Consider the following 57,671-nt stretch of genomic DNA (forward strand, 5'->3'; position numbering starts at 1 on the left):
AAGGGGCGGCCGGCCGGCCGCCCCTTCCCGCGTCCGCCAACCGCAGCCCACGCCCACCAACAGCACGCCGCGTCTACCAAGAGCGCCCCACGCCCACCAACAGCGCGCCGCGTCTACCAAGAGCGGCCCACGCCCACCAACAGCAGCCCACGCCGGTCGTCGGCTTTTCCCGCAGCAGTGTCGCGATGGAGACACGGGAAACGGTGTCCAAGCCCCGACAAAAACTACCGACGAGTTGTGGATAACCCGCCGAAACCTGTGGACAAGGCTCCGTGATACCCCGACCGGCTGTGGACAACGAGGCACGAACAGCACAGTGACGGTGACAGCGTGTCGCCTCATGACGGCAACCAATCACCCGACCGCCCCGGTTCCCTCCCCCTCGACCCCGCCGATACCCCGACCGACCCTCCTGCCCGGGCTGGCCCGGCTGTGGCGCGACCGGCACACCCTGCAACTCGGTATCGCCCCTGGCCGGGCGGTACTGCTGGAGGTCGCGGACCCCAACACGGTACGACTGCTCGATCTACTCGACGGCGCGCACAGCGAACGCGCGATCCTCGACCACGCGGCGAAGATCCAGGTCGCCCGGGAGGACGCCCGCACCCTGATCCACACGTTGCGGGCCGCTGGGCTGGTTCTCGGCGCTCCGACCCTGTTCCCCCACGATCTGCCCGAGCCGGCCCGACAGCGTCTCGCCACCGAGGCGGTGGCGATCGCCCTGCACGGACCGGAGGCGTCGGGCACGCCAGCTCAGGTGCTGCGTCGACGCGCCGCCGCCCGGGTCGTGGTAACCGGCCAGGGCCGGCTCGCCGCGCCGGTGGCGGTCGCCCTCGCCCAGGCCGGCGTCGGACATGTCCGCCCTGAACTCACCGGCTTGGTCGAGCCACCGGACGCGGTAGCCAGCAGCCTGTCCGCCTCCGACATCCGCCGGCCCCGGGCCGAGGCGGTTGCCGACGCCATCGCCCGGGTGGCCCCCGGCACCGACACCCGCCCGATCCGGCGCGGAAGAGCCAGCCTGGTGGTGCAGGTCGGCGCGGACCGTCCCGCTGGGCTGCTCGCCGCCGGGTACGCCCAGCGGCGACAGGCGCATCTACTCCTCGGGCTGCGGGACGGGATAGCCGTCGTGGGGCCGCTGGTGCCCGCTACCGGTGGACCGTGCTTGAACTGCCTCGACCTACACCGTCAGGACCGAGATCCGGCCTGGCCGGAACTCGCCGCGCAGCTCGCCGGGGACACCTCTCCGGAGCCATGCGCCGCCTCGACGCTGATCGCGGCGATCGGTTTCGCCGTCGGGGAGATCGTCGCCTTCCTCGACGGCGGGACGCCAGAGACGGTCGGCGGCGCCGTGGAAATCAATTCGCCGGGTCGATTCCGTCGGCGGGCCTGGCCAACGCATCCGGCCTGCGGGTGCGCTCGTCGGCGGCGATAGCGCACGACATGTCCGTTCTGTCGCGACAAGGAATGTTGTCACCAGCATCGGACGTGGCCCCGGCCACCCGTTCGTGGCGGCGGGGGCCTGATGGATTCGGTAACAATGATCTGGTGACCGACATCCCACGCCGGGCCGTCTCCCGGACCGCCAAGCTCGCCGCACTGCCGCTAGGCTTCGCCGGGCGCACCGTCCTCGGCATGGGCAAACGAGTCACCGGCCTGGCCTCGGAAGTGATCTCTGCCGAAATCCAACAGCGCACGGCCGAACAACTATTCAGCGTGCTCGGTCAGCTCAAGGGCGGCGCGATGAAGTTCGGCCAGGCGCTGTCCGTCTTCGAGGCCGCGCTGCCGGAGGAGATCGCCGCGCCGTACCGGCAGGCGTTGACGAAACTCCAGGAAGCGGCCCCTCCGCTACCAGCCGCCAGCGTGCACAAGGTGCTCGCCGAGCAGTTGGGGCCAGAGTGGCGGTCCCACTTCGCCGAATTCGACGACACGCCAGCCGCGGCGGCCAGCATCGGCCAGGTGCACCGTGCCATCTGGCAGGGGCCACCGGTCGACGCCACCGGTACACCGACCACCCGACGGCGGGGCAAGACCGTCCAGCGACCGGTGGCGGTCAAGGTTCAGTACCCCGGCGCGGGCGACGCGCTCCTCAGCGACCTCAAGCAGCTGTCCCGGCTCGGTGGCATGTTCCGCGCCATCCAGCCCGGGCTGGACATCAAGCCGCTCCTGGTCGAGCTCCGTGAACGGATCGCCGAGGAACTCGACTACGAGCTGGAGGCCGAGTCGCAGCGCGGCTTCGCCGCCGCGTACGCCGGAGATCCAGAGATCTTCGTCCCGGAGGTGGTCGCCGCCTCACCCCGGGTGCTGATCACCGACTGGGTGGAGGGGACCCCCCTGTCGGAGATCATCCGAGACGGTACGGAGAGCCAGCGCGACCAGGCCGGCTATCTGATGGCCACCCTGCATCTCTCCGCGCCCGCCCGGGCCGGGCTACTGCATGCCGACCCGCATCCGGGCAACTTCCGACTGCTGCCGGACGGGCGGCTCGGAGTCCTCGACTTCGGCGGGGTGGCCCGGCTCCCGGAGGGTGCCCCCGAACCGATCGGCCGGCTGCTTCGGCTGGCCCTCGCCGGGGAGGCCGAGGCCGTGGTGGCTGGGCTCCGGGAGGAGGGGTTCATCGGCGAGGACCCGATCGACGCCCAAGCGGTGCTCGACTTCGTACTGCCGATGCTGGAGCCGCTCTCGGTCGACGACTTCCGCTTCACCCGAGCCTGGTTGCGGGCCGAAGCCACCCGACTGGGCAGTCCAAGGTCACCGGCCTACCAGCTGAGCCGCCAGCTCAACCTGCCGCCGTCGTACCTGCTGATCCACCGGGTGACCCTCGGTTCGATCGGGGTGCTCTGCCAACTGGACGCGAAGGCGCCCTACCGGTCGATCCTCGAACGCTGGCTACCTGGCTTCGCCCACCCGGTCTAATCGAGGACGGCGGTCGACATCGCCCAGAAACGCCGACATCGACCGGGAAACGACCGAGGGCCGGCCGGAGCGACGATGAAATCGCCATCCCGACCGGCCCTCGAATGCCGGACTGCCGCTTCCGCGCGACAGTTATCGGATGCCCAGGTCGCGGGCCGCGCGACGGCGGCCTTCCAGTGCGACGGTACGGGCGGATCGGGTTGCCTCAGTGCTCGTGGTGATTCGACCGGCCTGAGGCCGGCGCATTCGAGTCTTGGACAACGCTTCGTGGAGTAAATACATCTTCGCGGCTCCGCTCAGGGTGAAATTCTCGGTGTTCAGCTCGTTGATCAGCGCCAATGGGGCGCTGTTGGTGGAACGGATCGGGTTCATGTCAGGCCGCCAGCCGGACCGCGCTGCGCGATTCGGCAAGCTCGTTACCCGCCAGCCGCGCTTCGGCTTCGACCCGCAGGACGGCATCCCGGGCAACATCCTCCTTGCGCGGGCGACCACGGGGCCGCTTGCGCGGAATGACCGCGCCACGCTCGAAGATCTCGCCGCCCCAGACACCCCATGGCTCGGCCCGATCGACCGCACCGGCCAGGCACTCGACGCGCAGCGGGCAGTCCCCGCAGAGCGACTTGGCCAGCTCCAGCTCGGTCGGCGAGTCGGAGAACCACAGGTCAGGGTCGAACTTCCGGCAGGGCAGGTTCGCCTCAAACTCGACGCTCACGTCGAGCGTGGCCAACGCCAGACTCATCGCCCGGTCACCTCTCTCTCACTTCGATCTTGTGGATCGCTGTTTCGACGTACTTGGCGGTGTAAAACACTGAGGCCGCGGATCCCGGTAGCGGGTTCCGCGGCCTCAAGGTGAGCCGGTTGGTCTAATCAGACCGGTCTACCTCGAGGTGGAACACCGCGAACATCCGTCCGCCGCTTGTTGCTGACGCGGATGCCTTTGCCCATGGACCCAGTGGTCCCCTTGTTTCCGGCTGGCGCACCCGCCAGGAGCAGCTCGGACTGAGCCTGAACCTGGTGCACCTGCGAAGCCGAGAAGACCTCGGCAGCCCGATAGACTCGGACAGCCGACTTCGGAGCTTGGACAGCAGGCAGCGCCACCGGCAGTGTGTTCATGTAGATCTCCACCGGGACCACCTCCTGTCGAATGCTCGTCATTTACTCGGTCGTGCCCTCTGAGCAGCGTCAATGCCGCCACTCGCGAGGTGCGTCATGAGGCTATGCCTGATACCACCGCGAGGGCAAACGGTTTTACGGCTCCGTTGCGGAACTTTTTTCCGGAACTACCTCATCCACCGCCGCGCCATCGACCAGCGCGAGTACGGCGGCACCGTACAACCCCAGCTTCCGAGGGCCGATCCCGCCGATTGCCAGCAGTTCCTCGTCCCGGCTCGGCCGCCGCTCGGCCAACGCCGTCAGGGTCGCGTCGGTAAAGACCACGTAGGCAGGAACCTTCTGCTCACCGGCGACCCGGATCCGCCACTCGCGTAACCGCTCGTACAGCTCCTCGTCCAGGTCGGAGGGGCAGGTCGGGCAGCGGCCGAGCTTGCGGTCGGCACCGGCCATCAGGGTCGCGCCACACACCCGGCAGGAGACCACCTGGATCCGCCGACGGTCGGATTTCCGACTGCCGCCGGCCCCGCCCGCCGGCCGCTCGCCGCCGGAGCGATCCAGCTGCGGCAGGAACCGGCACGGGCGGCGGGCCCGACCACCTGGCGAGCGGGCCGAGGCGTACGACAGCCAGAGCCATTCCCGGGCCCGGGTCACCCCGACGTAGAGCAGCCGGCGCTCCTCCTCAATCTGCTCAGCCGTCTTCGCGTACGTGGTCGGCAGCGTGCCGTCGGCGAGCCCGACCAGGAACACCGCGTCCCACTCGAGCCCCTTCGCCGAGTGCAGGGAGGCCAGGGTGACGCCCTCGACGGTTGGTGCGTGCTGCTGGGCGGCCCGCCGCTGCAACTCCTCGCAGAAGTCGGCCAACGACGCGGCCCGTTCCGCGCTGGCGGTGGCAATGGCTGGTGTGGCGGCGTATTCCTCGGCGAGTTGGACCAGGGCGGCCAGCGCCTCCCAGCGTTCCCGGGCCGCCCCGCCCGGCGGGGGTTGGCCCGGGGCCCAGCCAACCGCCGCGAGCGCGTCCACCACCGCCTGGACCAGCGGAGTCTCACTCGGGGTGGACCGGATGGCGGCCCGCAGCGCCACCACGGCCTGGCGTACCTCGGTCCGCTCGAAGAACCGTTCCGCCCCCTGTACGACGTACGGCACCTCGGCCTCGGCGAGGGCCTTCTCGTACGCCTCGGACTGCGCGTTGGTCCGGAACAGCACGGCGATCTCGCGGGCCGGAGTGCCCCCGTCGATCAGTTGTCGACAGCGGGTCGCGACTGCCGCAGCCTCGGCCGGTTCGTCGGTGAAGATCCGCACATCCGGCTCGGGGCCGGGTGGCCGCTGTCCGACCAGTTCCAGCCGTAACCGCGACTCCGCCCCTCGGGCCTGCTGGATTACCGCGTTGGCCAGGCCGACCACCTGGGGCGTGGACCGGTAGTCCCGGACCAGGCGGACCACCAGCGTGTCCCGCCGTTGCCGGGGAAAGTCGATCAGGTACGTCGAGGTCGCCCCGGTGAACGAGTAGATGGTCTGGCTGGCGTCGCCGACCACGGTCAGGTCGTCCCGGCCGCCCAGCCAGGCGTCCAGCAGCCGCTGCTGCAACGGGTTGACGTCCTGGTACTCGTCCACGACGAAGTGTCGGTACTGCGACCGGATCTGCTCGGCGACGTCCGGGTGGTCCTCGATGCCCCACACCGCGGCCCGCAGCATGTCCTCGAAGTCGATGACCCCGTTGCTGCGCTTGATCCGCTCATAGGCGGTGAAGACCTCGGCGACCCGGGCCGGTTCGTGCGGGGTTTCCCGTAGTGCCTTGGCCGCCGCCACGACGTACTCGTCCGGCTCGACCAGGGAGGACTTGGCCCACTCGATTTCGCCGGCCAGGTCCCGGGCGGCGGCCCGGTCGGTACGCAAGCCGGCCCGGGCGGCGGCCAGGGTGACCAGCCGGACCTTGCTGTCCAGCAGCTCGGGCATGGCGCGGCCGTGCAGGAGGCGGGGGGCGAAGTAACGCACCTGCCGCAGCGCCGCTGCGTGGAAGGTACGCGCCTGTACGCCGGCCACGCCCAGGTCGGTGAGCCGGCTGCGCATCTCGGCGGCGGCTCGGGCGGTGAAGGTGACGGCCAGCACATGCCGGGCGGCGATCTCCCCGGAGAGCGCCCGGTAGGCGATGCGATGGGTGATCGCCCGGGTCTTGCCGGTGCCCGCACCGGCCAGGATGCACACGGGTCCGGCGGGTGCCGTCACCGCCGTCCGCTGTTCGGTGTCCAGCCCGGCCAGCACCCGTTCCGCGCTTGAGTCAACCGCCACAGCTAGGAATCATGTCAGCCGTTCCTGACGTTGCAGGCATTAGCCCATTAGATCAACTAGGCGAAGGACCTGATCATGCTGACGATGTACTCCACCCCCTGGTGCGGCTACTGCGCGCGGCTCAAGTCGCAGCTCGATCGGGAGAACATTGAGGTCACGGTGATCGACATCGAGCAGGATCCGGCCGCAGCCGAGTTCGTGATGAGCGTCAACGGCGGTAACCAGACGGTGCCGACCGTGGTCTTCACCGATGGCACGGCCCTGACCAACCCGTCGATCGTGCAGGTAAAGCAGCAGTTGGCGGCCATCGCCAACGCCGGCTGACGCGTCCGCCGGTTCGGGGCACCGCAGGCCGGGTCGGCCTGCGGCACTCCGACACTTCGGCGCTCCGAGCTCCGACAGGCCAAGCTCCGGCACTGCGAACTCCGGCCGGATGCCCGCCACCGGGTCGGTGCCGACGTCCATCCGGCCAACTGTCGGGCAATTTCCACCTGGGACACGCCCGAGGCCCAGGTCGGAGCTCGGAACGAGGATGGGCATACTGATCGTGGGGGATGCATTCCGGACGGTGATCGTCGCCGTGCCGGGCGACGCCGGGGCCGACACGATCGAGAGAAGAGGTTTTCCCGTGCCTCCAGCTCAGCCAGACCCGACCACACCATCCACCGCCGCTGGGCCCGCCAGCCAGGGCGGTCAGCCCAGCCCGATGTCCCGACGCAAACGCCTCGGTACCGCACTGCGGCAACTCCGCGAGACCGCCGGCCTGACCGGCGACCAGGTGATCGAACGCGCCGGTTGGGCCTCGGCCTCGAAACTCTCCCGGCTGGAGAATGCGCGTAGCCGGCCCGACGAACAAGACATCCTCAGGTTGCTCGACGTCTACGACGCCAGCGAGGAAATCCGGGCGGAGCTGACCGCCATCACCCGTGAAGCCGGCGACATCCGGAGCTGGCTGCGTCGCTTTCCGACGATGACCGAGAGCCAGCGGGTCTATGCCGAGCTGGAGTCCGGTTGTGCGGAGATCCGGGAGTACAGCCCGGTGATCGTGCCCGGCCTCCTCCAGACCGAGCTGTACGCGATGACCCGGATCACGTCGATGCGACCGCTGACCAGCATCTCCGACAAGCCGGAGAAGAACGAGACGGAATCCCCGGAGAACGAGGTCAGGGCCCGGAAGTCCCGGCAGGACCTGCTGCGGCAGTCGTTCGAGCCGCCGCGCTACCACGCGGTGCTGGAGGAGGCGGCGCTGGGCCGCCGGGCCGGTCCACCCGAGGTGATCCGCGGTCAGCTGGCGAAGCTGCGTGAGGACGCGGAACTGCCCAACGTCACCATCCAGGTGCTCCTCCGGGACGCGATCATCGCCGAGTGGTACCTCGCCCATACCGCGTTCTCGCTCTACCGCCTCGCCGACCCGCAGGATCCGCAGACCCTGGCCATCGAGGGCATCTCCACCAACCAACTGCTGACCGACCACGAGGAACTGCACCGCTACAGCGTGGCCTTCGACTGGCTACGGGCTGCGGCATTGACGCCGGAACAGACCCAGGACTGGCTGGCGGAGAAGGCGAAGGAGCTGTCCACTCGGTCGAGCCGATCCACATTGGTGCTGGGCCAGCGAACCAAACCACCCACCCAACGTAGCCGGCGTAGCGGCGACAGCTTGGCGGAGCAGTAACACTCAACGATCACGGTGCGCCACGGACCAACCGGTCCACAGGAAGGCTGCCAGCCCCAGTCTGGGGCTGGCAGCCTTCCTGCATATGGCTGGCATTTGGCCATTGACCAGGCATCATCCGAACGGACAAGGTAAAAATCCGATCGTGGAGTTTGACTTGCCGACTCCGGAACGCTGCGTAACATGACGGAGAGAACAGCCGTGGAACTTCCACGCGGCAACCACAGCACGTAGTCGCATGATCATTATCCGTCACGGTTTATCCGGAGACAGCCATGCGGTTTCTAATCGTTCGCACCGAGATCCGCGCCGCAGCTGAAGGCGATCTGACCGCCGCCTGGACCGGCGGCCGACGGCTTCGTGACGAAAAGACCAGCCCCGAGCTACGCCGGCAAACCGTCCACGCGGAAGATCGAGACGCCGCGCTGCTGCTGGCCCGCGCGCTGTCCACAGTCGGCGCGGTGCGCTCTGGACGCCAGCGGGTCAAGGTGTTACCCCTGCCCGATCCCACCGCCGCACTAAACCGGCGGTGGGATCGAGAGAAGGACACCCCCGCCTAGACGACCGTCGTCGGCCGGACCGGCTCCCCCGCCGCGCATCCGCGCATGTCGCAATCCGGCCCCGACGGCCTGAGATCTTGGTCCGTGATCGTCGCGGCAACGGCGATCACGGACCAAGACATCTCCAGAACGCACCAAAAACACCTCAGTGGGCCAGGGCACCTTTCGCTACCGACGACCGGCGGGCCGGAGACCGGGCTCAACCGGCGGCTTCGTCGAGCCAGCGCTGAAGCAGGAAGTACGCAATCGACGCGGGCGTCGGCAGGCCGACCCGCAGACCGTCGCCGGCATCGACCGGCTCGGCAGCCAGCACTGCGGCGATCTCCCGCCGGGTGAACCACCGCGCCTGGGAGATCTCTGCCGGATCGAGCCGGAGCGGCTGGTCCGCCTCGGCCCGGGCCAGAAACCCCAACATCAGCGAGCCGGGGTACGGCCAGGCCTGGCTGCCGACGTACCGGATCCGTTTTTGGTCGAGGGGGAGGCCGACCTCCTCCCCGACCTCGCGGACCACCGCCGCCTCCGCCGACTCGCCCGGCTCGACGTAACCCGCCAGGCAGGAGAAGCGGCGAACCCCGTCCCGGTCGGCCCAGGCAGTGTTGTTGCCGAGCAGGCATTGTCCGGCCGGCCCGTCGACCCCGTCGTGCACCAGGACGATCATGGCCGGGTCGGTACGCGGCCACGTCTGCCCGCCCGCATCATCCGTCCGCGACCAGCCACCCTCACCGGCCACCGTGGGCAACCCGGTGTCGGCCGAGTACGCATGCCGCAGATGCCAGTTGGCCAGCGCCACCCCGGTGGCGAGCAACCCGGCATCCCAGTCGGACAGCAGGTGTCCGACCTCGCGCAACGTCACCGCCCGGGTCTCCGGCCCGGTCGGCAGTGGGGCGTCGATCGCGAACACCGGAGTGCCGTCGGACGCCACCCCGAGAAACATCCGATCCCCTGGGTCCCGGGCGCCGACGGCACCGGCGTCCACCAGCACCAGCTCCGGGCTGCCCTCCGCTGTGGTGACCAGAGCCCGACCACCGCCCGCCGTGTCCACCACCAGCACCCGAGCCCGCTGCCAGGCGGCGGCCAGCCACTGCTCGTCGGTTCGCCGATGTGCGGCCCGATCGAGGGTCGGACGGGCCAGCGGCAGGCTGGCCCGCTCTCCCGTCATGACGGCGTGGCCGCCCGTCCGACCGTCACGATGGCAGGGCCGCCCGTTCGATCGGGGTCAGGACCGCCAACGACGGCTCGATCCGCTCGGCGTCCCCGAGTACGACGGTGACCGCCCGCGCCGGCGCGAGGTAGGTCGCGGCGGCCCGCGCCACGTCGTCCCGGGTAGCCTTGGCCAGCCGCTCGGCGTGCTTGGCGAGGAAGTCCAGTCGCAGCCCGACCCCGGCATACGCGCTGGCTACCGCCGCCAGCCCCGCCTGGGTGGACATACCCAGTTGCAGGGTGCCCAAGGCGTACTGCCGGGCCTGCTCCAGCTCGTCCTCCTTCGGTGGCAGCGAGGCCAACCGACCGAGTTCGTAGGTCGTCTCCAGCAGGGCCGGCCCGGTCACCTCGGTGGCCACCTCGGCGGCGATGACCAGCGCGGAACCGGCCACCGAGTGCTCGACCATCGAGTGCGGACCGTAGGTGTAGCCCTTGTCCTCGCGGATGTTCTCCACCCAGCGGGAGGAGAAGTAGCCACCGAAGATCAGGTTGGCCAGTTGCAGGGCCGCGTGGTCGGGGTGGGTACGCGGCACCGCCGGCAGCGCCAGCCGCATCGACGACTGCACCGAGCCGGGCCGGTCCACCAGGAGCAACGGTCCCGGCGTCAGCGGCGGCGTCGGCGGCAGCTCGGTCGCACGACCGGTGGTGTCCCAGCCGCCCAGTGCCTGCTCGGCGGCGTCGATCGCCCGCTCCGGGTTGAGGTCGCCGACGAGCAGCAGAACCGCCCCGTTCGGGTGTACCCGCTCGGCGTGCAGCTTGCGCAGGTCGGCCGGGCGGACGGCGCGTACCTGCTCCGGCTCCGGGGTCTGTTCGGCGTACGGGTGCGTGCCGTACATCCGCTTGAGCAGCGCCTCCCGGGCCAGATGGGCCGGCTGGCTCTGGGCCACCTGGATGTGGTCGATGAGCCGGTCCTGCTCGATCTCCACCTCGTCGGAGGGGTACGCCGCGCCGGTCAGCACCCCGGCGAGCAGTTCCAGGATCCGGTCAAGGCCGGTGGCCAGGCCGTTACCGGCGACCATCAGCCGATCCGGGTCGAGCCCGGCGGACAGGCCGCCACCCACCGCCTGCAACTCGGCGGCGATCTCTACGCTGGACATGGTGTCGGTGCCGGCAAGCAGGGTCTGCGACAGCATCACGCTGCGGGCCAGGTGTCCCGGCCCGAACGGCAGCCAGAGCCGCAACTCGACCAGGGGTACGGCCGGTCGCCGGATGGCGATCACCGTCAACCCGTTGGGCAGCGTCCGCTCCACCTCGGTGGGCACCTTGAGCTTGCGGTTCGGCCCGAGGGCGGGCAGCGTGCGTACCGTCATTTGCCACCTCCGGGAACGACCTCGACCGATGCCCGACGCTGCGGCCGCAGGGCCGCGGCCGCCGTACGGACCTGCTCCTCGGTGACCTCACCGATCAGCTGGGGCAGTTCGTTGAGCAGCCCCGGCTCGCCGCGCTGCTGTTCGAGGACGGCCATCTGCAACGCCCGACCGAGCACCGCATCGGTGTCCCGCAGCAGGTGGGTGGCCATCCGGGCCTGGGTACGGGCGAGTTCGCCGTCGGCCAGCCCGTCGCTGGCCAGCCGGTCGAGTTCCTCGTCGACGGTACGCAGCACCTTGTCCACGTCGCCGCCGGGCGGCAGATGCGCCTGGAGCAGCAGCACGGTGGGGTCCCGTACGTCGAACGGGTCGCCCATGAAGCCGAGGTAACCGCCGACGCTGGTGACCGTACGGTCGCGCAGCACCAGCCGCTCGACGAGCCGAGAGGCGTCCCCGTCGGTCAGCACCTCGGCGAGCACCACATAGGGCAGGTAGTCGGCGAAGTTGCTGATCGGATCCGGCACCCGCCAGCCGCTGGCCACGGCGGGCAGCGGGGCCAGCCGGTCGACGTACGACTCGCGCCGCTCGGCGGTGAGGTCCGGCTCGGCGAAGTCGGGGCGGGTCGGGGCGGGTCGGGCCGGCACGTCACCGAAGTGCCGCTTGATCAGCTCGGTCGCCTCGGCGACGTCCAGGTCTCCGCTGACCGCGAGGACGGCGTTGCCGCAGGCGTAGTACCGGTCGAAGAAGTCGGCCGCGTCGGCGACGGTGGCGCTCTCCAGGTCGTCGAAGGACCCGTAGCCGTCGTGGGCGTTGGGGAACGTGTCGAACATGACCGGCGGCAGCTTCAACCAGGGGAAGCCACCGTACGGGCGGTTGAGCACGTTGACCCGGATCTCCTCCTTGACCACGTCGACCTGGTTACGCAGGTTCTCCTCGGTCAGTCGGGGGCCACGCATCCGGTCCGCTTCGAGGAAGAGCGCGCGTTCGAGGGCGTTGCTGGGCAACGTCTCGTAGTAGTCGGTGTAGTCCAGGTGGGTGGAGCCGTTGAAGGTGCCGCCGGCCCCCTGCACGTGCCGGAAGTGCGCCAGCTTCTCCAGGCTCTCCGAGCCCTGGAACATCAGGTGCTCGAAGAGGTGCGCGAAGCCGGTTCGCCCCTCCGGTTCGGATCGGATGCCCACGTCGTAGACGACCGCGACCCCGATCACCGGGGCACTGCGGTCGGGGGTGAGCACCACCCGCAGGCCGTTGTCGAGGGTGAACCGCTCGACCGGATATTTCGTCGCTGGAATTCTCGATCTCCGCGCCGCCACGCACCGACCCTAGCGCGTCCGCGCACCGATCAATGGACCCCGGGTGGTTTGCCAGACTTCCCAGGATGTGGATGGCCCCTTGACCAACGTCCGCCAACCAACCCACTCTTCCTATCAACTAAGTAGGAAAACTATGGATTGGACGGCGCGATGAGACGTCTCCCGTACCGCCGACTCGGCACCCTGGCCGCCATCGCGGCCGTGGCCGTCGCGACGCTCGGCACCACCGGGTGCGGCAGCGACGACAGCGCGACCGCCGACGGCGGCCCGGTCACCCTCCGCCTCGGCTACTTTCCGAACATCACCCACGCCCCCGCCGTGGTCGGCGTGGAACGCGGCATCTTCGCCGAGAAACTCGGCACCGACGTCAAGCTCGACACCAAGACCTTCAACGCCGGCCCGGCCGCCATCGAGGCGATCTTCTCCGGCGCGTTGGACGCCACCTACATCGGCCCGAACCCGACGGTCAACGCCCACTCCAAGTCCAAGGGAGACGCCGTACGCGTCATCTCCGGTGCCGCCTCCGGCGGAGTGGCCCTGGTCGTCAAGCCCGGTATCGCCAGCGTCGAGGACCTGCGCGGCAAGAAGATCGCCACCCCACAGCTGGGCAACACCCAGGACGTGGCCATCCGCTACTGGCTCAAAGAGAAGGGACTCAAGACCACCAAGGAGGGCGGCGGCGACGTACAGATCGTGCCGCAGGAGAACGCCCAGACCGTGGAGACCTTCGGCACCGGTGCCATCGACGGCGCCTGGGTTCCCGAACCGTTCGTCTCCCGACTGGTCAACGCCGGCGGCAAGGTGCTGGTCGACGAGCGGGACCTGTGGCCGGACAAGCGGTTCGTCATCACCAACCTGATCGTCAGCACCAAGTTCCTCAAGGCCCACCCGGACGTGGTCCGCAAGCTCGTCGAGGGCCAGGTGGCCGCCAACGAGTACGTCAACAGCCGGCCCAACGAGGCACAGCAGGCGATCTCCGACCACCTCGGAAAGATCACCGGCAAGCCGCTCGACCTCGCGCTCATCAAGCAGTCATGGACCACGTTGGAGTTCCTCAACGATCCGATCGCGTCCTCACTCAAGACCGGACTGGACCACGCGGTCGCCGTCGAGTTGACCCAACCGGTCGACCTCACCGGCCTGTACGACCTGAGCTACCTCAACGAGGCACTCAAGGCCCAGGGCAAGCCCGAGGTTCCCGCGCCATGACCACCCGTACCGCACCGGAGAGCGGGACCAGCGCCGTCGCGCTCTCCGGCGTGACCAAGGTGTACGGCCGGGGCGACAACGCCGTACTGGCCCTGGACGGGGTGGACCTCGACGTCCGGGCTGGCGAGTTCGTCTGCCTGGTCGGGGCCTCCGGCTGCGGCAAGAGCACCCTGCTCAACCTGATCGCCGGACTCGACCAGGTGACCTCCGGGGCGGTACGCCTCGCCAGCCGGCCCAACGGTTCTCCGGCTTCGACGGCGGACGGAATCCGGCCCGGGTTCATGTTCCAGGAACCGGCGCTCTTCCCCTGGCTCACCGTGACAGCCAACATCGAGGTGCCGCTGAAGCTGCGCGGCCTGGCCCGCGCCGACCGCCGGGCCCGGGTCGCCGAACTGCTGGAGACGGTCCACCTGACCGGATTCGGCCGGCACCGACCGCACGAACTCTCCGGCGGCATGCGGCAACGGGTGGCGTTGGCCCGCACGCTCGCCCTGGACACCCCGGTGCTGCTGATGGACGAGCCGTTCGGGGCGCTGGACGCGATGACCCGTGACCTGCTGCACGACGAGCTGGAACGGATCTGGTCACAGCAGCGGCTGACCGTCCTCTTCGTCACCCACAACGTACGGGAGGCGGCCCGGCTCGCCGACCGGATCGTGCTGCTCTCCAGCCGCCCCGGCCGGATCATCCACGAGACCCGGGTCGACGTGCCCCGGCCACGCCGGATCGACTCCCCCGAGATCGCGGCCATCGCTGCCGAGGTCACCGACCGACTGCGTACGGAGGTGGGCCGCCATGGCCAGTGACACCGTTGTCACCACCGCGACTGCCGACGCCGCCGCCCGGGGAGCCGATGCTGTCACCCGGGGAGTCGGCCGGGAAACCATCTCCGGGCTCGACGCCCTGGAGATCGCCAGTCGGGAAAAGACCACCTCCCGGGCCCGACTGCTCTGGGCCTCGACCTGGCCCAAGCTCACCGCCCTCGGCCTGGCGGTGCTTGCCTGGCAGGTGGTGGTCTGGAGCGGTTGGAAACCCGAGTACGCCCTGCCCGGCCCGGTGACGGTCGGCCGGGACCTGGGCGGTTACCTGGTCGACCCGGCGCTCTGGAACGGTCTGGCGACCACCGGCCGGCGAGCCGCCGTGGGTTTCGCCGCAGCCGTGGCGGTGGGTCTGCTTCTCGGCTTGGCGGTGGCCCGGGTACGGGTGCTACGCGCCGCCCTCGGCTCCATGATCACGGCCTTGCAGACCATGCCGTCGATCGCCTGGTTCCCCCTGGCGATCCTGTTGTTCCAGCTCAGCGAGCAGGCGATCTTCTTCGTGGTGGTGCTCGGCGCGGCACCGTCGATCGCCAACGGCGTCATCCACGGGGTCGACTACGTACCGCCCCTGCTGCTGCGGGCCGGCCGCAACCTGGGGGCCCGGGGCGTCAACCTCTACCGGTACGTCATCGCGCCGGCCGCGTTGCCGGCGATCGTGGCCGGACTCAAGCAGGGCTGGGCGTTCGCCTGGCGCAGCCTGATGGCCGGCGAACTGCTGGTGGTCATCGCGACGAAGACCTCGATCGGCGCGCAACTCACCTATGCCCGGGAACTGTCCGATGCCGAGCGGCTGATCGCGATCATGATCGTGATCCTGTTGGTGGGACTGCTGGTGGACACGGCGTTCGGCGCGGCCGACCGGGCCATCCGCCGACGTTGGGGGGTGCTGGACAGCACGGCCGACTGAGGCAGGCCTGCAATCATGTGCAGATCTTGGTGAAAAGTGGTCCCTCGAAGGGCCAGAATCCACCAAGATCTGCCCAACTCGTCGGGCTTAGAGCACCCGTACCGAGGTCAGCACCTGGTCGACCACCGGGTCGTACTCCCGATGGGTGCCCGGGATCGAGATATAGAGGATGGCTGCGGTCGGCCGGCCGACGTCGATGCAGGCCACCGCCGCCAACTCGTCGGTGGCCCGCAGCCCCGGCTGGCTGAAGTGCAGCCGGAACACCGTCACCCACGCGGGTCGACCGCCGATCGTGGCCCGCTCGTCCCGGATCGACTCCATCCGGTTCGGCTGCGGGTAGTACTCGGCGCGTACGTCGTCGGCGACCCGCCGGCCGACACACTCGATGTCGAGCATCAGCGCGTCGTTGTCGGCGGCCGGCACCGCAGCGGACAGGACCGAGGCGTGGTAGTCGCTGATGCCGTTGTACGCCGGCTCGGTGACGAAGTGCTGCCCGACCTTGTACGGCACCTCCAGCGCTCCCGCGTTCCACAGCACGTCCCACGGTTGCCAGGGCGCGCCGAGGGCGGCGTACGAAATCCCAGCCTCCTGGTCGACGGTCCGGGCCCCAGACGGCGGCGGACCGGGATCGACCGGCTCCGGGTTGGTCTTCGTTGGGGGCGCGGCGGGCGGGGGGCACATCCGGGCCAGCTGGGGTCGGTTGTCGGGCGGTGCCTCGTAGTCGCCGCCGAGGATCCGGGGATCGCCGGAGAGCACCATCGTGAGGACGACCGCCAGTCCGATCGCCAACACGGCTACGGCCGCACCACCGAACCACCACAGTCGACGCCGCTGCCGGTTCCGCTGCTCGGGTGCCGGTGAAGCAGCGCCGAGTGCCGGTGGAGTGACGTCAGGGCGGGCGGTCACCAACGGTGCCCCGAGCCGGGTGACCATGCCCGCCGACCAGTTCGGCCCAGACCTCGGTCCGGGCTCGGGGGGCGGGGTCGTGGTGGAAGCCATCCCCTCTAGTGAACACCACCGGCGGCCGCCCCGATGCCAACGGATCCTTGGCTCGGGTCAGCCACCCGGGAAGGCGGTCACGTCGACTCGGGTCAGCCACCCGGGAAGGCGGTCAGGTCGGATCCGGACCGTTCCATCGGCCGTACCGGCGCTGGGGACCGATTTGGCGCGTGCATCTCGACCACCACTGGCAGGTCGGTCGAGGTGGCTGCGTCGTACCACGGGGTGAACGCGGCGAGCAGGGCGAGAAGGAGCCCGACGAGGGCGAGCGCGAGCACCACGAGGAGTTCACGCACCGCCTCACCGACCATGGCTACCTCTCCAGACTTCCTGGGACGCCGGGCTTTCCCTAGGGGAACAGGCTCGCGGGCCGCCCGTCCCGGCACAGTCGTCGATCCGACTTGACTTCGCGATAGACCGGGTGTCAGTCTGATCTGACAGGGGTGTCAGCTATATATGACACCCAGGGAGGACATGGAACGGCATGAACGATGACGCGGGCCCACCCGGCGACTCAGGACTGTCGGACGACTCAGGACCTGCCGACGACTCAGTGCTGTCGGGGGACGAACTGCTGCGGGCCCTGGCCGCCCTGGCCAGCCCGCATCGGCTACGGATCATCGCCGCGCTCACCCCTGGTCGGAACTACGTCAGCGAACTTGCCAGACAGCTCCAGATGAACCGCCCGCTGCTCTACATGCACCTCCAGCGCCTTGAGGCCGCCGGCCTGGTCAGCGGCACGTTGGAGACGGCCCGGGACGGCAGCTCGGTGAAGTACTTCGAGGTGGTGCCCTTCGCGATGGCACTCACCCCGGAGGCCATCGCCGAAGCCGTACGGACCCTGAGCACCGAAAGCCCCGAAAAGAAAGGGAAGTAAGTGGTCACCACACCTGTCATCGCGTTTGACCTCGCGCAGACGGCCTCCATCGGCTCGATGGTGATGCTGGTCGCGCTGGTCGGCATCGTCGCGTTCGTGGGTCTGCGCGTCTACCGGACCCGGTACGACGCCGCCCGGGAGACGCAGTACCGCGTGCTCGCCGAGCAGGCCGTCGCCGCCGAAACGAAGTTCGCCGACGGTACGCAGACCACCGTGGCCGAACTTCAGGGCGTACGCACCGAGCTGAAGAACACCCGCACCGAACTGGCAACGGTCAATCAGCGCCTGGCCGCGCTGGAAAAGTTGCTCAGCCAGATCGGTTGAGCCACAGGTCGGCCACACCACACGGGGGAAGAAAGATGAAGGTCGGTGCACTACTGACGACAGGTGCGGCTGTTCTAGCCACCCTCCTCACCACGGCGCTGCCGGCGTCCGGTGCACCGCCGACCGACGAGTTCGCCGAAGTGGACTCGCACCTGAGCCGACAGTTGGCCGCTCTCCGGGCACCGGGCAGCGCCGTGGCGATCGTGCGTGGCGATCAGGTCGCCTACCAGCGCACCTGGGGTGTCGATGGAGACGAACAGCCGGTTACCGGGCAGACGCCGTTCCTGCTGGGCTCGGTCGCCAAGCCGTTCACCGCACTGGCGGTGATGCAGCTCGTCGAGGCGGGACAGGTCGAACTGGACACGCCGATCCTGCGTTACCTGCCATGGTTCCGCCTCGCCGACGCGGCGGCGGCAGAGAAGATCACCGTACGACAGTTGCTGACCCACACCAGCGGCCTGCCCGGCATCGAGAGCAGTGGCCTGACCGACCGTGGCGACAACACCCCGGACGGGCTGACCCGGTCGGTACAGGACCTCACCCGGCTGCGCCCCACCGCCACCCCCGGGCAGACTTATCAGTACAGCGGCGCCAATTACCAGGTCCTCGGCGCGCTCGTCGAGGCGGTCACCGGGCAGCCCTTCGGGGCGTACCTGCGACGCAACGTGCTCGATCCGCTGGACATGCGGCACACCGCCACCACTTCGGCAGAGGCTGCGGCGATCGGCCTCACCGCCGGCCACCGTTACCACTTCGGTCGCCCGCAACGCTTCGACCTCCCGTACGACACCTCCGGTGTGCCGTACGGCTATCTGGCGGCGAGCCTGGAGGATCTGACCCACTTCGCCACCACGCAGCTCACCGGCGGGCGGTACGGGGACAGTCAGCTCCTCTCCGCCTCGGGCATCGCGCAGTCGCACACCGGTCAGGTGGCGGTCGGCAACAGAGGCCGGTACGGACTGGGCTGGCGGGACACTGTCCTCACCTGCACCTGCACCTGCACCGGCACCGGCACCGGCACCCGAATCGTCTGGCATGCCGGGGCGGTCCCCAACTCCTTCAGTCACGTCGTACTCGTGCCCGAATCGGAGCTGGCCATCGTCGTACTGTCCAATGTCTACAGCCTGGCAATGGATCCGCCGCTGACCGGCATCGCGTTCGACGTCGCCCGGATCCTGCACGGTGGCACCGTCACGACCGCTGAGCCGGACCCCCTTCTCACCGGGGCGCTCGTCACCATGGTCACGATCGCCAGCCTGCTGCTCGCCGGTCTGGTGTGGACGCTGGTACGGGCAATCCGGCGGCGACGGTCGGCGGATCAGCCGGGCGGGGCACCGACCCGGGGCCGGCTCCTCGCCACTACCGTCGGCTCGCTGGTCGGCTGCGCTGCCCTGGCGATCGGGGCAGTCTGGGGGCTACCCGCCGCGTCGGGTGCCGGCCCGGCGCAGGTGCTGCTCTGGGCGCCAGACCTCGGGCAGGCCAGCGTGGCCGTCGCGGTGCTCGCCACCGCCCTCGCCGTGGTCCGCACCGTCCGCACCGTCCGCACCGGACACAGCCTGGCCGACATCCGGCGGGCTAGCTCGTCGACCTTACCGCCAGCACAGTCATGACGGTGGCAAGTAAAGCCACCGTACACGCCCACAAACAGCCGAAATCGTTACCCCCCGCTCAGGTGGGCCATCACCCGCCACAACGTGCATCCCTGGTGGCCAGGCTGCACACCGAACCCGCCGATCCAAGCGTGTCCCCAACGATGACAGCGCTGGCTGTCTTTTCCAACCAAAGCGCTACATTCTCCCGGCCCAATTCGGTTTTTGTCCCACTCCAACTCAGCAATCCGACTCTTCATCCACCAATCCGCTTAATCAGTTCCACGATGGACGGCTGCTCCAGACACCCAGCCAGAATTTGTCGGGACGTTCCAGGTAAGCCAGCCCACCGCTCCCAATCAATCGCGAATGCTGCGCGTTTTGGAGCACTACATCCTGCGACTGAGCGCTCCGAGGGCTTGCTTGGCGTCACGAAGTGCATCACTCGTTAACCTGTACCCACTAGAAGTCTGGAAGGACAGCAGGCGATCAAGAAAAGTCATTGTTCGTGGAGAGATGCTCTGCTTCGCCATAACATGCAAGTCTTCGAGCGTGGCCTTCGTTATACGTGCACCAGCAGCCAATTGAAGCAGAGTGAGGCCCAGTTGATAGAGATCGACCTCATGGGACCAGTGACCAATCATCAACCCTGGAGGCAGATAATTCGGAGTACTGGATATCGTACGAACGGCCGAACCTGCCCTAACCGAAATATTGAAGTCAATCAACACGGGGCCATGCTCGCTAGATAGGATTATATTATCAGGCTTAATGTCACGATGAACAACGCCGTGCTGAGCTTCGAAGATGGCCTGAACGACCTCGCCGTCGAGTTCATCGTGCTGCTTCCGAAGCGTGTCCACCTCCGACGGTCGGGGGTGCATGCTCACAAGAGCCGACAGGAGCTGAGTAGCCCATTTCAGTAGGGTTACCTCGGAGGGGCGACTGGACGCTTCACAGAATTCATGCAAAGTCGGACCACTAATATACTGCATGACCAGGAAAGGATCACCGTTCGGTAGGCTCCCAGCATCTAGAATTTTCACAATGTTTTTATGATTCAAAGTCTGAAGCACATCGAGCTCTCGTTGGACGCTACTTAGCCGGCCCCCTTTGATCACCTTGATTGCGACTAGCCGAGGGCCGTCGATCTCGCGAGCCCGGTAAACCGTCGCGAACCCGCTAGGTCGGCCTATTTTAGTCTCAATGATGTAGTCGCCTACCTGCTCACCTTCCACAAGTCGGCTCCCATGATGATTTGTCGGCCTCGCTCCTTCCGAGCTCTGACGTTGCAGGTGGGTTTGCAAGAGCTTCACTGCGAACTGCGGCGTGTCTGTGGGAGCGCGGCAGATTCCGTATCCCACTAGGTGTGCGACATCACTAGGGAAAGTTCTTGCGAGTTCCGCGAATTCATGGACTTTGCCCTCAGCAAGCAGGGAAAGGAGGAAGTACTCGTCCGGGTATTCGTCACGCAAAGTGGAGACCAGTTGAGCGAGTAGCGGGGTACGCTCAACGAGGAGTTGGCGCGATAGGGCCCTCACGTCTTGTTGTTCAATTGTTACCGGCTCCCGGCGATTCGTCTTCTTGTTATGAGCCGCAGACCCAAGGGCGCGCAAAATGGCCGGATGGCCGCCAGTCTGCGCAAATGCCTCACTTATCGCCCGTGGCGACCATCGAATCCCTATACGTTGCCCAACCGTGGCAAGCAGATCACCCGTTTCATCTAAAGAGAATGGCTTGAGATACTCCCTGGTAAAGTAATTGTAGATGGGATTATCTTCATTCCCAATCCTCGCGTCTTCCACACACTTAGGATTCGTCCCTGAAATTATGAAAGAAAGGCGGCCGTAGTACTGCTGATCAAGGCCACGGAGTATCCTCCATACACGCACGAACTCCTCTTTGGATCCCGCAGAACCAGATGGCGGGAGTATCCGCTCTATCTCGTCCAGGAAAATGGCTACGCGGCGCTTACGACTGGAGATTAAATGCCTAAGATCATGGTCGAACAGCTCGAATGTCAATGACGGTTCGGGAATGTCAGAGAAGAGGGAGTATCGCCCAAAGAGACGGAAGAACTTAACCTCGCGCACCTGGCGATGAGAATCGTATATCGCTTGACCTATAGACCAAAGAATATATGCAGCATCAGGACGGATTGCTGCCGCCCGCTGCAGGTCTATCTGCGCAACGTAACACCGCCCGTCATCTCGCACTAACTGGGCAAGACGGTTAACAAGTGATGTCTTACCAATCTTTCTTAGACCAAAAACTCCTTGATGACCAGATCCGGTTACTACTTCTTGTCGCAATCGCTCTAATAAGCGTCTCCGCCCGAAGAAATCCTGAGAACGAGTAATTGCACCTGGCAGATCGTAGAGGTCACGGGCATAAGTTTGAGCTTGCAGCAAGAGCTTGAAATCCTGTGCGCCGTGCGGCCTACAGGACCTAATCCGATCGAGGCTGAATCCCACAAAGAGGATCTGCGAATCCTCGCTAATTTCGGCAACCAGTTCGCCTGTTCGCTTGTCTCCAGTAATGACGATACCAAGGGATCGACTTAGCCGAACGCCGTTTGTCGCAATTATTGATGTGGCTTGATCGATTTCTCGCGCTTGAAATTTGGGGTACTGGGCTACGAGAACAAGTATCTCGCGATTTTCCCCGAGGGCTGCGCGTAGCATCTCTGAGGGCTTGACATAAAGTCCCCACACGCGAAGGTCATTCGTTCTTTTGACATATTCAATCGATAGGCCTGCGGCTGTAAGAACGCTGATCAAGTCGCACTTCTCCTGATCCTCCGCTGAGAAGCCTTGCAACATCCGCGAGTCTATCGGCATAAGTGAGCACTCTACCGATGATTGCAGCACAATGGAACCATCCGATCACATGTGGCCACACCTCCGCGATCTATCTTGTCTACGTTAGAGACATAGCCGCATTATCTCAAACGCTAGATTACTCCACATTTAGCGCCATCATCAAACAACAAGCGCAGTTGATGGGCATTTTGGTTGACTTAGGCAAATTCATCGAGGCACGGACCTGGTCCTGTGGCGCCTCCCGAACTCAACCTGCTACGCAAGCACGCCAACGACCGGCTGGGATTGTGCGTGTGCATCTCGCCAGCTAGTGCCCCGTTATCCAGCCTTGAACGGGTAATCCGGATATCGGATCTTGGAGTCGGTGGCGAGTCCAGTTTTCGGTCGGGCTCGTTGGTTGCGCCATCGGATGGTCCAGGGCGGCGATCATGTGCCGTACTCCCTGGTCGCGGGTGTAGGTGGCCCGTAGCCGGGCTGGCTGGCCCTGGGGTCGCCAGGCCCGGCCGGGGCGGGGTTGCAGATTCAGTGCCCCGAACTCGTCGACGCAGATCACCAGGCCGTCTGTGGGTGGGTGATCGTAGAGGCCCAGGATCCGACGCATCTCCGACGTGAAGTCGGGACCGGTGCCGGCCCTCCACGTTTTGGTGGCCTGCCAGGACACGCCGCGTTCATGCAGGATCCGGCGGATCGTCTCGATGCTGCTCGCGGGCACGCGAGGCGGCGATGAGGTAGTCGCGCAGCTTGGCCAGGGACCAGAAGGAGAAGGGTTTGCCGAGGAAACGGGGTCACACCGGGCGATGACGCAGATCCAGTTACGGGTCTGCTTATCGATCCGTCTCGGTGCACCCCCGCACCCGTTTTGGGTCGAGTGCGGTGAACCGCCTACGCTCGTTGAAGGCGTGGATCACGTCGCGGACGTAGTCCTCGCTGGTCCGTAGCAGGTAAGCGATATCCGGGGCCGGTTGGCCCTGGCCAGACAGACATCAACACCACGATCGCCCGGCGCAGCTTGGCCGGGTCCTTCGTGCTGCGGCTGATCCGCTGTAAGCGCTGGGCCCTCGGTTGTCGACACCTGCCGGACGAACACCTCCGGGCGTCTGCCCACCGGCTACCACCCCGCCGAAACGTCGGGAAACAGCCTGCCGCAGGACAACTGCCGACACCGGTGGATTACACGATCAATATTCAAAGACGAGGCGCTAGTGCCGCATCAGGCAACGTTTGCCCTGTTGATTACCTCGCGTAGGCGTTCGTCGGCGGCGTTCTTGTTCCGCCAGATGATGTAGCGGCGGATCATGCTGCCCTGCTGCCGGTGGGTGGCGTGGTCGGTGCCATCGAGGGTGAAGTAGCGCAGGGCGGTGAATTGGGCCTCGATGCGGTTGAGCCAGGAGCTGTTGGTGGGTGTGTAGGCGAACTCGACGTTGTTGGCCGCGGCCCAGTCGCCGACGCGGGTGTCTCTCTTCGTGCTCAGGTGTGGGGAGTAGTTGTCGAGCACGATCGCGATCCGGGTTTGCGGCGGGTGCAGGCTGCGCAGGTAGCGGCAGAACTCCAGGAACCGGGTGCGGGTCTTTGTCGGCTTGATGTGGCCGTAGAGCTGGTCCTTGCCCAGGTCGTAGGCGGCGAACAGGTGCCTGATCCCGTGTGGTCGGGTGTAGGTCGCCCGCCGTCGGGGCCGCGGCTGCCGGGCGGGGTCCTTGTGTCGTCCACCACGCTCGGCCCACTGCCGCCCGGGATGAGGTTGGAGATTCAACGGGCCGAACTCGTCCAGACAGAACACGACCTCGGGCTCGCCGTCCTCGGGTATGACCTCGCCGTCAGCGATCGCGTAGAGGTGCTCGACCCGGGCCTTCTTGGTGGCGTAGTCCGGGTCGCGGGAGGTCTTCCAGGTCTTCACCCGTTGAAAGGACACGCCCTCCTCGCGGAGCAGGACCCGCAGACCCTCGTGGCTGATGTCGTCGACCACCCCCTCAGCGACCAGGAAGTCGGCCAGCTTGGCCAGGCTCCAGGTCGAGAACGGCAGCCCGTGTTCGGCCGGCTTGGACTTGGTGATCTTCTTGATCTCACGCCGCTCAGGCAGCGTGCACGTTCTCGGCCGGCCGCCTTTGTATTTCGGGTAGAGCGAGTCGAAGCCGTCAGCGTTGAAGTTGTGGATCACATCCCGGACCCGATCCGCGCTGGTGAACGTCACCTCGGCGATCTTCCCCACCGACATGCCCTGCGCGGACAGCAGCACCATCTGAGCCCGCCGCCAGGTCACCACCGAAACAGTACCTCTACGGATGATCCGCCGCAGCCGCTGCCCCTCGTCGTCATCGATCTCTCGGGCCCGTACTCGTTCTGCCACCCCAACAGCCTGGCCACAGCACACCGTCCAGACCAGCACCCGCACGGCGCGTCGTCACGGGGCAAACATTCCCTGATGCGGCACTAGTAAGCGACAGCGGGTAGGGGCCCTACCCGCACATCCCGCGCTGGTCTACGGACAACCCTCGGCTGGCGCCAAAACCGACCTCGCACGCCACCGATCCTGAGCACCTCAACGGAACCGGCCCGTCGGGCAAGTCCGGTCGCTCGGTGCCGCTAGCTCGTCGGCTGCTGACCCGGGCGACGCCGGGGACGCCTCGGCCGGCCGGAGCCACGGTGGGCGGATCGAGCCGTCGGTGCCGCTTTAGCTGCCGGTGCCGGCTGGACCGGCGGCGCAATGACCACCGGCACCCCGGACGGAATCCGCGCCCCGGTTACCCGAACCAGCTCCGAGTCACCGGGGCGGACCCGGATCGCCTCCGGCTTGATCCCGGCAGTACTCATCAACCGGGACACATCCCGGCGCTGCTCGGGCAGCACCAGGGTGACCACGGTGCCCGACTCGCCGGCCCGGGCGGTACGACCACCCCGGTGCAGGTAGTCCTTGGCCTCCGTCGGCGGGTCCACGTTGACCACCATGTCGAGCCCGTCGACGTGGATGCCGCGCGCCGCCACGTCGGTCGCCACCAGGGCGGTCACCTGGCCGGTGCGGAACTGCTCCAGGATTCGGGTCCGCTGCGGCTGCGACTTGCCACCGTGCAGGGCCGCCGCCCGTACGCCACTGGCCAGCAGTTGCCGGGCCAGCCGGTCCGCGCGGTGCTTCGTACCCATGAACAGGATGGTCCGGCCCTCGCGGGCGGCGATCTGGGTGAGTGCGGCGGACTTGTCGGCCAACTCCACGTGCAGGACGTGGTGGGTCATCGCGGTGACCGTGGCCGTCCCCGGATCGACGGAGTGCGACACCGGGTTGGTCAGGAAGCGTCGGACCAACCGGTCGACGCCCCGGTCCAGGGTGGCGGAGAAGAGCATCCGCTGCCCGTTCGGGGCGACCTGCTCCAGGATCTTGGTGACCTGCGGCAGGAATCCCATGTCGGCCATCTGGTCGGCCTCGTCCAGCACCGTGATGGCCACCTGGTCGAGCCGGCAGTCTCCCCGGTTGAGCAGGTCATTGAGCCGGCCCGGGGTGGCAACGACAACCTCGGCACCGGCCCGCAGGGCATCCGCCTGGCGCTGCAACGACAGCCCGCCCACCACGGTGGCGCAGCGTAGCTTGAGGGCCTGGGCGTACGGTGCTAGCGCGGTGGTGACCTGCTGGGCCAGCTCGCGGGTAGGCACCAGGACCAGTGCCAGCGGCCGGCCCGGGCGGGCCCGCTGGCCAGCGGTCCGGGACAGCAGCGGCAGGCCGAAGGCGAGGGTCTTACCGGAACCGGTACGGCCCCGGCCGAGGACGTCCCGACCGGCGAGCGAGTCAGGCAGGGTGGCTGCCTGGATCGGGAACGGCTCGGTGATGCCGTTCGCGGCCAGCGCGGCGTGCAGCGCAGGCGCCAACTGCGTGTCGGCGAACGTGTTGATGGCAGGGGTAGTCATGTGGAGCCTTCCTCGATGGCGGCACGTGTCGAGGAAGGCTCGTCAGGCGGAAAGCCGCACAGGCGAGCGCTGCCGCTGGGGGTATAGAACCACCGCCAACGGTCGCAAGCACGAACCGGAACAGAAGCGCGGGACCCGACCCGTGCCGGTAGGCACGGGTCGGCCGCGTCACCGCGCCCGGAGGGCGCGGTAGGACTGAGCGATGATGCCCAGCTCAGACGGGGCGGATGTTCTCCGCCTGCGGGCCCTTCTGGCCCTGGGTCACCTCGAACTCGACCCGCTGGTTCTCCTCGAGGCTGCGGTAGCCGGAGGACTGGATCGCGGAGAAGTGGGCGAAGACGTCAGCGCCGCCGCCGTCCGGGGTGATGAAGCCATAGCCCTTGTCAGCGTTGAACCACTTGACGGTGCCAATTGCCATTTGTTTCGTCTCCTTGACGGAACGATCGGGCCCGCTTGTGCAGCGGATCCGAGGAGGGTCGTCCGCGCCGACTTGCGCGGATCGGTGTCGCGCTGGTCGCCCCGCCCGGAGAACTCCGGACACAACAAAGCGCGCCTGGGGCCACAATCCCGCCAGGCGCACACAGAGTCTCTGGGAACCAAAACTGCAACTCGATCATCCTAGCACAGGCATCCATCTCCGCCAGCTTGGGAAAACTGCCCCACCCATGCCCGAGCCCTGGGGTCAGCCCTGGGGTCAGCCCTGGGGTCAGCCCTGCCCCAGCTCTGGCCCAGCTCTGGCCCAGCCCTGGGGTCGGCCCTGCCCGACCAGGGGTCAGCTGGGCAGTACCGCCTCGGGCAGTCCGGCCACCAGCGCGGCCAGCCCATCCGCGTCGAGCAGGTCGGCCGGACGTACGGTGGTGCCCTCTCGGACGTAGTGGAACGCCGCCCGCACGAGCTCGACCGGGACTCCGGCCAATTCCGCCCAGGCCAGCCGGTACGCGGCCAACTGCACCGCCGCAGCAGCCGCCTCAGGACCGGAGGGCTGGCGACCGGTCTTCCAGTCGACCACGTCGTACCGGCCACCAGTGGCGGTGAACACCGCATCCATCCGACCCCGGACCACCACCCCGGCGACGACCGTGGCGAACGGCACCTCCACCTCGATCGGCACCCGGTCCGCCCACTCGCTGGCCAGGAACCGCTCCTGCAACTCGATCAACGCCTCGTCGGGGGCGGCGTCCTCGTCGGCCGCGCCCGGCAGTTCGTCCACGTCCAGCAGACGATCCGCGCCGAACCGCTGCTCCAGCCAGGCGTGGAAGGCGGTGCCTCGGCGGGCGTACGGGTCGGGCCGGCTTGGCATCGGGCGACGCAGCGTACGCGCCAGCGCCTGCGGGTCGCGGCGCAACGCCACCAGCTGCGAGACGGACAGGTGGCCGGGCAGGGCCACCTCGACCGGCCCGTGCCGGTATGCCAGCCGGTCCCGTTCAGCGAGCAGCAGGTCGGCCTCCTGCCGCCACCGCACAATGTCCGGATCAACCTCGGCTGAGGCCGATCCGGCCGTCGCATCCGTCGTCGGCCCAGGCTCTGCCATCGGCCCAGCCTCCGCCATCGGCCCAGCCTCGGACGACAGCCCAGGATCGGACTGCGGCCGGCCTGACTCGGACTGCGGCCGGCCTGACTCGGGCAGCGGTGGGCCAGCGACAAGGAACTGCCGGACCAGGTTCGCCGCCTCGGCCATCACCGGCCGGCGGGCACCCAGCGGATCGGCTGGCCACTCGGCCCGCAACACCACCTCGGTAGTCGGGTTGACCGCGTCCCCGGCTGGCTCGGGTGCCCAGGTGTCGATCACGTAGCCGTCGTCTGGGCCACCGGCACGCTGGCCGTCGAGGCAGCAGTCGTACACCTCCTGCAGGAACACCGACGGGCCCCTAGGCCGCTTCGTACCCTCCCCCCACCAGTAGCCGGAACAGAGCAGCAACCGCCGGGGCCGGGTCACCCCGACGTACGCCAGCCGACGCTCCTCGCGTTCGTCGTGTGCCCACCAGTGCTCGATGAAGGTGGTCAGCGCCCGCGCCACCCCCTTCTGGTCCTCGGCACTGTCGAGATCCAACTCGGGCAGCCCGTCCGCGTCGCCGCGCAGCGGAAACGGCAACACACCGAGCCCGCGTAGGTAGTGGTCGGAGTTGCGGACCGGCCCCGGCCAGACCCCTCGGCTCAGCCCGGCCACCGCGACCACGTCCCACTCCAGGCCCTTGGCGGCGTGCGCGGTGAGGATCTGCACCGCCCCGTCCACCACCTCCACCTCACCTGGGGCCAGCCCGCGCTCCTCGTCCTCGGCGGCGGCGAGGAAGGCCAGGAAGCTGGAGAGCTGCCCGCCGCCGGAGTCGCTGGCGAACCGGGCGGCCACGTCACCCAGCGCGTCGAGATGTCCCCGGGCCAGGCCGGCATCCCCGCCGCGCCCGTCCACACCAGCCCGGACCGCCACCTCCACGTCCAGACCGATGGTGCGCTCCACGTCGGCGAGCAGATCGGGCAACGGCTGGTCGAGGCGGTAGCGCAGCAATGCCAGTTCCCGCCCGTACGCGCGCAGCCGGGCGTAGCCCTCCGCCGAATAGTTCTGCGCCGCCCCCAGGTCGGCCAGCGCCTCGATCAGCGTGGCCTCGTCCAGCCGGTCGACCACGATCTCCGGCTCGTCCGGGGAGCGGCCGGGCATCTCCAGTCGGGCGGCAACGATCTCCTTCGCCCGACGGTGCAGCGCCACCAGGTCCCGGGGACCGATTCGCCACCGGGCACCGGTCAACAGCCGCAGCAGCGACGCCCCGTCGGTCGGGTCGGACAGCACCCGCAGAGTGCAGACGACGTCGCGTACCTCCGGGGTGTCAAGCAGCCCGCCGAGCCCGACCACCTCGACCGGCAGGCCCCGGGCCCGCAGCGCATCCTCGATGGCGGGAATCTGGCTACGTACCCGGACCAGCACCGCGCTGGTCGGCCGCAGCTCCAGCGGAATGTGCTCGGGCAGCGCGTCGGGCATCCGGGCCGCACCCCGCCACGCGGCGAGCAGGCTGTCCGCGATCCAGTCCGCCTCGTCCTGATACGTCGCCAGCAGCGCGCAGTGGACGGTGCCGCCGGCCGCCCCGCCCGGCGTACGCAGCGGAATCGGCTCGGACACCCGGAACGCGGCGGCCAGCTCGGCGACCCGGGCCCCGGCCGCCCGCAGCGGGGTGGAGAGCCCGTTGGCCACGCCGAGGATCTCGGGGCGGTTACGCCAGCTCGTGGTCAACGTCAACGCCTCGGCCGGTTGGCCGTCGCGCCGGGTGAACTCGCCCGGAAAGCGGTCAAGTGTGCCGGCGCTGGCGCCCCGCCAGCCGTAGATGGACTGGCACGGGTCACCGACCGCGGCGACCGGGTGACCACCGCCGTAGAGCGAGCGCAGCAGCACCACCTGCGCGTGGCTGGTGTCCTGGTATTCGTCGAGCAGCACCACCCGGTAGCGGTCCCGCTCGATCGCCCCGACCTCGGGATGGTCCCGGGCGACCCGGGCGGCCCGAGCCATCTGGTCGCCGAAGTCCATCGCCTCGAAGTCCAGCTTCCGCTGGTCGTACGCGCGGACCAGGGGCAGCAGCCGCAGCCGGATCTGCTGGATGGTCAGTGCCTTGCGTACGTCGGCGTAGACCTTGCCCGGTCGGGACTGCACCTCGGCGAAGAACCGCCCGGTCCAGGCGGCCAGCTCGTCCGGGGTGACCAGGTGCTCGGCCAGCTCACCGGCGAGCGCCAGCACCGCATCGGTGATGGTGCCGGGTGCCCGGTCCACCTCGGACATGTCCCCGTCGTAGTTGCGCACCAGCAGGTCGACCAGTTGCCAGCGGGACGCTTCGGTGAGCAGTCGGGTGGCGGGTTCGTAGCCGGCGCGCAGCCCGTGCTCGGTGACGACCCGGGCCGCGTACGAGTGGTAGGTGGCCACCGTCGGTTCCCCGCCGAGCTGGTCGCCGCCGGGCACCCGCCCTTCCCGGCCCAGCCGCCGGATCAGCTGGTCGAGGCGGGTACGAACCCGATGGGCAAGTTCGCCGGCCGCCTTGCGGGTGAAGGTGAGACCGAGGATCTGCTCGGGGCGGACGTGCTCGTTGGCCACCAGCCAGACCACCCGGGCGGCCATCGTCTCCGTCTTGCCGGAGCCGGCACCTGCCACGACCAGCAGTGGTTCGACCGGGGCGGCGATGATCGCGGCCTGTTCCCGGGTGGGGGCGGGCTGACCGAGCAACCGGGCCAGCTCCACCGGGGTGAAGCGTGGGCCGGCGTCGGCCGTTCGCTGCGGCGGGGCCGGGGCGAACAGGGACGGCTGAGTCAAGACTTCTCCCCTGGCTGTCGCTGCCCCGGCTGACGCTGCCCCGGCGGCTCCAGCCGGGTGGGCGGCTCGACCACCTGTCGGCCCTGGCCGGAGACCGGGCAGCTGCTCCGTACCGGGCAGACCCGGCACTTCGAGTTGGTCACCGCCGAGAAGGTCGCGGCGGCCATCGTGTCGGCGGTACGCCGCACCATCGCCTGCGCCCAACCGACCTCCGCCGCTTCGCTGGTCGCCACCTGGGACTGCTCGCGGGCATCCTTCGTACCCGTACCGAGCTGCACCAGGGCCGCCCCACCGGACTCGGCACCGAACTCGGTGAACGCCCCCGCCTCCACCGCCGCCTGGTAGGCACCGAGCTGGGGATGCTCGGCGAGTTCGGGCGCTGTCACCGCCGTCGACTTGCCGGTCTTGAGGTCGATCACGACGAGTCGACCGTCGGTGTCGATCTCCAACCGGTCCACCCGGCCGGTCAGCTCGATCGGCCGGCTGGGGTCGTCGAGACGTACGGCGAACTCGTGCTCGATGGCGAGCAGCCGGCGCGGGTTGCCGGCCAGCCAGCGCAGCAGTTTGTCGACCATCGCCTCGGCGCGGCTCTGTTCCGGGCCGGCCATCCACCGGGCGGCCAGCTCGATCGCGTCGAACCGGGCCGCCACGTATTCGAGCAGCCGCTCCCGGTCGGCGCTGGCGTCCTCGGCGAGCATGGCGGCGGCGTGTACCAGGTTGCCGACGCCCTGTGCGGCGCTGGCCGGGCCGCTGCCGCCATGCTTCTCCAGCAGCCAGCGCAGGCTGCACCGCAGCGCGCTCTCCATGCTCGACGGGGTGACCTTGACCGCTTCCCCCTCGTCGATGAGCGGCCGGTCGTCGGAGAGCGTCCGCAGCCCCCACCACTGTTCCGGGTGTGCACCGGGCACCCCGGCGGCGGCGAGCCGGGCCAGCTCGGCGGCGGCCGCGCGCCGCCGGGTCAGCGGGGCCGCCGGGTCCACCACGGCGGTACGCAGTTCGGCGACCAGGGCCGGCAGGGTCAGCGCCCGAGGTGGCCGCCCGACCGGCAACGCCCCCGGCCGTTCGTCCGGCCCGGATTCATGCGGGCCGGAGTCGTCCGGCCCGGAGCCATGCGGCTTGGGGTCCTGCGGCTCGTACGGGTGCAGTTCGTGCAGGAACCGGCTCGGCTGCTCTTCGTGATCCGCACCGCCGACCGCCGCCGAGGCCACCGCGCTGACCAGGAGCCGCCGCCGGGCCCGGGTGGTCGCCACATAGAACAGTCGCCGTTCCTCGTCCAGCAGCGCCGAGGTCTGCCCGACCAAAGTCACCGCCGCACCGGCCCCCTCGCCCCGACCGGCCAGTACGTCGACCAGCCGCTCCGAGCCGAGCAGGCTGCCCCGCAGGCGCAGGTCGGGCCAGATCCCCTCCTGCACCCCGGCGACGGCTACCAGATCCCACTCCAGTCCCTTCGCCGCGTGGGCGGTGAGCAGTCGTACCGCCTCGCCCCGGTCGGCGCTCGGAGCGAGCGTGTCGGCGGGAAGCTGCTGGCCCAGCACGTGGTCGAGGAAGACCTCGGTACGGGCACCCGGCAACCGGTCCACGAACCGGGCGGCGGCGTCGAAGAGCACCACCACCGCGTCCAGGTCCCGGTCGGCTGCCGCCGCCCGCCAGTCCGGTCCGCCGCCGCCCTCGCCGGGGATCGGCCCCACCCAGGAACCGACCCCGTCCGAGGAGAGCTCACCGCCCCGGATGCCCCCACTCGCCCGGGAGATCGCCCCGGCCCAGCGTTCGGCCAGCCCGCTGGCCCGCCACACCGCCCACAGCACGTCCTCGACGGTGGCGCCCGGCTTCGCAGCAGCCTCCCGTGTGGTGGCGAGCAGCCCGGCGACCGCCTGGGCCGGGGCCGCCCACCGCCGTTCGATGGCGACCAGCTCCGCCGGGTCGCGCAACGCCTCGACCAGCAGCTCGCCGGAGGGGCGGCGATCTCCCCCGGCCAGCGCCAGCGCCCGCAGCCCCTGGCGCAGTCGCCGCTCCGCCAGCGGATCGGCCCCGCCCAGCGGCGAGTGCAGCAACGCGACCGCCGCCTCCTCGTCCAGCCGATCCGGTTCCAGGGCGCAGCGCAGGAGCAGCAACAGTGGGGCGACGCCGGGCTGTAGGTGCAACGGCAGGTCCTCGGCGTGCACGACGGTCGGCACCCCGGCCGCGTGCAGGGCCCGTTGGATCGGCGGCAGCTGCACGACGGTGGAGCGGACCACCACCGCCATCCGGGACCAGGGCACGCCGTCGAGCAGGTGCGCGGCGCGCAGGGCGTACGCCAGGTAGGCGGCCTCGCTGGTGCTGGACCGGAAGGTGCGTACCTCGACGGTGCCCGGCTCGACGTCGGGTAGTGGGGTCAGTTGGCGGTGGGCGATCGGACCGCGTAGCCGGCGGGCGACCCGGCCGGCTGCGGCAAGCAGTTCGGTCCCCGCCCGGTACGACGTGGTCAGCACGACGGTGCGCGCGATCGCCCCCGAGGCGGTGCGGAACCGGTGCGGAAACGTGCTCACCCCGGCCGGGTCGGCACCCCGGAAGGCATACGTCGATGAGTCCGGGTCGGCGAACGCGACCAGTGGCTTGCCACCACCAGCCACCAGGGCAAGCAGGTCGAGCTGGGCGGGGTCGGTGTCGGCGAGTTCGTCGACGTAGACGTACGCCAACCGGCGGCGCTCCGCCGCCAGCAGCTCAGGGTCGTCGGCGAGCAGCCCGGCGGCGGCCCGGACCAGTTCGGCGTTGTCGTAGGCGACCGAGCCTCGGGTGGTCACGTCCCGCAGGGCCAACACGGCGACGTACTCCCGGAGGAACCGGGCGGCGGCCGGCCAGTCGGCTCGGCCGAGTTTCTCGCCCATCCGGGCCAGTTCCACCGGTCCGACCCCCCGCTCGGCGGCGCGCAGCAGCAGGTCCCGCAACTGGGCGGCGAACGCCCGGGTACGCAGCGCCGGCCGCAGGTCGGTCGGCCAGCCGAACGGGTCGTCCGCGCCCTCCTCGCCGACCACGTCCAGCAACTCGCGGATGATCAGATCCTGCTCCGGCCCGGTGAGCAGCCGCGGGGACGGCTCGCCGCGTTCGGCCGCCGCCCGGCGCAGCAACCCGAAGGCGTACGCCGGAAAGGTGCGGACCAGGGGCTCGTGCACCACCCGGTGCTCGCCCTGTGCCACCCGCCCCTCGATCCGGTGGCGCAGGGCGGTGGCTCCCCGTCGACCGAAGGTCAGCACCAGGATCCGCTCCGGGTCGGTTCCCTCAGCCACCCGGGCCGCCACCGATTCGACCAGCGTGCTGGTCTTGCCGGTGCCCGGACCGCCGAGCACCAGCAGCGGACCGCCGGTGTGTGCGACGACCTCCTGTTGCCGGGCGTCGTCGAGGTGCGCCGGCGCGGCGTCGGCCGGCCGGCGGACCAGCCGGTACGCCTGCATGTCGCTCATCTCATCACGTGCGTGTGACGGGCCCGGGGCAGGTCGCCCCTCCCGCGTTGTCGGCAGGGTTCAGCCGAGCCGCGCCCCTCCCGCGTTGTCGGCAGGATTCTCAGCCGAGCCGCGCCTCGATCGCGTCCAACGCGGCAGGCACGGAGTCGACCACTATCAGCAGGTCCATCGCGCCCGGCTTGGCAAACGCCTGGTCGGGCAGGCTCCGCAGCCAGTCGAGCAGCCCCCGGTAGAAGCCGTCCGCGTCGACCAGCACCACCGGCTTGCGGTGCATCGCCAGGGTCGCCGTGGTCCACACCTCGAAGAGTTCGTCCAGGGTGCCGAGCCCGCCGGGCAGGGTGAGGAAGGCGTCCGACTTGTCGATCATGACTGTCTTACGACTGGCCATCCCGTCGGTGACCATCAGGTCGTCGGCGCTCAGGTCGGCGACCTCCAGGTCGACCAACGCCTGCGGGATGACGCCCAGGGTGTGGCCGCCACCGGCCCGCGCCCCATCGGCCACCGCACCCATCATGCCGACGCAGCCACCCCCGGAGACCAGAGTGTGGCCCCGTTGGGCGATCTCCGTGCCGGTCTGGGTGGCGAGGTCGAGCCAACGCTGGTCGAGGGAGATGGAGGAGGCGCAGAAGACACAGACCGCAGCCATTCTCAGCGCTCCTCGGACGTGGTGGAAGGCGACTCCTGGCTGGCTTCGGTCTGGGCGACGGCCGTCTCCCGGACCGCCTCCCGCTCGGCACCGAGCGCCGCATCGGCGTCGACGATGTGCCGTACCGCGGCCGTCACGTCGTCGGTGACGCAGATCAGGTCGAGGTCCACCGGGCTGATCTTGCCGTCGGTCATCATCGTGGCGCGCAGCCAGTCGAGCAGCCCTCGCCAGTAGCTCTCCCCCATCAGCACGACCGGGAACCGGGTGACCTTGCCGGTCTGCACCAGGGTCAGGGCCTCGAAGAGTTCGTCCATGGTGCCGAAACCGCCGGGGAGTACGACGAACGCCTGGGCGTACTTGACGAACATGGTCTTGCGGGCGAAGAAGTACCGGAAGTCGATGGCCAGGTCTACCCAGTCGTTGATGCCCTGCTCGAACGGCAACTCGATGCCGAGCCCGACCGAGAGCCCGCCCGCTTCGCTGGCCCCCCGGTTGGCCGCCTCCATCACCCCGGGCCCCCCACCGGTGATCACGGCGTAGCCGGCTCGGGCGAGCGCGGCACCCAGTTCCTCGGCCAACCGGCACTCCGGGCTGTCCGGCTTGCTCCGGGCGGAGCCGAAGACGCTGACCGCAGGCGGCAGATCGGCCAGGGTGTCGAAGCCCTCGACGAACTCGGAGAGGATCCGCAGGGCCCGCCAGGCGTCCTTGGTCTTCCACTCCTGTCGGCTACGGGAGTCGAGCAACCGCTGGTCGGCGGTACTCTTCGGAATGACCTGCCGCCGCAGCGTGACCGCCCCGCGATGCCGCTCCGGGGTGGGTTGGCGGTCGGTGTTCGGACTCTTGCTGTGGCTCATGGGGTCAACGGTAGTGGTGAGGGCCAGACCGCGTACTTCGGCCATCCACCCCCTTTGCAAGATTCTCGACGAATTGTCGGGGATCCGGGGCAACTAAACCGGTGGTTGACGCGTCTCACCATTTACATACTGGGTAGATACGGCGTCATGCGCCGTCGGAGCGCCTTTGGGGGAGGGCACACCATGATGAGCAACAGCGAGATGTCGCGGATCCGCCGACAGATGCGCCGGCGGATCCGGGACGTGGTGGCCGAGCGCCGGCTGGCCCGGCAACACGATGCCGCCGCAGCCGAGACTGCCAACCCGGCGCCGATCGCGGCGGACCCCCGGCTCGGCGAAGGGGCCATGATCAGCAGCTAGCAGGCCAGCCACATGATCGGCGGCCAGCAGTCCGGCCGCACGATCGTTGGCTAGCCGGCCAGCCAGCGATGCAGGGTCGCGGCCCCTTCCCGGATCTTGCCGATCTCGACGTGCTCGTCCGGAGCATGCGCCAGGTTGGGGTCACCCGGCCCGAAGTTCAACGCCGGGATGCCCAGCGCGGCGAACCGCGCCACGTCCGTCCAGCCCAGCTTCCCCACCGGTGCCGCACCGACCGCAGCCAGGAACTCCCGGGCCGGCTGCGCGGTCAACCCCGGCAACGCACCCCCCGCCAAGTCGGTCACCGTCACGTCGAGACCGGCAAACACCTCGCGTACGTGCGCCTGCGCCTGCTCCTCGCTGCGATCCGGGGCGAACCGGTAGTTGACCTCGACCTCACACCGGTCGGGAACCACGTTGCCGGCCACCCCACCCTGGATGCGAACCGCGTTCAGCCCCTCCCGGTACGTGCACCCGTCGATCTCCACGGTCCGCGCCTGGTACGCCGCCAACCGGTTCAGCACGTCACCGGCCGCGTGGATGGCGTTCACCCCCCGCCAGGACCGGGCCGAGTGCGCCCGTCGTCCCGTGGTGCTCACCATCGCCCGCATGGTGCCCTGGCAACCCGCCTCGACCTTGCCGTACGTCGGTTCGAGGAGCACCGCGAAGTCGGCCGCCAGCCACTCCGGGTGCGCCTGGGAGACCAGGAACAGCCCGTTGTATCGGGACTCGATCTCCTCCGCCTCGTAGAAGAAGTACGTCACGTCGTAGCGCGGATTCGGCACGGTCATCGCCAGGTGCAGCGCGTACGCGACCCCCGACTTCATGTCCGACGTGCCACAGCCGTAGAGCAGGTCGTCACGCAGCGTCGACGGAAAGTTGTTGTTGTGCGGCACGGTGTCGAGGTGCCCCGCCAGCACGACCCGCTGCGCCCGACCCAACTCCGTACGGGCCATCACCGTGTTGCCGTACCGCTGCACGGTCAGGTGCGGGGCGGACCGGAGGACCTCCTCGACGCAGTCGGCGATGAACTTCTCATTCAACGAGACGGACTCGATGTCCACCAGAGCGCGGGTCAGCGCCACCGGATCGGCCAACACATCGGGGGTGAGCGGGTTGTTCATGCTGCCCAACGGTACCTTCAAGACCGTGAGGGCGAGGAGCGAGCGTTCAGGGATCGCTCGCGTGGGACGCGGCGATGCCGGAATGCGAGCAGAGCTTGCGAGCCCCGCAGTTCACGAACGAAAGGCGACACCGTGAGGGCGAGGAGCGAGCTTGCGAGCCCCGCAGTTCACGAACGAAAGGGCAACACCGTGAGTAATGTGCAGCCCGCCTGGGGTATCGGCCTGGCCACCATCACCGCGGACGACCAGGTGCTCGACACCTGGTACCCGACCGGCAAGCTGGGACTCGGCCCGCTACCCCTGGTAGCCGGTGAGGACTCTGGAGACGTACTGGACCTGCCACCGGGAGCGATCGGCGATCGGGCACTGCCGGGTCTGCGTACGGTGCAGGTAGTCACCGAGATCAAGTCGCTGGATGATCCGATCTCCGGCGCGTCCGACGCGTACCTGCGGTTGCATTTGCTCTCCCACCGCCTGGTGCGACCCAACGAGCTGAACCTCGACGGCATCTTCGGGGCGCTGGCCAACGTGGCGTGGACCTCGGCTGGGCCGTGCCCGCCGGACCGGGTGGACGAGCTGCGGGTGATCGAGCGGGCCGCCGGCCGGTACCTGTCGGTCTACGGGGTGGACAAGTTCCCCCGAATGACCGACTACGTGGTCCCCTCCGGCGTACGGATCGCCGACGCGGACCGGGTCCGGCTCGGCGCGTATCTGGCTGCCGGGACCACTGTCATGCACGAGGGCTTCGTCAACTTCAACGCCGGCACCCTCGGCACATCGATGGTCGAGGGCCGGATCGTGCAGGGTGTGGTGGTCGGCGACGGGTCGGACATCGGCGGCGGCGCATCGATCATGGGCACTCTCTCGGGTGGTGGCACCGAGAAGGTCCGGATCGGCGAGCGCAGCCTGCTCGGAGCCAACTCCGGGGTCGGCTTCTCGATCGGTGACGACTGTGTGGTCGAGGCGGGCTGCTACATCACCGCCGCCTCCAAGGTCGCCCTGCCAGATGGTCGGGTGGTCAAGGCCCGCGAACTTTCCGGCGTCGACGGGCTGCTGTTCTGGCGCAACTCGGTCACCGGGGCGCTGGAAGCCAAGCCTCGTACCGGCCAGGGCATCGCGCTGAACGCCGCCCTGCACGCCAACGACTGAGGTGTTAGGAAGGGCCCCTTCTTATCGCTTTCTGCATAGGAAGGGGCCCTTCCTAACACCAGAACGGATCAGATCAACTTGTACGCCCGGATCACGCTCTGCGTGACCGTGTTACCGGCTGAGTCGACCGCCTTGGCGCGCAGGGAGACGTACCCGGGCTGTGCCGGGTGCCGAACGCTGGCCACCCAGCCCTTGCCGGACGAGCGGACCTTCGCCTTCTGCCAGGTCTTCCCATCGTCGTAGGAGACCTCGACCGTCAACGACCGCACCGATCCAGCCGGAATGCCTGGCTGGTGCACGACCGTCACCGGGATGTCGAACGCCTGACCGGCGGGAGCGGCGTTGGTGGCGTCCAGCCTCGGCGCGTACCGCACCGCCATCGCCGGCAACCGGGCCGGCTCATCCCCGGCCACGTGCCCGGACCGGAACGTCCAGACCGCCTCGACCCGAGTACCCAACTCACTCACGCTACGGGTGGCCGACGTCTCCAATCGGAAACTTGCCCGACCCGGCGGCACCTCGAACCACCCGTACCCGGGTTCGGTGTTTTCTCCGACCAGCTTGCCGTTGCGGTACAACGCCGTACGACCAGCGTCTGTCAGCGAATCTCCGAGGTGTCCGGCGTTGTCGCTGAACAGCGGCAGGCTCGCTGCCACCGTGTCACCCTGCCGGAGGATCCCCGCGAACGGCCGATCACCCTTCGAGAAGGCGGGGCCGTACGGGGCGGCGTTCCACCGTTCCTGGTAGTGCCTACCGGCCTGGTAGCCCGTCGCCTCCGACCGAAGGACCGTTTCCGTCACCGGCCAGGACGCAGGATCGTCCCACCGCTCGAACCACATCTCTGCCGTCCACTGCACGTCGTTGGTGTTGTAGTACTCGACGCGCTGGCTCGGAAGGTCGGTCCGGATGAGCACCGCCGCACCGCCCATGTTGTACGGATGCACCGGGATCGCGCCACGGTAGACCAGCCCCCCGTTGGGCGGCACCGTGCCCCGTAGATCCTGCCGTACGGTGGCCAGGTCCTGCTTCCGGTAGTGCCGAACGAACCCGGTCGGCACCCGCCCGGGTATGGCCTCGGAGACCGAGTACAGGTAAGGGCTGTTGGTGAACTCTCCCTCGCTGTTCACCTTGAGCCATTGAGCGGCGACCGATGCGGCAAACTCGGTGTCCGGAAGCACCTTGCCGAGATGTCCGATGGAGAGGCCTTCCAGGTCGGGGCTCATCGCCCCGAAGTCGTACGGCAGGTCGGGTGCCAGGTAGGTGTGCCCCAGGTAGGCCAGGGCCGTGACCGCGCTCGGCTCCGGCACGGTCATCTGGACCGGCTTGGCATTACGCGCGTCGAGGGTGATCGTGGTGTCCCGGCTCAACATCAGCTCCGGCTGGACGAGCGTGGCCAGATCTATCCGGGACGCACGTGGAGTTTCCAGCCAACTGGTCAGCCCGTAGCGTCCCTTGGGCAGGCGGATCGTGAGCGTGCCGTCCGGTTCGTACAGATACGCAGACCAGTACTTGTCGAGCCCGACGAGGATGGACAGGTAACTGACGGGTACGGTGCCGTCAGCGTCGATGTGGGCGATGGTCAGGTTGTAGCTCTCCGGCTCCTTGTTGACCGCCAGCGGGGTGTTGACCACGGTCGACCCGGCGGTGGCCAGCAACCGGCCGGTGTAGTGCCCGTCCGGGCTCTCGACGCTGGTGTCGGCGGTGACGGTCACCTCGGTCTGACCACCGGCCGGGACCGTTACCTGCGTTGCGCTCACCTGGAACATCCCGGCCGGAGCGGCAACCCCACCCGGGCCGGTGACCTGGGCGGCAAGTTGCAGGGTGACCGCCTCAGCGCCAGGGTTGCGGTAGGTCACCGTACGGGTGACCGGCTCGTCGTCACCGTGCGGCCACATCGTCCGCCCGTAGGAAACGCTCACCGGCACGGTCGTCACGCTCTGGGTGATGGCGCGGGCCACGTCGACCCGACCCGCCCCCTGCTCGAACGCGGTCAACGCTGGATTCGGCTTCGCCGACGAAATCAGCGTCGCCTTGAGCTGCTCGGCCTTCCAGTCCGGATGCTGCTGGGCCAGCAGCGCCACCGCCCCCACCACGTGCGGGGTCGCCATGGACGTGCCAGACGCGGTCCGGTACGAATCCGAGCCGGTGCCACCGGCTCGGGCCGCCACGATCTCCACCCCCGGCGCGGTGAGGTCCGGCTTGATCGCCTCATCACCAACCCGGGGACCACGGCTGGAGAAGTCAGCCAACTGGTCGTCCCGGTCCACCGCACCGACCGTCAGCGCCGCATCGGCACTGCCGGGAGAGCCGACCGTACCCTCGGCACCGTCGTTACCAGCCGCGATCACGAACAACGTGCCAGTCTGCGCGGTCAACGTGTTGACCGCCTCCTCCAACGGATCGATCTCCGGACTATCCATCCCGCCGAGGCTGAGGTTGACCACCGTGGCCCGCTTCTCCACCGCAGCCCACTGCATACCGGCCAAGATCGCCGAGTCGGTGCAGAAGAACGATTCACAGACCTTGCCGGAGAGCAGCGTGGCGTCCGGGGCCACCCCGCGATACTTCCCACCCGAGGCGGCACCACTGCCCGCGATGGTCGAGGCCACATGCGTACCGTGACCGACCTCGTCCCCCGCATCGGGCGCCTCACTGAAGTTCCGGGACTCCGTCACCCTGCCGGCCAGATCCGGATGCTCGACGTCGACACCGGTGTCCAGTACCGCCACGGTGATACCCCGACCGGTGAACCCGGCCTGATAAGCAGCGGGCGCACCGATCTGCGGCACGCTGTGCTCCAACGAGACCTTGCGCTTTCCGTCCAGCCAGATCCGGCTGATCCCGCCCGACACATCGGTCCGGGCAGCCGCTGGACCAGTGGCAACCGCCGCCCAGAATTGGCTGGCCCGACTCTTTCCCACTGTCACGGCCGCACCACCGACAGTCGGCAGGTCCCGGGTCACCTCGGCCCCTGCGGCACTGACCGTGGCGGCAGCCCGGCCAGCCACACCGGAACGAGAGGTCACGATCAACGGCAGGCTGTCCCGAGCGGCGTCGTGGTAACCGTCCCGGACGAGTCCCCGTACATCGAACAACCGACGATCCAACTTTCCATCCCGCACCAGACGCTGCGCGTCCTGCGGGATCACGTACACCGCATCCCGCTCCCGGTTGACGAAGAACCGGACATCCTCCCGGCCCTTGGCGGGCTGGACACTGGTGGCACCGGAGGGGGTCAGGGTGACTCGGTCGCCGGTCAGCAGTGTCACGGTGCCCACCCCGGTCCGGGCCGCCCCCGCGAACGGTCCAGTCGGGACGGTTTCGCCCGGCGGCGTGACGGTGGGTGCGGTCGGCTTCGCCCAACCGGCAGGCCCGGTGCCAAGCACCATGCCAACCGTGAGCACAGCGGCCGCCAGTCTTCTCGATAGGTGCATGCGTACCTCCAGGATCGAATTGAGCCCAAGGAGCAACAGGTCTATCGATGTAGGAACGCTCCGCCCCCGAGAAACGGATGTCACCTATTGAAAAACTTCAAACAAAACATGGCCCGGGTCGCCGACGTACGCCGACGACCCGGGCCACCCAACAAAATCAGATCAACTTGTACGCCCGGATCACGCTCTGCTTCACCGTGTTACCGGCCGAGTCGACCGCCTTGGCCCGCAGGGAGACGTACCCGGGCTGACCTGGGTGCCGGACAGAGGCCACCCAGCCCTTGCCGGACGAGCGCAGCTTCGCCTTCTGCCAGGTCTTCCCGTCGTCGTAGGAGACCTCGACCGCCAACGACCGCACCGATCCAGCCTGAGAACCCGGTTGGTGTGCCACGGTCACCGGGATGTCGAACGAGCGCCCCGCCGGAGCCGAGTTCGCCACATCCAGCCTCGGCGCGTACCGCACCACCATCGCCGGAACCGGGACGAAGTCGTCCCCGGGAACGTGACCGGACTTGAACGTCCAGGTCGCCTCCACCCGAGTACTCAACTCACTCACGGTACGAGTAGCCGACGTCTCCACCCGATAGTTGGCCCGCTCGGGCGGTACCTCGAACCATCCGTACCCGGGCTCGCCCAGCTCCCCGACCAGCGTGCCGTTGCGGTACAACGCCGTACGCGCGGCGGTGGTCGGCGATCCGCCGGGATGCCCGGCGCTGTCCCCGAACATCGGCAGGTTCACCAGCATGTTGTCGCCCTGCCGGACGATCCCGGTCTCCGCCCAGCCCGGGAAGGACAGGCCGTACGGTGCGCCGTTCCAGCGCTGCTGGTAGTGCTGGCCAGCCCGATAGGCGGTCGGTGCGGAGACCAGGCCCGACTCTGGCACCGGCCAACCGTCGTCGCCCTGCCGGTACATCTGCAACTCGCTGATCCACCGTACGCCCTTGGTGTTGTGGTATTCGACGCGCTGGCCGGGCACCGGAACACGCAGTACAGCGGTCCACATGCCGAGGTTGCCGTCGTGTACCGGTAGCACAAGCCGGTCGGCCCACTGCCCGGGAAGCAACGTGCCCCGGAACTCGTGCCGTACGGTGGCCAGGTCCCGCTGCCGGTAGTGCCGGACGAAGCCGTTGGGCAACCGGCCCGGAATCGCCTCGGAGACCGAGTACAGATATGGACTGTCCTGGAACCATCCCGAGCCGTCCGGACGTGCCCACTGGCTGGTAACCGACGAGGCGAACTGGCTGCTCGGCACGGCCCGGCCCAGTTGCCCGACGGTGACGGTGGCGAAGTCGTCGGTCAGCACCGAGAAATTCCCGACCCAGAACGGCGTGCTGAAGGCGTAGCCCACCGTCCCCAGCGCCAGGGCGGCGGTCGGTTCCGGCACGCTGACCTCGATCGGCTTGGCCAGCCGTGCGTCCAGGGTGATCGTGGTGTCCCGGGTCAACGCCAGCTCCGGCTGTGCGATCACCGCCAGGTCATACTCGTCGCCCTGCGGGGTGTCCAGCCAACTGCTCAGGCCATACCGCCCCTTGGGCAGCCGGATGGTTGTCGTTCCGCTCGCCGTGTACGGCATCTCGAAGCGGTACTCGTCGAGCCCGACCACGTACGTCCGATATCCCGTACTGGCATTGCCCGCCGCGTCGATGTGCTGCAGGGTCAGGTTGTAGCTCTCCGGTTCCTTGTTGACGGCCAGTGGGGTGTTGACCACGGTCGAGCCGGCGGTGGCGAGCAGTCGGCCGGTGTAGTGCCCGTCCGGACTGGCCACGCTGGTGTCGGCGGTGACGGTCACCTCGGCCTGCCCACCGGCCGGCACGGTCACCTGCGCCGCGCCAACCTGGAACATCCCGGCCGGGGCGGCCGCCCCACCCGGGCCGTTCACCTGCGTACTCAACTGCAGGGTCACCGCCGTCGACCCGGTGTTGCGATAGGTCACCGTCCGGGCGACCGGCTCGTCATCATCGTGTGGCCACGCCGTACGACCGTAGGAGAGCCCGACCGGACTGCTGGTCACCGACTGGGTGATGGCCCGGGCCACGTCGACCCGGCCCGCCCCCTGCTCGAACGCGGTCAGCGCCGGGTTCGGCTTCGCCGAAGCGACGAGCGTCGACTTCAGCTGTTCGGCCTTCCACGTCGGATGCTGTTGAGCCAGCAACGCCGCCGCCCCCACCACGTGTGGGGTCGCCATGGACGTGCCCGATGCCGCCACATAGCCGTCCCCGACCGGCGTCCCCATCTCGGTGCCGGTGGCCCGAGCTGCCACGATCTCCACCCCGGGCGCGGTGAGGTCCGGCTTGATCGCATCGTCACCGACCCGCGGACCACGGCTGGAGAAGTCCGCCAACTGGTCGTCGCGGTCCACCGCACCCACCGTCAGCGCCGCATCGGCGCTGCCGGGAGAGCCGACCGTACCCTCACCACCGTCGTTGCCCGCGGCGATCACGAACAACGTGCCGGTCTGCGCGGTCAACGTGTTGACCGCCTCCTCCAACGGGTCGATATCCGGGGTGTCCATCCCCCCGAGGCTGAGGTTGACCAGCGTGGCCTTCTTCTCCGCCGCAGCCCACTGCATGCCGGCCAGGATCGCCGAGTCGGTGCAGTAGGTCGATTCACAGACCTTCCCGGAGAGCAGGGCGGCATCCGGGGCCACCCCGCGATACTTTCCACCCGAGGCGGCACCACTGCCGGCGATGGTCGAGGCGACGTGCGTACCGTGGCCGACTTCGTCCCGCACGTCGGGCGCGTCACTGAAGTTGCGGGCCTCCGCCACCTTGCCGGCCAGGTCGGAATGTTGATCGTCGATCCCGGTGTCCAGCACCGCCACGGTCACGCCACGACCGGTGAACCCGGCGGCGTGGGCGACTGGCGCGCCGATCTGCGGGACGCTGTGCTCCAGCGACACCTGACGCTTGCCGTCCAACCAGATCCGGTCGATGCCGCCTGCGGTGTCGGTCCGCACGGCTGCCGATCCGGTGGTGACCGCTCCCCAGAACCGGGTAGTCGCACCCTTTCCGACGGTCACGGCCGCACCGCCGACCGCCGGCAGGTCCCGACCCCGCTTCGCACCGGCGGCGGTGAAGGTCGCACCGGCCGCCTGAGCAGCGCCGACACGGTACGTCACGATCAGCGGAAGGCTGTCCCGGGCGGCGTCGTGGTAGCCGTGCCGAAGCAACCCGCGTACGTCGAACAGCCGGCGATCCAGCTTGCCGTCCCGGATCAGACGCTGCGCGTCCTGCGGGATCACGTGGACCGCATCCCCATCCCGGTCGACGAAGAACTTGACGTGTTCCCGGCCCTTCGCCGGCTGGACGGTGGAAGCACCGGACGAGGTCAGGGTCACCCGGTCCCCGGTAAGCAGGGTGACGGTGCCCGTCCCGGGCCGGGCCGTCCCCGCGAACGGTCCGGCCGGGACACCCGCACCCGGGGGTACGACAGTCGGGGCGGCTGGCTTCGCCCACCCGGCCGGCCCGGTGCCGAGCACCAGACCGGCGGCGAGCATTCCTGCGGCGAATTTTCTCGATAACTGCAACGTGTACCTCCTGGATCGAGACTGAGTCCGAAGGAGCAACGGATCTATCGATGGGAAGACACTCCCCGCCGCCAACACGGAAAGTCAAGACTTGACCACAGAAACGTCAAATGCATCGACATGTACGGCCCATCGCCTGGCCAGCGTCCGTTTCTGCCTCTGCGATGCCACCTGGCCGGTGGCCTGCGGCCGGACGGTACCGGCATGATGCCTTCATGGACCTGACGAGCGCCGCGAGGGCCAACCGCGACCCCGACACGGTGAAGGCGAAGCTCGCCCGACTGGACGAGCCGCACATCGCCCCGTTCAGTCGACTCGTCGAAGAGATCCGCGTGCTCGTCGGCCACCAGGAGTTGCCGTACGTCGACCCGACCTTCGGCGGGGTGGCGGCGGAGGTGCTGTTCCTGTCCGACGCCCCGTCCCGGACGGCGGCGACAAAGAGCACCCTGCTCTCCCTCGACAACGACGAGGCGACCTCGGCGCACCTGTGGGAGTTCTATCGGGCCGCCGGGTTGGCCCGGGAACGCTGCGTGCACTGGACGGCCCTGCCCTGGCTACCGGCCGACAGCCGCCGCAGGATCGAACGCGGCACCGTCGAGTCGGCACTGCCCTGGTTGGCCCGGCTCATCGACCTGCTGCCCCAGCTCAAGCTGGTGGTGACGATGGGCGAGGTGGCCCGACAGGCGTTCTCGCTCTACCAGTTCCGCGAGGATGCCCACCTGGTCCCGTGGCTCGCCGTGGCCCCGCCCACCGGCCGGACCCGGACCGCCAGCCCGCTGCTGTGGGACGACATCGAACGGGCCTTCGACGTCGCCGCCCGGGTCACCGCCACCGAGCGGGGCCGACCGTAGCCCCCGCCCCCACTGCGGACGCCGCCCCACGCACTGCCCCACCAAATGACATTCATCCAGTCATAACCGACAAGCCGATCGGTGGAATCGACCGATCACCCTTTGCGTGCACGCTGAGCACCTGGGCCGTCACCCTTCGGGAGGCCATGATGGCTGGGCGAGTGCTTGAGCTGCGCGTACACGGGGTATCCAACACGCCCCCGGCGGAGATCCTCGGTCTCCGGTCCCGCCCCGGCGGCTCGCCCGCACACCCTCGACTCGTCGCCGGTGACGACACCACCGGCTTCTACCGACCCCGCACCGACCCGGCCGAGCCGCCGACCGTCGAGGCGTACAGCTGGGGGCAACTCACCTCCGGGGCCCGGACCGCCAAGGACATCCGACGTGCGTTGTGGACCTTCCTGCTGCCGTTCACCCTCGCCAACGTCGCCTTGTACGCCCGCCCGGAGATCCCCGTCGACCCGAGGCGAGAACGCTTCACCAGCCGTACCGGGCTCACCGCCTGGCTGGTCCGGGTCTTCTGCCTGAGCTTGACCGGCACCCTGGTCCTCGCGGTGACCGGGGTCGCTGTGGACCTGATCGCCTGGCAGTGCGTGGACGAAGACTGCCTGAGCCAGATCCCCGGCCCCTGGGAGTTCCTCGCCTCCGGCTGGTGGGGGGCGGGAGCCCGCCCACTCGCCGTCGGGCTGCTCATCCCACTGGGAGTGCTGGCCGTCATAGGAATACTCAGCTGGCGGACCTACCAGTACGAGGCCGAGATGCCCAGCGGACCAGCCGAGCCGGACGACCAGCCCCGACTCGACCACCCACTCCAGGACCCCGACTTCTGGTGCGGCGAGGGCGAGGTACGGCGGCTCGCCGTGGTGCACCTGACCGCAGGTGCCGCCATCGCCGCCCTGGTCCCGCTGGGCGCGGTACTGGCAATGGACCCGCCACAGGGGATACGCGCGGTGCTGACCTGGGGCGTCCTCGGCCTACTCGGCACGGTCGTACTGCTCGGCATCGGGACCCTCGGCCATCCGTACACCACCCGCAAGGGCGGTCACCCCTCGATCCGGCCGTACGGTTTCCTCCTCGCTGCGCTGGCGACGCTCGGCGTACTCGGAACCCTGGTGGTGCTACTGCTGCCGGACGGACCGGCGGGGGTGCCCCTGCACGAGCTGCGCCCCTCGGCTGGCTGCACCGTGGACAGCAACCGTAACGGCTGCATCGAGGACCGGTCCCTGCCCGGCTACGACGCGATCCTCGCCTGGCTGGCCGTCATCCAGGTGCTACTGCTGATCGCAATCGCGGGCGTGTCCCGGTCGGGCCGTCGGGCGCTCGTCGTACCGGTGGTGGCGGCCATGCTCGTGCCGCTGAGCTGCAGCTGGGTGAATGGTTGGCTGCCTGGCCTCCCGCCCGCCCCCGACCAGGCACGCAGCTGGATGGTCGCCGCCTCCGCCCTGGCGGTGGCGGGAGTGGTCGCCCTCCTGCTCCCCCGGGTCCGAACCGAGCCGAACCAGCCACCCGTCGATCGCTGCGTCGCGGTGGCCTGGGGTGGCCGGGGACCGGCGGTGCTCGCCGGGCTCGCCTGGCTGCTCGGCATCTCCTACAGCGCCGGGCTGCTCTACTGGACCACCGACCGGCTCAACAACGGGGCCACCCCCAGTGGACTCTCCACGATCACCCCACCGATGCCGGTCATGTGGGCCGGCATCGCCTACCTGGTCACTCTGGTCACCATCGCCGGCACCGCCGGGTACGCCTGGCTGCTCTTCGCCCGGTTACGTCGCCGCGCCCTGGCCCAACTCGTCCCGCCCGGCAGCACGCTCTCCGCCCACGAACGACGTCGGGCGTACGACGTGGCCACCTACCACGGTCTGCACCAGCTCGTCGGCGAGCACGCGTTGGGGCTGGTCGGCCGGTTGGTGCTGGTCGCCGTGGTACTGGCGGGCGCGAGCGCCGCCGCCGCCCTCTCGTTGGCCCGACCGGCCCCCCACGACGCAACCGGCTGGCTGCTGGTGGTCAAGGCCGCCGTCGACATCGGCAACTCGCTGCTGGGGCTGCTGCCGGTGCTGGTGGCCGGACTCGGCCTGCTGGTCTACCGCAACGACACGGTACGCCGTAGCGTCGGGGTGATCTGGGACATCGGTACGTTCTGGCCCCGCTCGGCGCACCCGTTGGCCCCACCCAGTTACGCCACCCGGGCGGTGCCGCAGTTGCAGACCCGGATCGCCGGGCTGATGGCGCTACCCGAGGACGACCCGCGCCGGGTAGACGCGATCATCCTCTCCGGGCACAGCCAGGGCTCGGTCATCTGTGCTGCCGTCATCCTGCAACTGCCCGCTCGGTGGCGACGGCGGATCTGGTTCTTCTCGTACGGGTCCCAACTGACCCGCCTCTACGGTCGGGCGTTCCCGGCGTTCTTCGGTCCGCACCGGCTGCCGACGGTGGCCACGGCACTGACCACCGCGCCTGGCCGGACCTACTGGACGAACTTCTGGCGGGAAACCGACCCGTTGGGCTGGCCGGTCGCGGCAGCCGAACGTGAACTGCAGGTACGAGACCCCGAGGGGCTGCATCCCACCGGCGGGGAGGTCAACGATCCGCCGATCCGCAACCACAGCGGCTATCCAGACTCGGTGGAGTTCCACCGGGAGAAGGCCACCATCGTCGCAATGTTCGCCGGCACGGTCCCGACCCCCCGCACCCACCCCGACTGAGGTGTAAGGAAGGGCCCCTTGTTATCGCTTTTTGCATAGGAGGGGGCCCTTCCTAACCGGTGTAGAGACGGGTCGCGTACTCCGGGCCGTAGTAGTGCTCAAGCTCTTCGAGGCTCTGCTCCCGACGGGTGGTCTGCTTGGCAATGGCCGCCTGGGATGGCGCAGCCGTCGGGTTCCAGGTTTCCGACGACCACAACTCGGACCGCAGGAACGCCTTCGAGCAGTGGTAGAAGATCTGTTCGATGTCGACGACGAGGGCGAACTGGGGGCGGTGTCCCTTGACCACCATTTGCTCGAAGAACGGGGCGTCCCGCACAATCCGGACCCGGCCGTTGATCCGCAACGTGTCGCCTCGGCCGGGGATCAGATAGATCAGCCCAACGTGCGGATTGTCCAGAATGTTGTGGAAGCCGTCGGCCCGCCGGTTGCCCGGCCGCTCCGGTACGGCGATCGTGGTGTCATCAAGGACCAGGGTGAACCCGGGTGGATCCCCCTTGGGCGAGACATCACAGGTGCCGTCTACGCCCGAGGTGGCCACGAGACAGAACGGCGACGCCGCCAACCACTGCTTGTCGAAGTCACTGAGGAACGTCCGTTCCTTGGCCACCGCTGCCCGGTTCGGCGTACCAAGGATCGCCTGTAGTTCGTCGTGCGAGGTCACCTCGATCATCGACAAACTCTAGGTCACCGCGCAACCGCCCGTCCCGCAGTCAGCGCTCGACCGGACGGTCCCGCAGTCAACGCTCAACCGCCCGGTCCCGCAGTCGTCCTTCGACCGCCCGGTCCAGGTCGGGCGCGCTGATGAGAAACCGTGCCTCGACACCGGCCTGCACCGTCTGCACCTGCGGATCGAGGTCGAGTTGCGGCGGTCCGCCGAACTGTTCCGCTCCACCGACGCCGCCGTACGCCGCCCGGGTCATCATCATCGGCTGTTGGGACGACAGTCCGGTGTCGGCGACCTCCAGCAACGCGGTGACCTGGGCCCCGAGCGCCTCGGCGTACTCCCGGGCACGAAGGACCGCGTCGCCGATCGCGGCCCGCCGCGCCTCGCGATGTACGGGGCTATCCGGCCGCAGTTCCCACCAGGGCCCGGAAACGCTGGTCTGGTCCTGGTCGGCCAGGCGCATCATCAACTCACCGAGCACCGTGAAGTCGACAACGGTCACGGTGGTGCTGACGTTGCCGTGGTATGCCACCACCCGCTCACCGGAACGTTTGGTCTCGGGGCGTACCCACAGCTGCCCGGTCTCCCGGCGCTCGATGGCGGGACCGTACTCCTCGATCAGCCTGCGGGCCGCTTCGGACCGCTCGGCGAGCCGGGCCAACGTCGCCTGGCGATCCTTGTCCCGCGCCGTCACGGTGACCGAGAACCGGGCAAGTTCTGGTGGCACCTCGCGGTGCACCTCGCCTCGTACTGACACGACCGGACCATCGACCATTGCCCCACCCTAGCCGCGCCGGCTCGGAGCCGCAGCGGTCCGAGCCGGCGCTCAGGCCGGCTGGAAGGCGGTGTAGCTGACCATTGCGGAGTCGATGGCGCAGCGGGTGAGGTGGCCACCGGTTTCGCCCAGCCGCAGCAGGAAGTCGAGTTCGGCACTGTCCGGTCCGGACACCGGAAACTGCTCGACGGATCGGGTCATCGGCCGGCTCAGCAGGGATTCCCGCAGGTCACGGCTCTGGGTCAGGTGGGTGGTCAGCGCCTCGACGTCGTCGGCCCGTAGCGCCGCCGTCAGATCGGCGAGAAAGGCGTCCACCAATTCCATCTGCCGCAGCACGAAGTGCCGGTTGTTGATCAGCATGTCGGCGGTCCGCCGGCTGGGCGTACCGGCGACCCGGGTGCCGTCCCGGAAACTCCCGGCGGCCAGGCCAAGGATCGCCTCGCTCACCGGGGACCGGGCCGCCGCCCCGGCCAGGCTGCCGGCCAGCAGGTGTGGAATGTGCGACGACAGCGCCACCACCGCGTCGTGCACCGCCGGGTCCATCGGCACGATCCGGGCCGCGAAGACCTCGATAAACAGCTGGGCCAGGGTACGGAACTGGCTGATCAGCCCGTCCGGGGAGGGGCAGAGCACCCACGCCGCACCGTCGAACAACGCCGGGATCGCGGCGGTCAGCCCGGCCCGCTCGGTGCCGGCCATCGGATGCCCCGGTACGAACCGATGGGCCAGCCCGGTCTCGACCGCGTACGCCGCCACTCCCGACTTCGTACTGCCGACATCGGTGATCACGCACCGGTCGTCGGTCATCTTCGCCACCTTGACCAGGGTGTCGGGCAGGCTGGACAGCGGTCCGCCGAGGAAGACGACGTCCCGGTCCCGTACCGCGTCGGTCAGGGTTTCGGCGAAGGTCAGGCCCTGTTGGCGGGCGAAGTCCCGGGTGCTGGGGTCCGGATCCCAACCGCGTACGTCGAGCCCGGCCTCCTGTAGGCGCAGCAGGATCGAGCCGCCGATCAGCCCGGTGCCGACCACGGCCACCCGGGTTTCGCGTACGCCCGGATCCAGCATCTCGCCTCAGGCGGCGAGCCGGGCCGCGACGGCGGCGACCCGCTCGTCGGTTTCGGTGAAGGCGATCCGGATGTGCTGCTGCCCGCCCGGCCCGTAGAAGACACCCGGTGCGACCAGTACGCCCCGCCGGGCCAGCCAGTCGACCGTCGCCCAGCAGTCCTCGCCCCGGGTCGCCCACAGGTAGAGCCCGGCCGCCGAGTGCTCGATTTCGAACCCGGCTGCGGTGAACGCCGCCCGCAGGGTCTCCCGCCGGGCGCGGTAGCGTTCCCGCTGCTCGTCGGCGTGTGTCTCGTTGGACAGTGCGGTGGCCATGGCCGCCTGCACCGGAGCCGGCACGATCATGCCGGCGTGCTTGCGTACCTTCAGCAGCTCGCCGACCAGGGTCGGGTCACCCGCGACGAACCCGGCCCGGTAGCCGGCCAGGTTGGAGCGCTTGGAGAGCGAGTGCACCGCCAGCAGCCCGTCGTACGACCCGCCTCGGACCTGCTCGGAGAGGATCGACACCGGCTCGGCGTCCCAGCCCAGCGGTAGGTAGCACTCGTCGCTGGCCACCACGGCTCCCCGCTCCCGGGCCCAGTCGACCACCTTCCGCAGGTGGGCGGCGGGCAGCACCTGCCCGGTCGGGTTTCCCGGCGAGTTGACCCAGACCAGCCGGACCCGGCTCGACGGGCCGACGGCGGTCAGCGAGTCGGCGCGTACGGCGGTCGCGCCGGCCAGGCGTACCCCGTCTTCGTAGGTCGGGTAGCAGATCCGGGGAATGACCACGACGTCACCGGGGCCGATGCCCAGCAGGGTCGGCAGCCAGGCCACCAGCTCCTTGGAGCCGATGGTCGGCAGCACACCGAGATCGTCCGGGGTGGCGTCGCAGGAGCGGGCGACCCAGGACGTGATGGCGGCCCGCAGCGCCGGAGATCCGGCGGTCAGCGGGTAGCCGGGCGTGTCGGACCCGTCGGCCAGTGCCTGCCGCACCACTGCCGGTACGGGGTCGACAGGCGTGCCCATCGAAAGGTTGATCGGCCCGTCCGGATGACTGGCGGCAAGCTTGCCAGCCTGGTCCAACACGTCCCAGGTGAAATCGGGCAGCCGGGCCGAGACCGGTGGCTGCCCGCCCTCAGTCCGGTTCAGTGCCCTTCTCCACGCGGCGCCTGGGCCGCGACGAAGGTGGCGTCCTTCTCCACCTTGCCGATCTTGGAGGCACCGCCCGGCGAGCCAAGGTCCTCGAAGAACTCGTAGTTCGCCGAGGTGTAGTCCTTCCACTGCTCCGGGACGTCATCCTCGTAGAAGATCGCTTCGACCGGGCAGACCGGCTCACAGGCCCCGCAGTCGACGCACTCGTCGGGGTGGATGTAGAGCATCCGGTTGCCTTCGTAGATGCAGTCGACCGGGCACTCCTCGATGCAGGCCTTGTCGAGCACATCCACACACGGCTCGGCGATGATGTAGGTCACCGATCTTCTCCTCCGCACTCGGATTCCAGCGCGACCGCATCGTCCCACGCGAGCCGATCCGGAACCCTCGCCAGCCACGCCGCGATCAACCGCGACAGTAAGAGCCTAGTATCTCGCCGGGGAGGGGGTCGATCGTGCTCCGACGGCAGGATGTAGGACACCGGATGGTAGTCCGGCGAATTGTAGGGATTCGGGACGGCCGGCCGGTCTTTTCCGACGCGTTGGGCGAGCTGGTCGAGCTGACCGAGACCCATCTCACCATGGCGACCGCCAAGGGCGAGCTTCGCGTGCCGCTGACCGAGGTGCACCGCGCCAAGCGGGTGCCCCCCGCGCGTCGGCCGACCGCCACTACGGTGGTCGCCCTGGAGTTGGCCGCCAACGAGGCCTGGCCAGCCCTGGTACAGGAACGGCTGGGCGACTGGCGGCTGCGGGCAGCCGACGGTTGGACCGGGCGAGCCAACTCCGCCCTGCCGGTCGGTGACCCGGACCGCCCGTTGGAGGCCGCCATCGACGCGGTCGCCGACTGGTACGCCGCCCGACGCCAGCCCGCCACGATCAACGTACCGCTGCCACTGGCCGCACCGATCGGCAGCGCGCTCGACCGGCGGGGCTGGACCGCCCGTCCTCCGGTCCTGGTGCAGACCGTCCCGCTGACGGCGCTCCTGGCGGCCGTACCGGCCCGGGCCGATCTGCCCCCGGTGGAGCTGGCCACCGAACCGTCGGCCGCCTGGATCGCGCTCGCCGCCGCCCGTAAGGCCGGCCCGGCCGCCGAACTCCCGGCCGCCGCGTGGCACGTGCTCACCGCCGTGGACCAGGTCCGCTTCGCCCACCTGTACGCCGACAGCGGCGACGCCGATCCGCAACTGCTGGGCGTGGCTCGGGGCACGGTCACCGGCGATGGGCGTTGGCTCGGCCTGACCCTGATCGAGGTGGTACCCGCTGCCCGGCGACAGGGATTGGCGCAGCAGCTGGTCCGAGGGCTCGCCGAATGGGCCGTCGAGCTGGGCGCGAGCCATGCCTTCCTCCAGGTGGAGGAGCACAACAGCGGCGCGGTGGCGCTCTATCGGCGGCTCGGCTTCACCACCCACCACACGTACGTCTCCCGGCTGGCACCGAGCAGCGACGGCTGACCAGGCGAGGGTAGGACAGCGGCTAGCCGGTCAGACGCAGGACGCGGGCCGACGGTCAGCGCCCTGCTGTACCCGGCGTCGACTCAGCGGCGGACGATCTTGCGGGGCTTGGCCTGCCGGCTCTCGGCGTACCGCTTCAGCGACTGGGACCGATAGTCCAGGCCCAGCGCGGTCAACAGCAGGAACCCGATCAGGGCACCACCGAAGGTGAAGCTGGCGTAGAGCCCGATCTGGGAGAAAAACGGACCCATGCCGTCTTCGAACGGGTGGGGGCCGCTGATGAACGGGCCGACGAAGACGGTCAGGGCCAGGGCGACCAGGACCGCGCCGGCGACCTCCGGAGCCCACTGGCTGACCGGGCGACGCCGGCCCCAGAGGAAGGCGACCGTCCCGAGGATCACCCCGATCACGGCGAACATCCCCAGGGTCATCCGGTCGGCGGCCTCGATGTCATCGGCGAACCCGAACCGAATGATCAGTCGGGCGACCACGTTGACCGCGAACAGCACCCCTGCGAGCACCCCGAGCGGCAGCCAACGGTCCTTCATCACGCATCCTCCCGGATCATGCCCCGCCGTCACCTCGGCTTCACTGCCCAGATGTCTACCACTTCAGGCGCGGCAGAGCCATAAGCCGCAAGGTCAACGACGCAGGGCCAGAAACAACCGCAAGGTCAACGACACAGGGCCAGAATCAACCGCAGAGTCAGCGGCACGGGGCCAGGATCAGCCGGAAGGCCATGACGGCGAAGGCCATCGCCCCAGCGACGATCATCGCGAGACCCACCCAGTTGTTCGCGGCGAGCAGGATGTCGCCCTCCGACGTGCCACCGGCCACCACCACCATCAGCGCGAACCAAGACACGGCAGGCAGCGCGATCGCCGCCTTGTTACCGACGGCACGGTGGGCGAACCAGCTCAACCCGACGTTGGCGACCACGGCGATGACCACCGACACCCCGATCAGGTAACCGCCCACCCGGGCCGTCGCGAAGATCAATTCCAGTATCCCGGTCAGGATCGCGCCCGCCACCGCCAGCGCTCCCCCGATCACCCGCAACGCCATGTCGAGCGCGGGTTCCAGGGTGGACCACCGGCCCGGCGACGGGTCGGGTTCGAGTTGCGGCGAGGTGGACATGGGCGGGCTGGAGAGGCTCACCGGACGCCGGCCTCTGCCGACGTACCGGCCACCGAGGCCGACTCGCCGGACTGCGCCGGGGCACGGACCACACCGGCGGGCGACCCCGCCGAGTCGACGTCGAGCACTGGAGCGACGTCGCGCGCTGGCTCGGCATCGAACGCCGGGGCGGCATCGAGCGCCAGGCCCGCAAACAGGTCCTCCTCCCAACCGTACGGGCCCACGCCCGGTCCCTTCTCCCCCACGGCGAGCGTGAAGTATTCCACCCCCATGAACTCGTCGCCGAAGTTGCCGGCGATCGAATAGAGCCACGAGTTGTCCGGGATCTGGGTCGCGTGCGCCCGCATCGCCGCCTCCTTGGCGGTGTGCTGGTCGGTGCCGTCGATCTGGGCCGCGATCTGCTCGTCCGGAGTGCCGAACGGCAGCTCATCGGCGTGCTCAATACCAGCGAACGGGTTGTCCGCCGACTCGGCGAACGTGGTCATGCCGGCTTCCAGCACACTCTTCGGCATCGCCGTCCAGTAAATCTTGGCCGGGCCGAACCCCTCGGCGGTGGCCAGTTCGGCGGCACGCATCGCCACCCGGTGCGCCTGGATGTGGTCCGGGTGCCCGTAGAACCCGTTCGGGTCGTAGGTGACCAGCACCTGCGGGCGTACCTCTCGCATGATCTCCACGAGATGCCCGGCGGCGACGTCCAGGTCCGCCCGCCAGAAGGCCCGGGGGTGGTCGTTGGTGGGCAGGCCCATCATGCCGGAGTCGCGGTAGCGCCCGGCACCGCCGAGGAACCGGTGGTCGGTGACGCCCAACGCGGCACAGGCGGCGGCCAACTCGGCGATCCGGTAGCCGCCCAGCTGGTCGGCCTCGGCGGCGAGGAGCCCGGCCAGCGCGGGCACGTGGATCTCCCCTTCCTCGCCGAGGGTGCAGGTCACCAGGGTGACCTGAGCGCCGGCGGCCACGTAGTGGGCCATCGTCGCCCCGGTCCCGATCGACTCGTCATCGGGATGTGCGTGGACCAGCAGAAGCCGGCGGGCAGCGAGAGTCGTCACGCCTCGACACTGTACGCGGCCAACGCGGATCACCTTGTTCCGGGAGTTATCGGACGGGCACTTTAAGGAGTTACCGGCCGGGCACCTTCGGCGAGATCTCCGCGTCGGGAAGCCTCAGGTCACCGGACGGGTACCGATCGCCAGCTCGGCCCCACAGGCGATCCTGCCGCCTTACGATTCCGTCGTGGACTACCCGGAGCTGGCCGCTCGTACCCGTCGATTCGGCTACGGTGCGCCACGGATGCTGACGGTGGCCAACGACGGCTCACGGGTGTTGTTCCTGCGTTCCGCCGGCCCCGAGGATCCGGTGGACGCGCTCTGGTCGCTCGACGTCGCGACCGCGACCGAACACCTGGTGGCCGACCCGACGCTGCTGCTCGACGCCGAGCCGTCTGCCCCGCTGCCGGCGGCCGAACGGGCACTGCGGGAACGGCAGCGGGTCAGCGCCGCCGGCATCGGCGGGTACGCCACCGACCCGGCCGCCCGGGTGGCGGTCTTCACCCTCGGCGGCAGACTGTTCCGGGCCGACCTGGTACACGGGGACGTGGTCGAGGTGTCCACCGCCGGACCGGTGGTCGACCCCCGACCGGACTCGACCGGTCAGCGCCTCGCCTACGTCACCGAGGCCGGCGACGGTGCTCCCCGGGGACAACTCCGGGTGATCGACCCTGACGGCACCGATTCACTGCTCGCCGGCGAGGACTCCGGGGTCACCTGGGGGCTGGCCGAGTACGTCGCGGCCGAGGAGTTCGACCGGTTCCGGGGCTACTGGTGGGCCCCGGACGGACGGTCGATCCTGGCCGCCCGGGTCGACGAGTCCCGGCTGCCCCGCTGGCACCTGGCCGATCCCAGCGACCCGACGGTCGCCCCCACCACGGTCGCCTACCCCCGGTCAGGCGGCCCCAACGCCGAGGTGAGCCTGCACCTGCTCGACCTGGACGGCGGCTGGGTGGACGTGCACTGGGACCGGGAGACCTACCCCTACCTGGTGTCGGTGCACTGGAGCGAGGGCGGTCCGCTGATCACCGTACTGCGCCGGTTGCAGCAGCACGGCCTCGTCCTCGCCGTCGATCCGCGTACCGGCGAGACACAGGTACACGCCGAACTCGCCGACCCGCGCTGGGTCGAACCGGTCGCCGGCACCCCGTGCCACCTCTCCGACGGACGGGTGCTGGTCGGTGGGGAACTCGCCCACGACGGCTACGACGCCCGCTGCCTCTTCGCCGACGGCACCCTGCTCACCCCGCCGTCGCTCTACGTACGCCGGGTGGTCGGCCGGCTGCCCGGCGGCACCGGCGCCCCTGACCTGCTGGTCGAGGCGAGCAACGGGGAACCGAGCCAGCAGCACCTGTTCCGGGTCCGGACCGCGATCGGGGTGGCCGGGGCCGACTCCCAGCGGCTGACCGCCGACCCCGGCTGGCACACCGCCGCAGTAGGTGGGGACGTGGTCGTGGTGGGCTTCGCCTCGCTCGACCATCCGGGCACCCGGTGGACCGTCTGGCAGCGGGACCGCGAGGTGACCACGATCCGGTCGCTGGCCGCCACCCCGCCGTACGCCCCGCGTCCGATGCTGGTCCGGGTCACCGACCGGCGGCTGCCCTCGGCGGTGCTCTACCCCAGCAGCCACGTCACCGGCCGGCGGTTGCCGGTGCTGCTCGACATCTACGGCGGCCCGGGGCACCAGGAGGTGCTGGCGCTACGGTCGCGATGGTTGGAACGGCAGTGGTGGGCCGACGCTGGATTCGCCGTGGTCACCGTCGACAACCGGGGTACGCCGGGCGTGGCACCGTCGTTCGAGAAGGTGGTGCATCGCCGGCTCGCCGACGTGATCCTGCTGGATCAGGTCGACGCGCTGGCCGCGTTGGCCGACAAGCACCCGGACCTGGACCTGCGTCGGGTGGCGATCCGAGGCTGGTCGTTCGGTGGTTGGCTGGCCGCCCTGGCCACGTTGCGCCGCCCCGACCTGTTCCGCTGTGCCATCGTCGGTGCCCCGGTGACCGACTGGACGCTCTACGACACCGCCTACACCGAGCGCTACCTGGGCCTACCGGCCGACGGCGGGGAGATCTACGCCCACCACTCACTGGTGGAGTTGGCCGCCGATCCGGTGCGTGATCCGGCGGAGGCCCGGCCGATGTTGCTGGTGCACGGCATGGCCGACGACAACGTGGTGGTCGCGCACACCCTGCGCCTGTCGGCGGCGCTGCTGGCCGCTGGCCGCCCGCACTCGGTACTACCCCT

Annotated in this window: 44 protein-coding genes and 1 pseudogene (1 of these 45 running past the window's edge); 17 read left to right on the top strand and 28 right to left on the bottom strand. The window is 69.1% G+C overall.

What is annotated here, in order from left to right:
- Positions 1-340 precede the first annotated feature (340 nt).
- Together ACWDV4_RS27570 and ACWDV4_RS27575 are read left to right on the top strand one after the other, a co-directional pair.
- The gene (locus ACWDV4_RS27570; RefSeq protein WP_449984499.1) at positions 341-1,432 is read left to right on the top strand and encodes a hypothetical protein; all 1,092 of its coding nucleotides are present in this window, start codon (positions 341-343) and stop codon (positions 1,430-1,432) included.
- A 113-nt stretch (positions 1,433-1,545) separates the two neighbouring features.
- On the top strand, positions 1,546-2,913 hold the full coding sequence (locus ACWDV4_RS27575) for an ABC1 kinase family protein (RefSeq protein WP_449984502.1): 1,368 nt from the start codon (positions 1,546-1,548) through the stop codon (positions 2,911-2,913).
- Between the two features lie 373 nt (positions 2,914-3,286).
- On the opposite strand, the gene ACWDV4_RS27580 is transcribed toward ACWDV4_RS27575, so the two are convergent.
- From ACWDV4_RS27580 to ACWDV4_RS27590, 3 genes are all read right to left on the bottom strand, one after another.
- On the bottom strand, positions 3,287-3,652 hold the full coding sequence (locus ACWDV4_RS27580) for a WhiB family transcriptional regulator (protein ID WP_449984505.1): 366 nt from the start codon (positions 3,650-3,652) through the stop codon (positions 3,287-3,289).
- Between the two features lie 128 nt (positions 3,653-3,780).
- Positions 3,781-4,038 carry a hypothetical protein gene (locus ACWDV4_RS27585; protein WP_449984624.1) on the bottom strand — a complete coding sequence of 86 codons (258 nt, stop codon included), beginning with the start codon at positions 4,036-4,038 and terminating at the stop codon, positions 3,781-3,783.
- A gap of 123 nt (positions 4,039-4,161) precedes the next feature.
- Positions 4,162-6,312, bottom strand: coding sequence for an ATP-dependent DNA helicase UvrD2 (locus ACWDV4_RS27590; RefSeq protein WP_449984508.1), 2,151 nt, complete (start codon positions 6,310-6,312; stop codon positions 4,162-4,164).
- 75 nt (positions 6,313-6,387) lie between these two features.
- On the opposite strand from ACWDV4_RS27590, the gene ACWDV4_RS27595 reads away from it, so the two are divergent.
- The 3 genes from ACWDV4_RS27595 (at position 6,388) to ACWDV4_RS27605 (ending at position 8,547) form a co-directional block, all read left to right on the top strand.
- On the top strand, positions 6,388-6,636 hold the full coding sequence (locus tag ACWDV4_RS27595) for a mycoredoxin (protein ID WP_449984511.1): 249 nt from the start codon (positions 6,388-6,390) through the stop codon (positions 6,634-6,636).
- Between the two features lie 382 nt (positions 6,637-7,018).
- A complete protein-coding gene (locus ACWDV4_RS27600) occupies positions 7,019-7,987 on the top strand; it encodes a helix-turn-helix domain-containing protein (RefSeq protein ID WP_449984627.1) in 969 nt (322 codons plus the stop codon).
- A 275-nt stretch (positions 7,988-8,262) separates the two neighbouring features.
- Positions 8,263-8,547 carry a hypothetical protein gene (locus ACWDV4_RS27605; RefSeq protein WP_449984514.1) on the top strand — a complete coding sequence of 95 codons (285 nt, stop codon included), beginning with the start codon at positions 8,263-8,265 and terminating at the stop codon, positions 8,545-8,547.
- A gap of 199 nt (positions 8,548-8,746) precedes the next feature.
- Here the strand turns inward: ACWDV4_RS27605 and nudC are convergent, their stop codons facing one another.
- Genes nudC through ACWDV4_RS27620 form a run of 3 tightly spaced genes read right to left on the bottom strand, consistent with a single transcriptional unit; the run spans position 8,747 to position 12,364 of the window.
- Positions 8,747-9,706, bottom strand: coding sequence for an NAD(+) diphosphatase (gene nudC, locus ACWDV4_RS27610; protein WP_449984516.1), 960 nt, complete (start codon positions 9,704-9,706; stop codon positions 8,747-8,749).
- A gap of 25 nt (positions 9,707-9,731) precedes the next feature.
- On the bottom strand, positions 9,732-11,057 hold the full coding sequence (locus tag ACWDV4_RS27615; protein WP_449984518.1) for a M16 family metallopeptidase: 1,326 nt from the start codon (positions 11,055-11,057) through the stop codon (positions 9,732-9,734).
- Complete coding sequence (locus ACWDV4_RS27620) at positions 11,054-12,364, bottom strand: M16 family metallopeptidase (RefSeq protein ID WP_449984521.1); 1,311 nt, start codon at positions 12,362-12,364, stop codon at positions 11,054-11,056. The genes ACWDV4_RS27615 and ACWDV4_RS27620 overlap by 4 nt, the downstream gene beginning before the upstream one ends.
- A 150-nt stretch (positions 12,365-12,514) precedes the next feature.
- On the opposite strand from ACWDV4_RS27620, the gene ACWDV4_RS27625 reads away from it, so the two are divergent.
- From ACWDV4_RS27625 to ACWDV4_RS27635, 3 genes are read left to right on the top strand one after another with little or no spacing between them, the layout of a single operon-like run.
- A complete protein-coding gene (locus ACWDV4_RS27625) occupies positions 12,515-13,573 on the top strand; it encodes an ABC transporter substrate-binding protein (protein ID WP_449984524.1) in 1,059 nt (352 codons plus the stop codon).
- Positions 13,570-14,379 carry an ABC transporter ATP-binding protein gene (locus tag ACWDV4_RS27630; protein ID WP_449984527.1) on the top strand — a complete coding sequence of 270 codons (810 nt, stop codon included), beginning with the start codon at positions 13,570-13,572 and terminating at the stop codon, positions 14,377-14,379. The genes ACWDV4_RS27625 and ACWDV4_RS27630 overlap by 4 nt, the downstream gene beginning before the upstream one ends.
- Positions 14,369-15,298: an ABC transporter permease gene (locus ACWDV4_RS27635; protein WP_449984529.1), complete on the top strand. Its 930-nt coding sequence runs from the start codon at positions 14,369-14,371 to the stop codon at positions 15,296-15,298. The genes ACWDV4_RS27630 and ACWDV4_RS27635 overlap by 11 nt, the downstream gene beginning before the upstream one ends.
- Positions 15,299-15,385: 87 nt before the next feature.
- On the opposite strand, the gene ACWDV4_RS27640 is transcribed toward ACWDV4_RS27635, so the two are convergent.
- A complete protein-coding gene (locus ACWDV4_RS27640; protein WP_449984532.1) occupies positions 15,386-16,297 on the bottom strand; it encodes a hypothetical protein in 912 nt (303 codons plus the stop codon).
- A 92-nt stretch (positions 16,298-16,389) separates the two neighbouring features.
- On the bottom strand, positions 16,390-16,608 hold the full coding sequence (locus ACWDV4_RS27645) for a hypothetical protein (RefSeq protein ID WP_449984534.1): 219 nt from the start codon (positions 16,606-16,608) through the stop codon (positions 16,390-16,392).
- A gap of 173 nt (positions 16,609-16,781) precedes the next feature.
- On the opposite strand from ACWDV4_RS27645, the pseudogene ACWDV4_RS27650 reads away from it, so the two are divergent.
- From ACWDV4_RS27650 to ACWDV4_RS27660, 3 genes and pseudogenes are all read left to right on the top strand, one after another.
- Positions 16,782-17,021, top strand: a pseudogene (locus ACWDV4_RS27650) (ArsR/SmtB family transcription factor); the annotation flags it as partial.
- A gap of 153 nt (positions 17,022-17,174) precedes the next feature.
- Positions 17,175-17,498, top strand: coding sequence for a hypothetical protein (locus ACWDV4_RS27655; RefSeq protein WP_449984536.1), 324 nt, complete (start codon positions 17,175-17,177; stop codon positions 17,496-17,498).
- Between the two features lie 35 nt (positions 17,499-17,533).
- Positions 17,534-19,108, top strand: a complete 1,575-nt coding sequence (locus ACWDV4_RS27660) for a serine hydrolase domain-containing protein (protein WP_449984539.1) — start codon at positions 17,534-17,536, stop codon at positions 19,106-19,108.
- A gap of 368 nt (positions 19,109-19,476) precedes the next feature.
- Here the strand turns inward: ACWDV4_RS27660 and ACWDV4_RS27665 are convergent, their stop codons facing one another.
- From ACWDV4_RS27665 to ACWDV4_RS27705, 9 genes are all read right to left on the bottom strand, one after another.
- Entirely contained in the window at positions 19,477-21,867 is a 2,391-nt protein-coding gene (locus ACWDV4_RS27665; protein WP_449984542.1) for a protein kinase domain-containing protein, read from the bottom strand.
- A 349-nt stretch (positions 21,868-22,216) separates the two neighbouring features.
- Positions 22,217-22,621: a hypothetical protein gene (locus ACWDV4_RS27670; protein WP_449984545.1), complete on the bottom strand. Its 405-nt coding sequence runs from the start codon at positions 22,619-22,621 to the stop codon at positions 22,217-22,219.
- A gap of 498 nt (positions 22,622-23,119) precedes the next feature.
- A complete protein-coding gene (locus ACWDV4_RS27675; protein WP_449984548.1) occupies positions 23,120-24,253 on the bottom strand; it encodes an IS630 family transposase in 1,134 nt (377 codons plus the stop codon).
- 236 nt (positions 24,254-24,489) lie between these two features.
- Entirely contained in the window at positions 24,490-25,800 is a 1,311-nt protein-coding gene (locus ACWDV4_RS27680) for a DEAD/DEAH box helicase (RefSeq protein ID WP_449984551.1), read from the bottom strand.
- Between the two features lie 214 nt (positions 25,801-26,014).
- A complete protein-coding gene (gene cspE, locus ACWDV4_RS27685; RefSeq protein WP_184535897.1) occupies positions 26,015-26,218 on the bottom strand; it encodes a transcription antiterminator/RNA stability regulator CspE in 204 nt (67 codons plus the stop codon).
- 354 nt (positions 26,219-26,572) lie between these two features.
- Positions 26,573-30,085: a UvrD-helicase domain-containing protein gene (locus tag ACWDV4_RS27690; RefSeq protein ID WP_449984555.1), complete on the bottom strand. Its 3,513-nt coding sequence runs from the start codon at positions 30,083-30,085 to the stop codon at positions 26,573-26,575.
- Complete coding sequence (locus ACWDV4_RS27695; RefSeq protein ID WP_449984630.1) at positions 30,082-33,513, bottom strand: ATP-dependent helicase; 3,432 nt, start codon at positions 33,511-33,513, stop codon at positions 30,082-30,084. Before ACWDV4_RS27695 ends, ACWDV4_RS27690 begins: the two co-directional genes overlap by 4 nt.
- Positions 33,514-33,622: 109 nt before the next feature.
- Positions 33,623-34,168 carry an LOG family protein gene (locus ACWDV4_RS27700; protein ID WP_449984557.1) on the bottom strand — a complete coding sequence of 182 codons (546 nt, stop codon included), beginning with the start codon at positions 34,166-34,168 and terminating at the stop codon, positions 33,623-33,625.
- A gap of 2 nt (positions 34,169-34,170) precedes the next feature.
- Positions 34,171-35,022 (bottom strand): LOG family protein, encoded by an 852-nt coding sequence (locus ACWDV4_RS27705; protein WP_449984560.1) that lies wholly within the window; start codon positions 35,020-35,022, stop codon positions 34,171-34,173.
- 183 nt (positions 35,023-35,205) lie between these two features.
- Here ACWDV4_RS27705 and ACWDV4_RS27710 point away from each other — a divergent pair, with 183 nt between their 5' ends.
- Entirely contained in the window at positions 35,206-35,382 is a 177-nt protein-coding gene (locus ACWDV4_RS27710) for a hypothetical protein (RefSeq protein ID WP_449984562.1), read from the top strand.
- A gap of 50 nt (positions 35,383-35,432) precedes the next feature.
- Here the strand turns inward: ACWDV4_RS27710 and dapE are convergent, their stop codons facing one another.
- Positions 35,433-36,503, bottom strand: coding sequence for a succinyl-diaminopimelate desuccinylase (gene dapE, locus ACWDV4_RS27715; protein WP_449984565.1), 1,071 nt, complete (start codon positions 36,501-36,503; stop codon positions 35,433-35,435).
- A gap of 189 nt (positions 36,504-36,692) precedes the next feature.
- On the opposite strand from dapE, the gene dapD reads away from it, so the two are divergent.
- Complete coding sequence (gene dapD / locus ACWDV4_RS27720; RefSeq protein WP_449984567.1) at positions 36,693-37,652, top strand: 2,3,4,5-tetrahydropyridine-2,6-dicarboxylate N-succinyltransferase; 960 nt, start codon at positions 36,693-36,695, stop codon at positions 37,650-37,652.
- Between the two features lie 68 nt (positions 37,653-37,720).
- On the opposite strand, the gene ACWDV4_RS27725 is transcribed toward dapD, so the two are convergent.
- Both ACWDV4_RS27725 and ACWDV4_RS27730 read right to left on the bottom strand, forming a co-directional pair.
- Positions 37,721-41,041, bottom strand: a complete 3,321-nt coding sequence (locus ACWDV4_RS27725; RefSeq protein ID WP_449984633.1) for a S8 family serine peptidase — start codon at positions 41,039-41,041, stop codon at positions 37,721-37,723.
- Between the two features lie 202 nt (positions 41,042-41,243).
- On the bottom strand, positions 41,244-44,582 hold the full coding sequence (locus ACWDV4_RS27730; RefSeq protein ID WP_449984635.1) for a S8 family serine peptidase: 3,339 nt from the start codon (positions 44,580-44,582) through the stop codon (positions 41,244-41,246).
- A gap of 245 nt (positions 44,583-44,827) precedes the next feature.
- On the opposite strand from ACWDV4_RS27730, the gene ACWDV4_RS27735 reads away from it, so the two are divergent.
- Positions 44,828-45,463 (top strand): uracil-DNA glycosylase, encoded by a 636-nt coding sequence (locus ACWDV4_RS27735; protein WP_449984570.1) that lies wholly within the window; start codon positions 44,828-44,830, stop codon positions 45,461-45,463.
- Between the two features lie 149 nt (positions 45,464-45,612).
- Positions 45,613-48,165, top strand: coding sequence for a hypothetical protein (locus tag ACWDV4_RS27740; protein ID WP_449984572.1), 2,553 nt, complete (start codon positions 45,613-45,615; stop codon positions 48,163-48,165).
- Positions 48,166-48,217: 52 nt separating this feature from the next.
- Here the strand turns inward: ACWDV4_RS27740 and ACWDV4_RS27745 are convergent, their stop codons facing one another.
- The 5 genes from ACWDV4_RS27745 to fdxA form a co-directional block, all read right to left on the bottom strand.
- Positions 48,218-48,835 (bottom strand): pyridoxamine 5'-phosphate oxidase family protein, encoded by a 618-nt coding sequence (locus ACWDV4_RS27745; protein ID WP_449984575.1) that lies wholly within the window; start codon positions 48,833-48,835, stop codon positions 48,218-48,220.
- Positions 48,836-48,902: 67 nt separating this feature from the next.
- Positions 48,903-49,604 (bottom strand): SIMPL domain-containing protein, encoded by a 702-nt coding sequence (locus tag ACWDV4_RS27750; protein WP_449984577.1) that lies wholly within the window; start codon positions 49,602-49,604, stop codon positions 48,903-48,905.
- A gap of 51 nt (positions 49,605-49,655) precedes the next feature.
- Positions 49,656-50,669, bottom strand: a complete 1,014-nt coding sequence (locus tag ACWDV4_RS27755; RefSeq protein ID WP_449984580.1) for a prephenate dehydrogenase — start codon at positions 50,667-50,669, stop codon at positions 49,656-49,658.
- A gap of 6 nt (positions 50,670-50,675) precedes the next feature.
- On the bottom strand, positions 50,676-51,794 hold the full coding sequence (gene dapC, locus ACWDV4_RS27760; protein WP_449984638.1) for a succinyldiaminopimelate transaminase: 1,119 nt from the start codon (positions 51,792-51,794) through the stop codon (positions 50,676-50,678).
- Positions 51,791-52,117 (bottom strand): ferredoxin, encoded by a 327-nt coding sequence (fdxA, locus tag ACWDV4_RS27765; protein WP_449984582.1) that lies wholly within the window; start codon positions 52,115-52,117, stop codon positions 51,791-51,793. The genes dapC and fdxA overlap by 4 nt, the downstream gene beginning before the upstream one ends.
- A gap of 134 nt (positions 52,118-52,251) precedes the next feature.
- On the opposite strand from fdxA, the gene ACWDV4_RS27770 reads away from it, so the two are divergent.
- Positions 52,252-53,247, top strand: a complete 996-nt coding sequence (locus ACWDV4_RS27770; protein WP_449984584.1) for a GNAT family N-acetyltransferase — start codon at positions 52,252-52,254, stop codon at positions 53,245-53,247.
- Between the two features lie 83 nt (positions 53,248-53,330).
- Here ACWDV4_RS27770 and ACWDV4_RS27775 read toward each other — a convergent pair whose 3' ends face one another.
- From ACWDV4_RS27775 to mshB, 3 genes are all read right to left on the bottom strand, one after another.
- Positions 53,331-53,795, bottom strand: coding sequence for a hypothetical protein (locus ACWDV4_RS27775; protein WP_449984587.1), 465 nt, complete (start codon positions 53,793-53,795; stop codon positions 53,331-53,333).
- Positions 53,796-53,952: 157 nt separating this feature from the next.
- Positions 53,953-54,384, bottom strand: coding sequence for a hypothetical protein (locus tag ACWDV4_RS27780; RefSeq protein ID WP_449984641.1), 432 nt, complete (start codon positions 54,382-54,384; stop codon positions 53,953-53,955).
- A 17-nt stretch (positions 54,385-54,401) separates the two neighbouring features.
- Positions 54,402-55,430, bottom strand: coding sequence for an N-acetyl-1-D-myo-inositol-2-amino-2-deoxy-alpha-D-glucopyranoside deacetylase (gene mshB / locus ACWDV4_RS27785; protein WP_449984590.1), 1,029 nt, complete (start codon positions 55,428-55,430; stop codon positions 54,402-54,404).
- A gap of 184 nt (positions 55,431-55,614) precedes the next feature.
- On the opposite strand from mshB, the gene ACWDV4_RS27790 reads away from it, so the two are divergent.
- Positions 55,615-57,671: the 5' portion of a prolyl oligopeptidase family serine peptidase gene (locus ACWDV4_RS27790; protein WP_449984593.1), read on the top strand. The gene runs 88 nt beyond the window's last position; only the first 2,057 of its 2,145 coding nucleotides appear in the window; it begins with the start codon at positions 55,615-55,617; its stop codon lies off the right edge, out of view.

This window comes from Micromonospora sp. NPDC003197, assembly GCF_053590565.1.

What these genes read in the sequence shown, in the direction of transcription:
- ACWDV4_RS27570 (WP_449984499.1), top strand. Translation starts at nt 341, where the DNA reads ATGACGGCAACCAATCACCCGACCGCCCCGGTTCCCTCCCCCTCGACC.
- ACWDV4_RS27580 (WP_449984505.1), bottom strand. Translation starts at nt 3,652, where the DNA reads ATGAGTCTGGCGTTGGCCACGCTCGACGTGAGCGTCGAGTTTGAGGCG.
- ACWDV4_RS27595 (WP_449984511.1), top strand. Translation starts at nt 6,388, where the DNA reads ATGCTGACGATGTACTCCACCCCCTGGTGCGGCTACTGCGCGCGGCTC.
- ACWDV4_RS27600 (WP_449984627.1), top strand. Translation starts at nt 7,019, where the DNA reads ATGTCCCGACGCAAACGCCTCGGTACCGCACTGCGGCAACTCCGCGAG.
- ACWDV4_RS27605 (WP_449984514.1), top strand. Translation starts at nt 8,263, where the DNA reads ATGCGGTTTCTAATCGTTCGCACCGAGATCCGCGCCGCAGCTGAAGGC.
- nudC (WP_449984516.1), bottom strand. Translation starts at nt 9,706, where the DNA reads ATGACGGGAGAGCGGGCCAGCCTGCCGCTGGCCCGTCCGACCCTCGAT.
- ACWDV4_RS27615 (WP_449984518.1), bottom strand. Translation starts at nt 11,057, where the DNA reads ATGACGGTACGCACGCTGCCCGCCCTCGGGCCGAACCGCAAGCTCAAG.
- ACWDV4_RS27625 (WP_449984524.1), top strand. Translation starts at nt 12,515, where the DNA reads ATGAGACGTCTCCCGTACCGCCGACTCGGCACCCTGGCCGCCATCGCG.
- ACWDV4_RS27630 (WP_449984527.1), top strand. Translation starts at nt 13,570, where the DNA reads ATGACCACCCGTACCGCACCGGAGAGCGGGACCAGCGCCGTCGCGCTC.
- ACWDV4_RS27635 (WP_449984529.1), top strand. Translation starts at nt 14,369, where the DNA reads ATGGCCAGTGACACCGTTGTCACCACCGCGACTGCCGACGCCGCCGCC.
- ACWDV4_RS27640 (WP_449984532.1), bottom strand. Translation starts at nt 16,297, where the DNA reads ATGGCTTCCACCACGACCCCGCCCCCCGAGCCCGGACCGAGGTCTGGG.
- ACWDV4_RS27645 (WP_449984534.1), bottom strand. Translation starts at nt 16,608, where the DNA reads ATGGTCGGTGAGGCGGTGCGTGAACTCCTCGTGGTGCTCGCGCTCGCC.
- ACWDV4_RS27660 (WP_449984539.1), top strand. Translation starts at nt 17,534, where the DNA reads ATGAAGGTCGGTGCACTACTGACGACAGGTGCGGCTGTTCTAGCCACC.
- ACWDV4_RS27680 (WP_449984551.1), bottom strand. Translation starts at nt 25,800, where the DNA reads ATGACTACCCCTGCCATCAACACGTTCGCCGACACGCAGTTGGCGCCT.
- cspE (WP_184535897.1), bottom strand. Translation starts at nt 26,218, where the DNA reads ATGGCAATTGGCACCGTCAAGTGGTTCAACGCTGACAAGGGCTATGGC.
- ACWDV4_RS27695 (WP_449984630.1), bottom strand. Translation starts at nt 33,513, where the DNA reads ATGCAGGCGTACCGGCTGGTCCGCCGGCCGGCCGACGCCGCGCCGGCG.
- ACWDV4_RS27700 (WP_449984557.1), bottom strand. Translation starts at nt 34,168, where the DNA reads ATGGCTGCGGTCTGTGTCTTCTGCGCCTCCTCCATCTCCCTCGACCAG.
- ACWDV4_RS27705 (WP_449984560.1), bottom strand. Translation starts at nt 35,022, where the DNA reads ATGAGCCACAGCAAGAGTCCGAACACCGACCGCCAACCCACCCCGGAG.
- ACWDV4_RS27710 (WP_449984562.1), top strand. Translation starts at nt 35,206, where the DNA reads ATGATGAGCAACAGCGAGATGTCGCGGATCCGCCGACAGATGCGCCGG.
- dapE (WP_449984565.1), bottom strand. Translation starts at nt 36,503, where the DNA reads ATGAACAACCCGCTCACCCCCGATGTGTTGGCCGATCCGGTGGCGCTG.
- ACWDV4_RS27725 (WP_449984633.1), bottom strand. Translation starts at nt 41,041, where the DNA reads ATGGTGCTTGGCACCGGGCCTGCCGGTTGGGCGAAGCCGACCGCACCC.
- ACWDV4_RS27730 (WP_449984635.1), bottom strand. Translation starts at nt 44,582, where the DNA reads ATGCTCGCCGCCGGTCTGGTGCTCGGCACCGGGCCGGCCGGGTGGGCG.
- ACWDV4_RS27735 (WP_449984570.1), top strand. Translation starts at nt 44,828, where the DNA reads ATGGACCTGACGAGCGCCGCGAGGGCCAACCGCGACCCCGACACGGTG.
- ACWDV4_RS27740 (WP_449984572.1), top strand. Translation starts at nt 45,613, where the DNA reads ATGGCTGGGCGAGTGCTTGAGCTGCGCGTACACGGGGTATCCAACACG.
- ACWDV4_RS27745 (WP_449984575.1), bottom strand. Translation starts at nt 48,835, where the DNA reads ATGATCGAGGTGACCTCGCACGACGAACTACAGGCGATCCTTGGTACG.
- ACWDV4_RS27750 (WP_449984577.1), bottom strand. Translation starts at nt 49,604, where the DNA reads ATGGTCGATGGTCCGGTCGTGTCAGTACGAGGCGAGGTGCACCGCGAG.
- ACWDV4_RS27755 (WP_449984580.1), bottom strand. Translation starts at nt 50,669, where the DNA reads ATGCTGGATCCGGGCGTACGCGAAACCCGGGTGGCCGTGGTCGGCACC.
- ACWDV4_RS27775 (WP_449984587.1), bottom strand. Translation starts at nt 53,795, where the DNA reads ATGAAGGACCGTTGGCTGCCGCTCGGGGTGCTCGCAGGGGTGCTGTTC.
- ACWDV4_RS27780 (WP_449984641.1), bottom strand. Translation starts at nt 54,384, where the DNA reads ATGTCCACCTCGCCGCAACTCGAACCCGACCCGTCGCCGGGCCGGTGG.